Source organism: Peribacillus sp. B2I2 (genome assembly GCF_041261685.1).
Classification (GTDB): domain Bacteria; phylum Bacillota; class Bacilli; order Bacillales; family DSM-1321; genus Peribacillus.
In genome coordinates, this window is sequence record NZ_JBGCCB010000001.1 from 5,478,518 (window position 1) to 5,536,188 (window position 57,671).

Here is a 57,671-nt window from a genome sequence, read left to right on the forward strand (position 1 = left end):
TTACATTTCGCTACAATGTATTTCAGATCCTCATCGGATAAATCCAAGTGACATGGTAACGTGAAATGAGATTCACGAAATCTATCGGCATTCGGGAGAGAGGCAAGGGGATATTCCTCTAGCAATGTGGGCTGTAAATGTAACGGGACCCCATAACAATGCCCCGTGCTTATATGACCCTCTTTTAAATGCCTTTTAAATGTTTCGCATTGCTCTTTGCTTTTAGACATGACGATAATTTTATAAAATGAAGATTCATTGTGGTCAGATGAAGCTTGGAAGTAAAGACCGTGTTCTTGAAAAATATCTTTTAAATTCTCTTTATAGAAACGGAAGATTTCCTGCCTGACCTGGATCATCCCATAAGCTTCCTGAACTTGCAGATAACCAAGCAATGCATTAAATTCACTAAGAAGCATGTCACCGGATAATACTTGATTGACTGCACCATTTTCATTCCCATGGTGCCTTAACAACTCACAGTATTTGATTAAATCTATATCATCCGATGTAATGACACCGCCTGTGGCACTTGTAACAATTTTAGTGGGGTACATTGAGAAAACCCCAGCAAATCCAATTGTACCGGCTTTATATCCATTTATAGTGGCACCAAAAGCATGTGAAGCATCTTCGATTAGATAAAGATCATTCTCATCACAAAACTCTTTAATCTCAAAGATGTTATCAGGGATCTTTCCAGCAATATATGTAATTAGGACAACTTTCGTTTTAGGAGTCACGGCGTTCTTCAGGCTATTTAAATCCAAATTGAAATCCTCTAAATTAATGTCACAAAGAACGACTCTTCCTTTCGCATTTTTCACCGCATATACTGGAGAAATAAACGTATTGCTTGGCATGATCACTTCTTTGTCTTCAACATCCAGATACTTTAATATAATTTCAATGGCTGCCGTTGCACTAGAAAGTGCGACAGCATACTTAGAATCACTGTATTGTCTGACGCTTTCTTCAAATTTCCGGGTAAAATCACCTAGAATTAATCTGCCAGAATCCAAAATGTGCTCAATGTTTTTAAGGTATTCCCATTTTACCCAACCTGTTATCACTGGCTTTGTATTTACGATATTCTCCATAGAACTCCATCCTTTTTCCAAAATTAGATCTTCAAGTTAAGTGAGAAGCAGACAAATATAAAATTCTTACTAACCCAATGTTCAAGAAAAACACATTCTTGAATATTCAATGATTAATAACGACCATTTCCGATAATGTTCTTTCTATTTTAGAAATCAATTTGGTTTTCTCATAATTCAGGGCTAACAGCTTTACATTTTCTTGCATTTTCATATGCATTTGTTTGTCACTCTTCATTGCTTTTACATACTCTATCATTTTTGATATATCACTATATTCAAAACCATGGCCTGCGTGGTATTTTGTCATAACCTCATGTTGCCAGCCCTTATAGTTTATTAATGTTGGTTTTCCGGCGGCCCAAAAATCAAAAAGTTTATTTTGACTATTCCTATCCAATATTTCATTATTACGGACAAAACACAGACCCATATGACATACGGCCATTAATAAGTACGCCTCTTTTTTAGATACCTGATCAAGGAAAATAACGTTGTTTAATTTTTTGCTTTCTTTCACTTGAATTAATCGCTCTTTTTCCCTTCCATCCCCAACAATTAGATAGACAATATCAGGGTCATCCGTCTTTTCGGCAAGCTGTAAAATATAATCGATATTATTGATAAATCCTAATGTACCCGCATATAAACAGATAAACTTCGCTTTCAAGTCCAATTTTTCCAATGCTCCTTCCTTATCTTCGGAACAAATCCGAGAAAAATAGTCTATATCCGCAAAGTTAGTAACCGTTGAAATCTTTTCCTGTTTAACTCCTTTTTTCAATAAATCTTCTTTCATTCCAGGCGAAAGCACGATGATTTTATCAGCTGCGGAATAAATCATGCTTTCTAGCTTCAATAACACTCTCTTTAACCATTTATTTCTTATGATTCCCAGCTCAATAGGTATATCTGGCCATAAATCCCTTACTTCAAACACAAATTTGCTGCGCTTTACCTTAGCAAGAAGCATACCTATTAACCCAATCGTCAATGGAGTCGAGGAAGCATAAACAACGTCTACCCCTTTTTCCTTCACCCCAATAAAGAAACTCTTATACATATAATGAATGAACGATAGTAATCTTTTCAGGTAACCATATTCTTGTTTATATTTAGTTTTGGTTGATATTATCTTTATTCCCCCACACGAATCTGTGGCATTTCCGGTGATGATGGTGACTTTATTATTTTTAGAAACTAAAAATTTGGCTATTTCATAAGATCGAGTACTTCCTTTATCGGTATTAAAATATTGATGCAAATAAAGAATTTTCACTTTATCACTTCCTTATACCCAGTGTGAATCAGTTGATTTACTGATGATTGCGTTCACCTAGATATCAAATGTAACATCGAATATAGTTGAGCCCTGTCCCTTTTTTAGAATGGGTCGTTTTAATTTTGAAACCCACTAGATAAACCTTATCGCCAATAAGATAAAAAGGGCTTCCCCATCTGGCATCATTGTTTTTTCCTCTCTTTAGGTTGGTTCCAGTCAAGGAGGGCTGAGATCGCAATCCAGTTATCCAGGCGGTTGTGAACCGTTTTGTCTTGTACATGGATTTCACGTCCAACTTCGGTAAATATGTTATTCCTTTCAATCACGTTATTTTCCATGTTCAAAGTGGTAATGGCATAGTCATTTGTAGGGCTGCCATTATTATGGGACCCCCTGATACCAATGCCCGCTTGAATAAACTTTTCGTCGGATTTGTTAATGTGGTTAATGATGTTTCCTTGGAGTTTGGTGAACTTATTGGAACTAAGAATCGCAATCCCATTGTTGAAGCTATTTTCAATGGTATTGCCCTCAATAAGTGCATTTTTGGTCACATGGATACTGATGCCTCCCCATTCCTCGACATTAGCCTGGACATTATTCACATAATTGCCTTTAATCACGACCGTTTGCAGGAATCCCATTTCCGTTTCAGAAAGGTCGTTAAATTGGGTACCGTTGACAGTAATGCCTCGTTCGCTGACTGTGGCATTTTTATCTATACCGTAATCCTCATAATCATTAAATGATTCACCATTAATTCTATTCCCTACAATCTTGATGTTGCTGGGTGGATAAGCTGAGACACTTCCTCCCTTGTAATCCAATCCTCCGACAATGATTGGAAAACGCGTATTTAAGATGACATTATTCGTGAAGGAAACATTATGGCCTGAATGGGTGTCAATCCCTTCCCATGATGGGTTATTCGCCACCACATTCCCATCAATTACGATCGTGTCACTTCGCGGAAACTTTGATTGAGTCATGACATCTCCCGCTTTGTCTTTCCGGTGGCTAAAGGCCATGCCATAGCTTTGCTTGGTATTTCCCACTGTCTCCCCAGGTCCAAGATCTCTCACCGTCGTATGCCTTACAGTCACGTTACTAGCAGAATACCCTCCGATGCCTGCATATCCAATATCTTTTATGATCATTTTGTTTCTTTTTCTTGAATCAGACCCTTTGACAGTGACTCCATTTACGTGTTCTAAATAAATGCCATATCCCTCATACCCGGTGATTTGAACATCTTCGATCAGGATATTTTGAAGCCTCTCCAAATCGTTCGTAACCGAATAGACAGACACCAAATCAGCCGTGGATTTGGATTGATCGATTGCAGTTACCTCGATCCCCCTGTTCCGTGCCGAATAATGGTTCCTCGGTTCACCAGTTCGGGGATCTTCCGTCCGTCTTTTCCCATCGAGTATCAGGTTCTTGACACCAGTATGACTCACCATGATTTTTATGGTGACAGCATCGCTTGTGGGCTGGGTACACATTGTCGTGACGGGCCTATCATTCTCTACCGTCCCTTCTAAAGTTACCCCTTCCTTCATCACAATAAAGGCACTCGCCGTGAACTGGCCTTTTGACAAACGAACCGTTCCTCGTTTCCCATTCGATTCATCTTGCGGGTAGACTGAAACCCTCGTAATGGCCTTATTAAGGATTCTCCGGATCGTTGTGGTGGAAGAGTTTGCTTCTAGTGACAACGTTTGTTTTAACTTCCCGTTATTGTCCAATAACTGAATCGAAGTTCCCGTTGTGGGACTGCAGACCTCGTTTGCCCCGATGGCAGTTGACTGGAAGGAGAAGAACGCCATGATAAGCACGGTAAATATTCCTGTTATTTCATATAATTGTTTCATCTGAAAACTCCCATGTCTTTTATTCATTTTTCGACAGTTGTTTTACACATTCCATGAGCCGATATCAAGGAAACCATAGTCGGCCTAGAAAAAAGGGGGGCATATCTAATGTTACATGGGAAGGAAGATGTCCATTTCTCAAAATCGACATAACATGTGTTAATCTTGGAACAGTTGCTTAAACGTACGGCTAATTCGACAATCTCCCCATACAAAAAAACCTTCAATCGAATATGGAATAAAGGGTTAAACCGGATTGTGATTGGGGAAAACAAACCTTCTTGCGTGCCTATTGAAAAGTGAATGGCCGGTTAATGCGTGCTTTATAAGGAATGTTCAGCGATTACGAGGGGGGACATCTGTCATTCAAAAGAAAAAGCCTTTCCCCGTTTGTTTACCGGGAAAAGGCTGCAGCTTAATATACTCTTTTTTATGTCTAGTTTAACGGGGTATGTATCGTTCTTATAGCCCCCGCAAAAGAAAAAGGAGGATATCCAACTTATCGTCAAATATCCTCCTATAGTTCACTGGTTCATTTGATCAAGAAAATCACCCAGGAGATCGTCGAGATTTTCCTCTTCCTCTTTCGGTTCGGGTTCTTTCACTTGTTGTTCAGTTTCATCCAAACTATTCCAATCAAAGTCATCCAGGTCTTTCTTAGGCAGGTCTTCCTGGACCTCCCCAGCTTCCGTTTCTTCAGGCTCGGCCTGCATATACGATTCCTCATTCAATACATTGCCGTTCAAAGAGGCAAGCAAGGCCGTAGCGCGTAAAGGATCGGATAAAAGGTTGTACATAATCGTTCCGAGCATAGCTTCTGAGTGGGAATGCTTGAGCCAATCACGCTGAGATTTGCTTAGCTTGTTCGGCATGGGCAGGGCAATCATTTCCCGATCCTGATGGGTGGATTGCCCGACTCCATCGAGAACATACTCGGCAATTTTACTGGAAAAATTCCTTCTTTCCGTTTCCTTCAATTTCTGCAGCTGTCTTAACGTATAGTCTGATACATCCGAAGGGATACGAAAAGTGATGGCTTGCCCTCTTTTAATTTCAGAAGAAGCTGTTTTTTTCATTCTCTCACCTATTTAATGGAGCCCGATCTTTGTTCTTTCTTCTTTTGCTGGGACTGATTCTGTTCCTTTGCATTCCGGCGGTTAAAATCCGAAATCAATTTATAATAGGCGTTTGCCATCATCCAAACGCTTTCCCGCTCATCTTCGAAAAAGTCTATGTTATAGCCATCGAAATTTTGATTCAATGTTTTCAAGTAATCTTTCAGGACAATCGATCCCCCGCCTACAAAATAGCAGATTTCCGTTTGTGAATTTTTTTGCCATACGTTGCGCAGGTGGCGATATTGCTTTTTGGCCAGTTCTCCCAAAATACGGTCAACGATATCATGGACGCTTGTCCGGCTTCCGCGAACCATAATATGATTGCGATCATTTTTCTTCGTGATGATTTCAACGACATCGCGCCTGCTGTCCAACTCGACACCATGTTTCTTCCTGATTTCTTCGCGAATTGCTTCAAGAGCTTCAGCTACTCCTAAATTGAATCCTTGTGCCTTGTCATCGTCAACTTTACGATTTTTAATGACCGCGATATCTGTCGATAGACCACCGATATCCTGAATGAGGATTCTTCTATCTATTAATTCACGGTTAATGATATTCAAATCTTTATCCATGACCAAATTTATGTATGCTGCAAAGCCCTCTGGATAGACCTTCACTTCATCGAATTTAATATTAACTTTCAACCCTTGGTATTTAGGGGTAATTAAAAATTCCACCTGATGGACAGATCCGAGTAATTTCGACCGATACCCGACGTCTTTTCCTTCTTTAACCTCACGAAGAGGCAAGCCTGTTCCAAGTGTATAATTGGCTTCCACAACATTATTAACTTTTTTGAATGTATCATTGTTCCCCTGTTTGGCAGCGTCTAATGCCAGAGCCGCAAAAAGCATGACCAATGTTTGATCTTCTTCTGATTTGCTGCTTCCCAAATCCAATTCGGTAGGATTATCGCTTTTTGTCGCTAAGTTCCCAACGCGATAAATAGCATTATTATCTTGAAGGGCTGGTGAATGAACTCTGATATGAATCCCTTCCAATGGGTTTTTTTCATCAAGTTCCTCAATCCCGATAACTGGACGATCCTCTATGTCTTTTGCAATGACGTTCGGTATATAAAGTTCAGACTCTAGCTTTCCAAAAATAGCCTTGATAGCATCATTTCCTACGTCTATTGCTGCGATTCTAGAACTCATCTAAAAACATCCCCTTTTTAATAGAAAAAAATTTAAGTGAAGCCTTCCCTTTAAGAATAGGAAAAGTTTCCACGATAGTCAATCCTTCATTAGTTGTAGCTATATTTGTCGAATTGTTTTCAAATTGTTTACAATAGGAACAAATATGTATACACCTTATATATAGCCATGTGTACGTATTTGTAATCATGTATACATATTTGTGTACAATACATCTATTTTTGTTTACATGTACGCATTTTTGTAAACAAGACAAATGATATATTTTTATACTCTTTCTTCTTACAAAAATAAGCGGATAAAAAGCGAATTTGCGCATGGTAATAAATGGCCAATTCAACTAGTGAACTATATGGAGGTATTCAACTGACTGAAAAAAATACAGCCCTCCCTGATTTCCGGAACCGAATTGGCTAAGTTAACTTCTTTTTCCAAACTAGATACAGACATAACCACTGATGTCTTAATAGTGGGCGGCGGAATTACCGGAATCACATCTACTTATCTACTAGCCAAGCAAGGTGTGAAAGCCACATTCATTGAGGCAGATGAGACCCTTAATGGAACAACAGGCCACACAACCGCAAAAATCACGGTGCAGCACGGCTTGATTTACGACCAATTTATTACTGATCACAGTGAGGAATGGGCCAGACTATACTATATGAGGCCAACACTGAAGGAACGGAGCTATCAAAGGATTGATAGAAGAACATTCTATTGAATGTACAAGATGCTTATGTATACGCAAATACTAATGTTTGGTCCTCCTCTGATTTACTGCTCCCCAAATCTAGTTCTGTTGGGTTATCACTTTTTGTCGCTAAATTTCCGACACGATAAATGGCATTATTGTCTTGCAAGGCTGGTGAATGGACTCTAATATGTATCTCTTCCAAGGTTTTTTTACATCGAGTTCTTCGATTCCTATGACTGGCCGATTTTCATGTCTTTTGCAATGACATTTGGCATATATAGTTTTAGGCTCTAGCTTTCCAAATATAGTTTTAATCGCATCATTTCCTACGTCTACTGCTGCGATTCTAGAACTCATCTAAAAACACCCCCTTTTTCATAGAAAAAATTAGGTGGAGCACTCTCGATAGAAGAGATTTCTATATTAGTCGATGCTTCATTAGCTGTAGCTTTATTTTCATTTGTCGAATTGTATTCATTTTTGTATACATTAGGAACAAGCATGTATACACCTTATATATAGCCATGTGTACGTATTTGTAAACATGTATACATATTTGTGTACAATGCATCTATTTTCGTTTACATGTATACATAATTGTAAACAAACCAAATAATGTATTTTTTCAATCTTTCTTCTTACAAAAATAAGCGTATAAATAGCGGATTTGGGTATGGTAATAAATGGACAATTCAACTAATGAACTGTATGGAGGTATTCAAATGACTGAAAAAAATACAGACCTTCCCCGATTTCCGGAACCGTATTGGCGCAGTGAGTTAACTTTCCCTTCTTTTTCTAAACTAGATACAGACTTAACAACTGATGTCTTAATAGTGGGCGGCGGAATTACCGGAATCACATCTGCTTATCTACTAGCTAAACAAGGGGTTAAAGTCACACTGATTGAAGCAGGCGAAATCCTTACTGGAACGACAGGACACACTACGGCAAAAATCACGGCTCAGCATGGCTTGATTTATGACCAGTTGATCACTGACCATGGTGTCGAGAAGGCCAAACTTTATTATGAAGCCAACGCAGATGGAATGAAGCTGATCAAAGACTTGGTAGAAGAACATTCGATTGATTGTAATTTGACTGAACAGGATGCCTATGTGTACGCAAATACTGAGGAATATAAAAGCAAAATTCAAAATGAATTGAAAGCCTATCAAAAACTCGGCATTCGCGGGGATTATGCGGAGAATATCCCTTTCTCCATTCCTTGTAAAGCTGCTGTGATAATGAAAGATCAAGCACAGTTTCATCCGTTAAAATACTTAACTGCCCTCATTTCAACCATTCTCGAGAGCGGTGGCACCATTTATGAACGGACAACGGCCATGAAGATCGAAGACGGCGATCCACCGACCGTTCAGACCGATACTGGACATACAATCAAAAGCAATCAGGTCATCGTTGCCTCCACACTTCCCCTTTAATGATGAAAAGGGCTTATACTTTGCCCGTGTTCATGTAAGTAGGTCCTATGTGCTTGGCATCAAGACTGAACAGGAGTATCCAGGCGGGATGTATTACAGTGCCGACAGCCCTAGCCGCTCCCTTCGCTATACCGAATTGGACAATGGGGAAAAACTTATACTTGTTGGCGGAGATGGCCATAAAACAGGCCAGGGAATCTCGACGATCGAGCATTATGAAGCACTGAAGGACTTCAGTGCCCAGTATTTCGATGTGAAAGACATTCCCTACCGCTGGTCGGCACAGGATATTGTGACACCAGATAATATCCCCTTCGTCGGTCCAGTGACATCCAATCAGCAAAACGTCCTGATAGCTACCGGCTATGCGAAATGGGGAATGACGAACGGATCGATTGCCGCCAAGATCTTAACTGACCGGATTTTACAAAGAGCTAACCGGTATGCAGAATTGTATGATCCTGCCCGTTTAAAAGGCGTGAAGAATATTCTTCAAGATAATGCTGATGTGGCGAAGCATCTGATCAAAGGCAAATTGGCTGTCAATCATAAAACGCCGGAAGACATAGGAATTGATGAAGGAGCAATCGTGAAGGTGAATGGAGACAAAGCTGGGTGTTACCGTGATCATGATGGCCAGCTTCATATCGTTGATTCCACATGTACACACATGGGGTGTGAAGTTGCCTGGAATAGCGGCGACCGTACTTGGGATTGCCCATGCCATGGCTCCCGCTACTCCATCGCTGGTGAAGTGTTGAATGGCCCTGCTGTCGAACCATTGAAGAAAATTCGCTGACTGCCAATTTGTGATTTATCTAATAGTCGACTGGGCCCACCGTTTTCCTTATACTGAAGTTACTGCATAGTTGAATGGCTGCAAATAACTCTGAAAAGGATTGAATTGAACATGAACGGTAAAAACCGGAAAGATATTACCCCAGGTGCCTCTGTGGACATTGTACTTAAAGCAGATCAACGCACCGGAAAACTGACAAGCGGCACTGTAAAGGATATTTTAACCAACTCCAGCACCCACCCTCATGGTATTAAAGTAAGATTGACTGATGGCCAGGTGGGCAGGGTTCAAGTCATTCATAAGTAATGTGCACTCGGTCCAGGCCGAGTGTTTTTTTTGTGATTGTTCGATGAATTAATGACAATGGGGATATTTCAATCATGTTTCCCATTCATAATTCGTACAATAGGGGTGAGATTATCTATTTCAAAAGGCTGGTGTCAAAATGAATCAAGAATACAATGCCCCCAATAGGGATTATTACCGAAACGATGAACATAAATTGAAAGTTTCCGGCTCAGAGACGCTATCTGCCGCTCCGGATCAAGCCACAATCACCTTAGGAGTCATAACAGAGGATAAGGACCCGCAAAAGGCCCAGCAAGCCAATTCCCAAGCAATCGCAAATGTCATCGCATCACTTAAATCCGCAGGCATTCCCGAAGAGCAATTGAAAACGAGTGATTACAGAATCGATCCACAATATGATTATATTGACGGAAAAGAAATATTCAAGAACTACAAAGTCCAGCACATCATACAAGCCCAAACGACAGACATCGAAAAAATAGGCAGCATAATCGACACGGCCGTCAGAAGCGGCGCCAATTCAATCACCAGCATCCGCTTCTCTTTATCCAATCCAGAAGCATACTATAACCAGGCACTTTCTCTCGCTTTAAAAAATGCATATGAAAAAGCACTCTCCATGGCTCGAACACTGGGAATCTCGTTGAACCCAGTCCCTAATAAGGTTGAAGAGCTATCCGAAACGGCAACCCCAATGCTTTATCAAACAAGTACCTTTTCAAAAATGGCGTCTACCCCGATTCAGCCTGGTGAATTGAACATCACTGCCTCAGTAAGGGTGGAATACACATACTAGCACTCACTACATTCCATCCTAAAAACTCCCCTTGGCAAACCCAAAGGGGGATTCAGACTGTAGACGACAAATTAGAGAAAAACCAGTTTACTTTCAAAAAAGTTCCAGCTGATTTCAGAAATCCGCTCCCTTTCCGCCGACTGTCTGCCAAGCCTCCTCGCCGACAAGCGTCTCCGGGGTCTCGGCTAGCCAGTTATTCGGCAGGAGTGTCGCAAATTTCTTCAATCTATGAAGGTTTCATTCGTATAATCAAGTAAGAAGCATGACGGATAATTCAGTATTCTAATATAATCATGGTACAAGGATGGAGCATTCCGGCCCTCCTTTTGTCGCAAACGGAACCCCCCTTGGTAGCCCATAGGGGGGTTTTCACTTTAAAAGACTACCGTTTTATTTTCATGAACGAGGACGCGGTCCTCCAAATGCCATTTAACGGCACGTGCCAACACTCTCCGTTCAGCTGAACGACCGATTTTCTTCATATCCCCTGCAGAATCACGATGATCCACACGTTCAATATCCTGCTCGATGATTGGACCTTCATCCAAATCATTCGTCACATAATGGGAAGTCGCCCCAATCAGCTTAACACCTCTGTCATAAGCTCTTTCATAAGGCTTGGCACCAATGAATGCAGGTAAAAATGAATGATGTATATTGATGATTTTGTTTGGATGGGCGGCAACAAAATCCGGCGTCAAAATCTGCATATACCTAGCCAGTACAATTAAGTCCACATTGAATTCTTCCAGAAGTCCAAGCTGTTTCGTCTCCACTTCCTTACGTATATCCTTATTTGCAGGAATATAATAAAACGGGATGCCCATCGATTCGACAATTTGCCTGGTATCTTCATGATTGCTGATGACTAGCGCAATATCAGCTAATAAATCCCCACTTTGCCACTCCCATAGCAATTCCAAAAGGCAATGCGGTTCCTTGGAAACGAAGATTGCCGTCCTCTTCAGATCACTCACATGGTTAAATGTCCATTGCATTGAAAATGCTGTCGAAACTTCCTGGAATGCCAGTTGCATATCGGCTGCCTTGTCCTTTAATCCTGGACAATCGAATTCAATCCTGGTGAAAAAGGTACCGCCCTCAGGATTCATCGAATATTGACTCAATTCAACAATATTTGCATCATATTCTTTTAGAAAGGCTGTAACTGTTGAAACAATTCCCGGCTGGTCCGGACATTTTATTATTAAACGGCCTCTATCTTGATTTTTCTCGCGAAACTCCTGTAACTGCTCTTGCACAAAGTTGCTCACCATTTTCCCAACTGCCCTTCTTCTATTTTGCTATATTATACTTCAATTCATGGCCAAAATTAAAGTAAGTCAATCAATTCGGGATTTTGTTGGTAGCCACGACGATCTGAAGCATTCCACTATTATTACAACATACACAGATTACACAGTAGAAATAATTCAACGTATCTTATACAACACATTTAAAAATTTTTGCTTACAAGGATTTGTACCTTAATATCCTATCTATAACATCTTTCTCCTGTAAAAAAATTGGTGTTTATATTTAATAGAAATTAATAAAGGTTCCAATAATGAAATAAATTATTTATATATTGAAACTCTAAAAATCATTTCTTATGTTACGTTTGGGATGATTTTAGACAATATTAAAAAACTATCCAACCACTTGCTGGCAGCATTATTACAACATCTCTTATTCTGAGCTATACCTATTCCGGAAGCACAGTCGATATTATTCTTTCCAATTTAAACTGATTCGTGTTTGACGTTAAAACAAAACAAGGATGGAGTGTGAAAAAATAAATTGGTTACCTTAAAATTAAAAACTAAAGAGAAAGAACATATGGAGAAAGCTATACTTTTGTTAATCTTGGGAATAACAACTGGGTTAAAGAAACAAATAATTACTATAGATGAAGGTGAAAAACTAATTTTCAGTCCTTATGTTATAGATTTATTAAGTGATTATAATTTAGATCCCAATATTGTTGATTTAATACATCTGGGAACGGAATTAGAAGATATACTTTCTATAATACCTGAAACACTTAATAATAAGTTTGAAGAAATACATGTCAATACTTTATCTGTACTCGAGCAGAAAAAGCGATTTCAATTAACAGAACATTTGTTGGATGTTTAAATATTATTTAATACCAAACTCGAGATTGTTATGTAAGTTAAAACAACTAGTGGTCCTTAAACTTATATGCATTCTAAGGAGAAATAATATGAAAACCTTTAGTCCAATAGGAGCTTTAATAGCAATAGTTATAATATTTATAGTTGGCTTTCTTCTTTTTAAAATTGTAAGAAAATTCAAAAAATAAGAGAAAGTTTTAAATGCGACAAATTGGGATAAGCCGCTAGAGATTAAAAACTTTAATAGGGTAGGGTGAAATTAAAATGGATGTATCGTCTTCTTACTTTATATTTGGTTTAATAAACATGATTTTAATGGTTGTATCTATACCAGCCATCATATACGCTTTGTATTTATTACGTAAAATATCAAAAAAATAAAGAGAAAAAAGGAAGAGGCGTTTTTGCCGTTACTTTTCCTTTTTTGTTCACTTGTTTCCACAACCTGGACTTTTCTGGATTACTTATTTAGAAGTCAAATAGGGTAAACGTTTATGTAAATCAAACTCATCCCTTGGTTTTTATGCGTCGAACTCATCTAAGATCTATCCCTTAATTCATAGTTTAACCCCTAAAGAATATAGTACTGGAATAACTGTAAATAGACTATAAATCTAGAAAACGCTTAAATCGCCTACTCATTTGTTTCTTGGCTACGGCAAATGCAGTGGAGATCCAAATGATAAGGCAAGTTATTATGATATCGAAACAGTTAGGTTATTGAAAAGGATTGAGAGGGCAATACATGAATGAAACAATTGTGAATTGGTTTGATGTAGGATATCAAATTACCATATTCATATTATTGGTTGCTTTAATTTCTTTCATTGTCTATTTGGTAAAAAGAAAAAAGCGTAATAAAAAATCCAACTTTTAATATCCAAGTTTAGAGATGTAGTGGCGGAAATTTCGTAAATCAAAGTGAATGAAGGTCTAAAAGCCCCCCTTCTCTAACAGGGGGAGTAATCGTAAAAAGAACTAATATGATATTGAAACGAGGTATCTCAGTTTAGAGATGCTTTTTTATTTATTATTTATTTTTTTTCACCTAGACTTGCCGCTAGAGATAAAAAGATATAAGGGAACGCCAATAAAATTAAATCCGGAAATCCATAGCCAATAAACACTAAGTTATAATCTGGATGTTCATCCATATAATAACCGGTTCCCGCCATATAAAATCCAACAATCAAATAAGTAATGAAAGATATAGTTAAAGTACTTATAGTTAGAGCGTTTAATTTTATAGTAACTACAATTAACGTAAAGTAAACTAAATAGACAATCCCTAAAATAATTAACAGTAAAAAAATATAACCTGGATCAAATATCGCTTGATTCGAACTGCTAAACATATGAAATCACCTCTTATTTCAAATAAAAATTAATGTAGCCCTACTACTTTGGGTTACATTTGTTTTTATAGGTTAATACTAGCGATAAATCTGGACGCCAAGGTTCTAAGTTCCAAGGTGACTTGTAAATTGTTAATGGATTTACAGCATGACAAATGAATTGATCTTTAATTCTTCCTTCTTTTGAACTTGATACATGGGATTTAAATGAAGCATCAGCTTTTAATTCAGCCCACATATCTTTTATTAATGAAGATTGAATTGTAATAATTTAATCGTATATAAAAGTAAATTGTTTAAAGTTCCAACATTGGAACAATGGGTTTCATTTTTGAGTAAATAAAGAGAAAGTGATGATATGAAATGAGGGTCTTTTATTTCAAGAGTCACTAGTTCTACTTTAGTAACTCTTGCAAAATCAAATGGAGTTTCCATTTTATAAAGCTATCCTCTATTCATATTTCATAGGTTTTACTCGCGGAAAAGTCTGCCTGATCACGGTCGACTTTTTTATATGGAAATGGAAGTGACCTAGTTATGAGGATGAAAAGATACCAGTAGTTCTCATCCTCTATTAATAGGCACTATCATTCTTCCAATAAATAACTGGGGAATTTAAAGGAAATGAAGGCAAAGGCCGAGAACCTTTATGAAACGCATAGTGAAGGGGGATTCTTGAATGAAATGTCGGTATGCTCTGGACTACCTTTTTTATTTCAGTTTTATTTTCCCTAGTTAATAAGGTTATTCACTGCCTCATAAGGGTATAGACCATTCTATTAGTTTTTTTTCAAAGGGGGAAATGAAATTATCATGAAATCATCAGTTACATTCATTGTATCCATTCTGGCTGTTCTTGGTCTTCTGTCCGGCTGTGCTGAAAAGGACCAGCTGGAGGACGGGAGTAAGCTGATCAATGAGGACCAGTTTGTTTTCGCTGCCTCAGGTGAATTCAAGCCATTCAGTTATGTCAATGATGACATGACTGTAACCGGGTTCGATATTGAAGTTGGCGATGCCATTGCAAAGGAACTCGACCTAGAGCCAGTGCCTAAACGGATAAAGTTCAAAGGTATCGTGGAAGGTGTTAAAACCGGTCGGGCAGATGCCGCGGTTGCCAGTCATACAATCAATGAACAACGAAGTAAACATGTTGCCTTCTCGACCCCATATTACTACTCAGGTCCTCAAATTTTCGTCCGTTCGGATAGTGATATTAAAACGGTTGAAGATTTAAAAGGTAAGGAAGTTGCGGCTTCTAAAGGCTCTACGTACGCAACCACAGCAGAAAAATATACAACCAATGTAAAAACCTACGATAGTGATATCACCGCCCTGAAAGCATTGAGCGGAGGACGTCATGATGCCGTCATCACCGACTTCGTAACCGGTAAGGAAGCGACCAAGGAAGGTTTCGACATCGAAGGAAGGCAATTGATCGAACGAAGCGAGCAGGCCATCGTACTGCCTAACGACAACCCTCAGCTGCTTGCACGCATCAACGAAGCACTTGAAAACCTCCGGGAAGATGGAACGCTTGCGGAAATCAGCAAAAAATACTTTGGCGAGGACATCACAACTAAGCCTGAATAAAGATTGATAGAAAGGGAGTCATTACATTGCCAAGTTTTTCACATTTTTTTGATACATTATTTAGCTCCTCGGACGTATTCATCCGAGCCATGCTCCTCACATTGGAACTGACGGTAGTCTCCATATTGGTAGGTATCGTCATCGGGTTGCTATTTGCACTTTTAAAAATATCCAATATAAAAATTCTTGCATGGATTTCAGATACATATGTATTCCTGGTACGTGGAACACCACTTATCGTACAGATATTCATACTCTATTTCGGTATCAGCAACCTCTTCTTACTGCCTGACTTCTGGGCGGCGTCACTTGCCCTAGCCTTCCATAATGGGGCTTATATCTCAGAAATCCTACGTGGTACGATTCAATCCATCGACAAAGGCCAAATGGAGGCCGGACGCTCCCTTGGCATGAGCAATTCGCTCACATTAAGAAGAATCATCTTACCTCAAGCTTTCCGTCGTGCATTGCCGCCGCTAGGCAACCAATTCATCATCGGACTGAAAGATTCATCACTGGCAGCCTTCATATCCATGAATGAGCTGTTTAATGTTGCCACCACGTTAGGCTCTAATAATTTCGATGAGATGACTTATTTATTGATTGTAGCGGTCTACTACTTGATTCTTGTGGCATTCCTGACCATTATCGTCAATTTATTCGAAAAGAAACTGTCCATTAGTGATCGATAGGGGGAATTGAAATGGAACAAAAAGAAATGATTCGCATTAGGAACTTAAATAAATCGTATGGAGACCTACATGTACTCAAAGATATTGATATGAAGGTATTGGATAGCGATGTTGTCTGTCTGATTGGACCAAGCGGTTCCGGAAAAAGCACACTTCTCCGCTGTTTGAATTATTTGGAGAAGAAAGACAGCGGGCAAATCCTTATTGAAGGAACGGAAGTCAATCCGGGTACCCATGATATTAATAAAATCCGTGAGAAAGTCGGAATGGTTTTTCAGCATTTCTATCTCTTCCCTCATATGACCGTACTTGAAAATGTCATTGAAGCACCTACTCACGTCAAAAAGATCCCAAAGGCCCAGACGATTGAAGAAGCAAAAGCATTGCTTGCCAAAGTCGGCTTATCAGATAAAGCGGATGTTTATCCAAGCAAGCTCTCAGGTGGGCAGAAACAGCGTGTTGCCATAGCCCGCGCCCTTGCCATGAAACCTGATATCCTACTCTTTGATGAGCCAACCTCGGCTCTTGATCCCGAACTTGTCGGGGAGGTTCTTGCTACGATGAAGGAACTTGCCTTGGAAGGGATGACAATGGTAGTCGTTACACATGAAATGAGCTTTGCACGTGAGGTTGGGGATTGGATTGTCTTCATGCACAATGGGAGGGTTGTCGAAAGCGGCCCGCCAAAAGAATTCTTCACCAATCCAAAAGAAGAGCGTACAAAAGAATTCTTGCAAACGACAGTCTTTTGATTTGAATTCTAAAATCTATCTAATAGCGAGAGCAATTCGTCGTCTTCACGGATAATCTGTCCTAGAGCGTGGACAATCATTATAAGCAATACAGGCATGATTCCTGTATTGCTTATTTTGCATATAAAAACCGTTCTTGTTTTCTATAATTGCCAGTTAGGTAGTTTGCCCATTTATATGTTCAAGGTTTCTGGGATATTTTCGATCTGACTGTACAAACTATATACTTGATGAATTGTTTCAGAACGTATCCCAAAAACCCTGATTCCGGCTCGAACATGGAAAAATATCTGTATTTATGGTATATATACAGGTAAAATTAAAAGAAGTATATAAATGAAAGAGGTCGAATTCAGTTGGAAAATAACTCTTCGAATTTTATTAAAAATATTATAAAAGATGATCTAGAGTCCGGAAAACATGATCATGTCATCACCCGCTTCCCTCCTGAACCAAATGGGTATTTACATATCGGGCACGCCAAATCAATCATTTTGAATTTTGGGGTGGCTGATGATTTCAATGGGAAAACAAACCTTCGTTTTGATGATACGAATCCATTGAAAGAGGATATTGAGTTTGTCAATTCCATTAAGGAAGATGTAAAATGGCTCGGTTATGACTGGGATAACCTGTTCTTCGCTTCCGACTATTTCGATGAAATGTATAAAAGAGCAGTGCTGCTCATCAATAAAGGACTGGCATATGTGGACGACCTTAATGCCGACCAAATTCGTGAATATCGCGGAACGCTTACCGAGCCGGGGAAGGATAGCCCCTACCGCAATAGAACCGTCGAGGAAAACCTTGAACTATTTGAAAAGATGCGCAGCGGTGAATTCGGGAACGGCACAAAAGTATTGCGTGCAAAAATCGATATGAGCTCGCCTAACATTAATTTGCGCGATCCCGTCATATACCGTATCTCCCATACGGAACATCATAATACCGGCAACAAATGGTGCATCTATCCGATGTATGCCTTTGCCCACCCAATTGAAGATGCCATCGAGGGAGTCACCCACTCCATTTGTACGCTTGAGTTCGAAGATCAACGCCCTCTTTATGACTGGATCGTTGAAAACTGTGAAATGGACAGCAAACCAAAACAATATGAATTTGGCCGTCTTAACCTGACCAATACAGTAATGAGCAAGCGAAAACTGAAGCAGCTTGTGGATGAGGGCTTCGTGGACGGCTGGGACGACCCACGGATGCCTACCGTTTCAGGCCTACGTAGACGCGGGTATACACCCGAAGCGATTCGTGCGTTCTGCCAAGAGATAGGTGTCGCAAAAACAAGCGGTGTCGTAGACTCTCAAATGCTCGACCATTTCGTACGGGAGGACTTAAAACTGAAGGCTCCGCGGACCATGGCTATCCTAAACCCGCTTAAAGTGGTCATCACCAACTATCCGGAAGGTGAGATTGAATGGCTGGATGCTGAGGTCAATCCGGAAGTTCCGGAAATGGGTACACGACAAATTCCGTTTTCACGTGAAATATATATCGAACAGGACGATTTCATGGAAAACCCGCCGAAAAAGTATTTCCGTCTTTTCCCGGGCAATGAAGTCCGTTTGAAACATGCTTATTTCATTAAATGTGAAGAAGTGATAAAAGACGAAGCCGGTAACGTCATTGAACTTCGCTGCACATATGACATTGAAACGAAGAGCGGATCGGGTTTCACTGGCCGTAAAGTAAAAGGGACATTGCACTGGGTCGAAGCTTCACAAGCCGTTTCAGCAGAATTCCGCAACTTCCAGCCTTTAATTTTGGATAAGGAAACTGATGAAGAAGAAGAAAAATCATTCTTGGAGCGGGTAAACCCTGATTCCATGGAAATTTTACAAGGATTTGTCGAGCCCAACATGAAAGATGTTAAGCCTCAGGAAAAATTCCAATTCTTCAGGCATGGCTATTACAATGTTGATTCAAAACTCACTACTGCCGATCACTTGGTTTTCAACCAAATTGTTGGTTTGAAAAGTTCCTTCAAGTTATAGAATCACTGAAAAGAACCAGATTCCTAGCGGGATCTGGTTCTTTTTCACTCTCTGCACCTTTATATCATTTTCTCTCGTAAAGTTTGATCCCTTGCTTGGAAAGAGCTTGTTTAAGAGTACTATGTGTCGAAACCTGACTAAAATCAAGACCTAACTGAATCGATGTCTGGGCCACTTCAGGACGAATGCCGGAAATGGTCGATTGAATGCCTAATAGGTTCAGGGTGCTTATCAATTGATAGATCTGTTGGGCAACCATCGTATCTAAAATGGAGACTCCCGATAAATCGATGAATAAGTGAGAAATATTTTTGATAATGCATTTGCTTGGAGTCGTATCCAATATTCCCTTTGCCCGGTAGGTATCGATATCACCGATTAACGGCAATACCGCAATGGCATCAATAATGGGAATGACAGGTGCGCCCAGTTCATTAATCAGATCCTGTTGAGCTAATAATCGTTCTTTTGTCAAAAGATAATACTGCTCAGTGAACTCACGGTTCAATTGATCGAATGCACGATTAATAAGCCGGCTCCAACGGATGATCGTCGCCTTCGTGATTCCCGTATCATCCTTTAGCATATAATCAGTGATAAAGCCCCAATATGCTTCCCGCACCTTATTAAGTGCTTCCAACACTTCGTAAATGGGTGTGTCCGATTCAACCCTGCTTTTCGCAACAAGTGTGGCCCACTGTTCCATTGTTTCGATGAAAACAGTTTTATCTTCATGTAAAGCACTGGTCACTGTTTTGATGGTCAATGTATTCTGTTCCCTAAGAAGCTTTTCGATTTCCTCATTAGAGTCCATTGAATAGATGGAACCAAACTGCTTTTCCCTTAAAGCTAGCCAGTTTTCTGTAATATTGGAAGAATTATCAAGGATGTATCGATATAACTTTTCATCTATTTTATCCATTTGCGTTCCCCTCAACTAGTTATTTCATTTTAAAGAGTAATAATAAGTCTCCATATCCCTCTCTCTCCATATCATTTCTAGAAATGAAGCGGAGGGCGGAAGAGTTTATGCAATATCTCGTGCCTTTAGAACCGGGGCCATCAGGAAAAACATGTCCAAGGTGTGAATCTGCGTCCCTGCTGCGCACCTCGGTCCGGGTCATTCGGTGGCTGAGATCCATTTTTTCATTGACACTTGCCGACATGATTGGCTTCGTGAAGCTCGGCCATCCACAACCGCTATCATACTTATCCCGCGAACTGAATAGGGGCTCCCCAGAAACGACATCCACATAAATCCCTTCTTCAAAGTGATCCCAATAGGCATTATCGAAAGGCGGCTCCGTGCCATTTTCCTGGGTGACATGAAATTGAATTTCGGTTAAGGTCTTTCTAAGGTGTGCATTATCCTTAGGCCAATTTTCTTTTATGAAAGTATCCCGTCCCGAGCCTTTACGATACAATGCATAGCGAAATTGATTTTTCCGATAGAATTCTTGATGGTATTCCTCAGCCGCGTAAAATTTCCCCGAGGGTAGAATACCCGTTACAATAGGTTCCTTAAACCGCCCACTCATCATTAAATCTTCCTTCGATTGCTCTGCTTCCTGTTTCTGACGTTCATTAAGATAGAAAATGGCTGCCTTGTATTGCTTTCCCCTATCCGAGAACTGTCCTCCGTCATCCGTTGGATCGATTTGCTGCCAAAATAGCTCCAATAACGCTTTATAGGGAATGATCGATGGATCGAATTCCACTTGAACCGCTTCAACATGATCAGTCGAACCGGTAATCACTTGTTTATAACTAGGCGCGGCAAAATTACCGCCCGTATAACCCGATGTCACTTTAATTATCCCATCCATTTCATCAAAGGGAGCGACCATGCACCAAAAACAACCTCCTGCAAAGATAGCTGTTTCTATTCCACCCATCGTCATCCTAAAACTCCCCTTCACGTTTGTCATTTTATGTATTATATACCAGTAAGCCAAACACCTTCAAATTCAAAAACCATTGTTTTCAATCTTTGCTACACAAATATAAAAGAGGCACTTAGGAGTAAACCCAAGTGCCTCTTTTATATTAGATCCGTTAATTAAAGTATCACACTTACGATGATCGCTGATAGGATGCTGACAAGCGTCGCACCGTATAGCAGCTTCAAGCCGAAACGGGCCACAACATTTCCTTGTTTTTCATGAAGTCCTTTGACTGCACCTGCAATGATTCCAATAGATGAAAAATTAGCGAATGAAACCAAGAAAACTGAAACGATCCCTATTGTCCTATCGCTCAAGGCTGCTGATGCGTCCCCTAAGCTCAGCATGGCAACGAATTCATTTGTTACTAACTTCGTCGCCATGATTCCGCCTGCAGTAACTGTTTCTGAAATTGGTATCCCCATGATAAAGGCAAACGGGGCAAAAATATACCCCAAGATGTCTTGGAAGCTGATGCCGAAGATCATGTCGAATACACTGTTGATTCCTGCAATTAATGCAACGAAACCAATTAACATCGCGGCTACAGTGATAGCAACCTTAAATCCATCCATGATATATTCCCCAAGCATTTCGAAAAACGACTGCTTCTCTGCCCCTTCTTCAACAGGGAGAATATCATCTTCATCCGTTACCGTATAAGGATTGATAATGGATGCAATGATAAATCCACCAAACATGTTAATAACAATAGCCGTCACAACATACTTTGGTTCAATCATCGTCATATAAGCACCGACTATCGACATCGATACGGTTGACATGGCTGACGCACAAAGCGTATACATGCGAGATGGCGGAATGGCACCAAGTTGTTTTTTCAAGGTTATGAAAACCTCGGATTGGCCCACTATTGCTGACGCTACCGCATTGTAAGATTCCAATTTACCCATCCCATTCACTTTACTTAGCAAAAATCCAATCCACTTCATGATGAACGGAAGGATCTTGAAGTGCTGTAAAATCCCAATTAATGCCGAGATGAATACGATAGGAAGAAGGACATTTAAAAAGAAGGGCGATGCTCCTTCGTTTACAATCCCGCCAAATACAAAGGTGATCCCTTCATTTGCCCATTCTAAAAGTTTTCCGAACCCATCGGCAATCGAATTGATGATCACTAAACCAAACTTCGTATTTAATAATAGATAAGTTAAAATAAGCTGCATGATCACCATGAGGATGATCGGTTTAATTTTAACTTTCTTCCTGTCACTGCTGGCTAAGATAGCTAGTCCAAAAACAATAAGCAGTCCTAAAATTGCAATCAGAAATTTCATATATTCTGCCTCCACTAAGGGTGAATTTAATGTTCGTGCATTAATAGTAGGATACCCTCAAAAAAATTTATGCAAACGTTTTCTCTTTTATCCAAAATACATGTACGTACCTCTCCAGAAGTCTATATTAAACTAATATTTTTTTTAGTGCAATTATTATTTCCCTTTTTAAAATAACAATTAGTGACAATAATGGGTTTCGTGAATTAAAAAAGAAGGCTCCCCTTCGAAAGGAACCTTCTCTTTCCTAAAATAATATCGATTTTTTTAGGCTGCTGTTTTTCTGGACATCATCGATGTAACCAATCCTGTGCTTCCAATTACAAAGATGATGATTGATGCAGCAAGCCCGCCTACCCCTTGATAAAAATTGATGAATTTACCTGCAAAAGAATCTCTGCCTTGGAAACCGCCACCACTTGGCATCTCCCCCGGAGTTCCAGAACCATTAGGCCCGTCCGCCATACTGCTCTGTGTATCATTTGGTGTTGTTTCCGCAGTTGAATCATCGGTTGCAGCAGTACTGCTCTTCGATGATTCTCCCGTTGCATCAGATTCAGTTGTGTTGCGGTCAACAGGCCGATCCATCATCGCTTGACCATTAATGGGTTCATTGCCGCTGCCATTCACATACATCATGATCCCGATGACTGCTTGAGCCATCAAAAGGACCGAAGCCAATATTCCAACCAAAAAGTGTAACTTACCAAGTCTATTCATCATGAATTCTCCTCCGAAAATAAATCTAATTCTCATAAGGATTATCTAAAAAGACCCTTAATTTTTCCTTAAGCAACAAGAAAAAATTAAGAGTCTATTAGCTTATTAATTTTTCTTTTGATTTTTTGGAAAAGTGATTTCAAAACGGGTGCGTTCATTCTGTTCACTTGTAACCTTGATGGTCCCTTGATGTGTGTTTACAATCCATTTGGCTATGGATAGACCTAAACCGGAGCCTTCATTTGCTGAACGGGATTGCTCCACTTGATAAAAACGGTTAAAAATCAAGGGGAGGTCTTCCTGCGGAATGCCTTTTCCATTATCCTCTACAGTAAGAATGATGGATGAAGCATTCTTTATGCAGGATAGGGAAATCTCCCCGCCTTCCTCGGTGAATTTCATGGCATTATCTACCAAGATTACCAATAGCTGATGAATTCTCTCTTTATCCCCATGAAACACCACCTGTTCGGGAGCATGGCTAATGATTGATTTCTCTTGAAAAGAAGCTATATCCGTATACTGTTCCACGATATCGATAAGTAAGTCATCAAGGAAAAAGTTCGATTTCTTAACCTCCATTTGATTCGAATCCGTTCTGGTTAAGGTCAATAGTCCGTTAACAAGCTTATTCAATCGGCGGACTTCTTTCGAAATGATGGATATATCAACGGCTTTTTCCTCGATTGTCGCGTTCGGTGATTGAAATAGCAAATCAGCCCGCGATTGAATGACAGCAAGCGGCGTTCGAATTTCATGCGAAGCATCCGAGACAAACTGCTGCTGCTGATCCCAGGATTTCTTGACTGGTATAAGGGCCCGTCCTGCTAGAAGATAGCCTGCCCCTACCGCCACTAGACTTCCAATTCCTCCACCAACAAACAATATGAGCAGCAAGCGATCGAGCATTTCTTTTTCTGTATCCACATTCCTGATGAATTGTACGGCCATCTCACCATACTTCGTATCGACCTTGGTGGAAAGGGCCCGATACGTGTATCCATTCACCGATATTTCTTCAATCCCATCAAAAGTTTCAGGGAAAAATTGTTGTTCATTGACCTTAAAAAAATGGTCTACACTCAGTCTTGGCTCAATGATCGTATCATCTGGTCCCCAAACGATGACACTCGGTCCCGGTCCTAAGAGAAATTCACCTTGCGGACGTCCGCCTGGCATGCCTCCATTATTGAAGTCCCTGTAATCCTTTTTAAGTGAATCATTGACATCCTTATAGATCTGATTTTCCGTATAGAAATAAATTGTTCTGCTTAAGATGGCTATTAAGACAATAAAGACGATAGAATTCAATAATGTTAGTTGAAGCCGTGTTTTTTGGAACATAATGATCCCCTTATGGTTGTTTTAGCATATAACCAATACCCCGAACGGTTTGAATATCTTTATGATAATTGAAAGGTTCCAATTTTTTTCTAAGGTGATGGATGAACACTTCCACAATGGCAATCGTCGTATCTGAATCAAACCCCCAAATGCGGTCGAAAATCTGCTCACGCGTCAATATTTTTCCATTATTTTGAATTAAATACTCCAGTAACTCAAACTGTTTCAAGGTCATTTTAATGACCTTTCCATCAACCAAAATATCCTTTTCTTTTTCCAACAGTTCAATATCACGGTATTTCACATGCTGCTCAAGCGATATAATACCACTCCTTCGAAGCAGGGCACGAATCCTGGCCTTAAGTTCCGGTGCCTGGAACGGCTTGACTAAATAATCATCGCCACCCATTTCCAATCCTCTGACACGATCCTCAAGTGCATCTTTTGCCGTCAAAAACAAGACACTTGTATCTATTCTTGCTTCCCTGATTTTCCGGACGATTTCAAATCCATCGATTCCCGGAAGCATTACATCCAAAATGATGATATCGTATATACTTTGCTGAGCCATGAATAGCCCATCTTCCCCATTATCCGCTGTATCCACTTCGTATTCATCCGTCAAAATTTGTCGGATCGATTCTAATAATGAAACATTATCTTCTACCACCAAAACCTTCATGTAGGGTACCTCCCAACCGCCTCAATTGTGATATATGTTGATTTTATCCTTTTTCATATGCAAAAGAAAGCGGGCTTTTAATCGCCTGCTTTCTTTCAAATTGAATGTTCATTCGTGACGCAGTGCTTGGATTGGATTTAACCTGGATGCCTTATTGGCAGGAAATACGCCAAAGATTATCCCGATTAAAATGGAGAATAAGAAGGCAAACAATGTCACCGACCATGAATAACTAATCGTTAAACTTGAAAAAACTGAAATCAATTTTGCGATTCCCAATCCAATTCCAACTCCCAGCAATCCCCCTAAGCAGCTCAAGACCATCGCTTCAATTAAAAACTGGAGAAGAATCGATTTCCGATTTGCCCCAATTGCTTTTCTGATCCCGATTTCCTTCGTCCTCTCTGAGACGGAAACCAACATGATATTCATGATTCCAATTCCGCCTACTAGTAACGAAATACTGGCAATACCGCCAAGCATGAGTGTGAACGTATCCGACACAGAGCTCATTGTATCCATCAGATCTTCTTGATTGGACACAGAATAGTTATCACTCTGATCTGGGAATGATGTGGTCATCGTACCTTGTACCTGGTACATCGCCCTATCAATGATATTCTCGTTATCCGCTTTTAAATATACCGTTCCGATTGTCGTGCTGCCTGTAGCCCTTTCGGCAGTGGTGATCGGTGCAATGATTACATCATCCCCGCTCGATCCCATTGAGGTGCCTACCGATTTCAGCACTCCGATCACTCGATAGGAAACGCCGCCGATAAGAACGTTCTGGTCCACAGCTTTTTGATTTTCAAAAAGCGTGTTGGCTGTATCCGATCCCAGGACAACGACCTTGGAGCGTAATTCCGTTTCCATATCCGTCAAAAACCGGCCTTGACTGAGCTCTAGATCCCTAACTGATAAGTAGGATGAAGTTGCACCGGTCATTGAAACCTGTGCCGATGCTTCTCCGTTTTTAGCATAAACGCGGCCAGTGACCACGGGTGCAACTTCCGATATCCCGCCCAGATCTTTAAACTGTTCAATTGTGTCATCCGTCAACTCCACGGAGTCGGTATCCGTGACACTTACCGTTATCAGGTTCGTTCCCAGGCTATTGATCTCATCCTGAACGGACTGTGAGGAACCCTGCCCAATCGAAACCAGAACGATTACAGAGGCAACTCCAATTATGATCCCAAGCATGGTTAAAAATGCTCGGACTTTATTGGTTTTGATACTGCGTATAGCCATCTTCATTGATTCGCTCAGGTTCAATCCAATCACCTCCGTTTTCAAATAGCTGACCATCCTGTATCCGAACGACACGAGTTGCTTCTTTTGCCACTTCCAAGTCATGGGTTATAAGAATGATTGTTTGTCCCTTTTCATTCAACTCTTTCAGCATTTGCAGCACTTCTTTACTCGTTTTGCTATCAAGAGCACCCGTCGGCTCATCCGCCAATAAGACGGGAGGATTACCGGCAAGTGCCCTTGCAACCGCAACCCTTTGCTGCTGTCCACCCGAAAGTTGGGTCGGCAAATGATTCTTCCGGTCACTCAGTCCTACCATATCAAGGCACGCATTGGCCACTTCTCTTCTTTCCTTCAAACTTGCCCCTCTATAAACCAGGGGAAGTTCGACATTCTCCAACGCTGTCAGTTTTGCCAATAGGTTGAAATTTTGAAAGATGAATCCTATTTTGATGTTTCGAATGGCAGCTAACTCATTATCCTTCATCTTTTCCACTTCTTTTCCATCAAGAAGATATTCACCCATGTCAGGCTTGTCAAGGCAGCCAATCATATTCATGAAGGTCGATTTCCCTGATCCGGAAGGTCCGATGATGGAAATGAAATCACCTTTATCGATTGTAAGACAGACATCTTGAAGAGCCTTAACCGTTTCGCCGCCTAATTCATACGATTTGGACATGTTGTTTATTTTTATGATGGGGTTCGCCATATTACTGACCTCCCTTGCCACTTGGCATTCCGCCACCGTTTAGCATCCCGCCGCTCGGCATTCCGCTGCCACTCTGCATTCGTATTTCGCCACCTTGGCCTCCCCTCATTCCATCGCCGCCACTGCCAGTGGAACTTTCATTGATGGTAATGGGCAAGGAAACATACTGACCCTCTTCAAGGCCTGAAGTTATTTCAATATACCTATCGTTACTAATCCCAGTCTCAACCGTTGCCTTTGTACTGGTAGCCCCTTCAGTTGCACCGGATTGTTGTATATTCACATATTTCTCTTCACCGTCCATTTGGACTGCTTCAATCGGAACATATAAAACATCTTTTACACTATTCGTCACAATGCTTACTTCAGTAGACATCCCAATTTTTATATCGCCAGGTTTGTCAATCTTGATAGTGACATCGAATGAAGAAACACCATTCTCATATGTACCTTCCTTTGCTACACTCGTCACTTCACCCGTGAACGTTTCATCTTCAAAAGCACTGGCTTTAATTTCAACTTTTTGTCCTTTTTTAACACTTGGAACATCCAATTCATCAACACTGATCGTGGTTTTCAATTTTTTATAATCCGTAACATGTGCCACCACTTCACTGCTTGATACACGATCCCCTTCTTCTACATCCAATGTTGTCACGGTACCATCGAATGGGGCCGTTATCGGATCACTTCCATCCGTGAAGGTAATGAGTTCATCACCTTTCTCAACCAACTCATTCTTCGCTACAAGGACTTCATCCACTTCATCCGTTACCGAGGAAGTGATGTCCTCACTATTGATTGCGGCGACCGATCCGGAACCGCTTATTTGAACTTCAAGATCTCCCTTTTCTACCGTAGCCGTCACCGACTTTGCAATTACAGGCTCAGCATTATCCTTCATGAAAAACCAAACGCATCCCCCGATCGCCAGCACTAAAACCGTACCTATCAATATCAACTTTTTCATCATTTTTCTCCTTTCAGATTTCCTTCGTTGAAACCAGTATCGTGAAAGAAGCTTAACTTTTCCTTAATGGCAGCCGGTTTGATTTCCTTGACGTTCGTTCAAGCCAGCCTTTATTTTTGCTTGTACCCATTTCTCTCAAATAATGATTAAAACTATGTCGAACGAAAAAAGAGTTAATTTTAGCATTTAAATTTACAATATATTCTGAAAAATATATACTGATACTGTTATCAGAAAAATTGGTAATGAAAACCAAATTAATTGAGATGAAGGGGGAACCAACTTGGCATCAAACGATTCAATCGCAAAGGAAACCGAGGTAAGCGCTTCCACTGACTACACCAAGATTGTCCAATCACAATCATTTCAAGAACTCCTAAGGAAAAAACGCAATTTCATCGTCCCACTATCCATCTTTTTCATGGTCTTTTATTTCACCTTACCCATACTAACTTCCTATTCTAAAGTCCTTAACTCCTATGCTTTCGGGGCAATCAGCTGGGCCTGGGTTTTTGCCTTCGCTCAATTTATCATGACCTGGACATTATGCATCCTCTATTCCAAAAAAGCTGCGAAATTTGACCAATTAGTAGAAAAAATCGTTAAAGAAGCGAAAGGATAAAGGTGAATTTACATGAATATACTTGCTTTCATATTATTTCTAATCATTGTCGGGCTAACATTGGTCATTACCTATTTTGCTTCACGGCGCACTAAAACGACCGCGGACTTTTATACGGCGGATAGCAGCCTGACTGGCTGGCAGAATGGCTGGGCCATTGCGGGTGATTATATGTCCGCAGCCTCATTTTTGGGGATAGCCGGCATGGTCGCACTCTCTGGATTTGATGGTTTTTTCTATAGCATAGGTTTTCTGGTTGCATATCTGGTCGTTCTCTATATCGTGGCCGAACCGCTCCGTAACCTTGGTAAATATACACTGGCGGACATGATCGCTGCCCGCTTCAATGAAAAGAAGGTACGCGGGGTCGCCGCCCTTAACACCATTTCCATTTCAACCTTTTATATGATTGCCCAACTGGTCGGTGCAGGTGCCCTTATAAAACTCTTACTTGGAATTGATTATCTATACTCCGTCATCATTGTTGGTATTTTAATGACCGTCTATGTCGTATTTGGCGGTATGACGGCCACCAGTTGGGTCCAAATCGTAAAAGCCGTTTTATTGATGGCAGGTACATTCATCATCTCCATTATCGTGTTGGCGAAATTCGACTTTAGCGTGATCGAGATGTTCAAGCAGATGAAAACAGCCACCCCTTTAGGCGGGGATTTCCTCAACCCAGGTAACAAATTCAAGGATCCTTTGGATACTTTATCCCTTAATTTGGCGCTGGTACTCGGTACAGCTGGACTTCCTCACATTCTCATACGTTTCTTTACGGTAAAAGACGCCATCACAGCCCGCAAGTCCGTAGTATATGCCACTTGGATCATTGGCATCTTTTATATAATGACCATTTTCCTGGGCTTTGGAGCGGCAGCTTTTGTTGGATATGACAAAATCATAGCCGCGAATGCTGCCGGCAATATGGCCGCTCCGCTGCTTGCCGAAGCCATTGGAGGTGACTTCCTGTTCGCCTTTGTTTCTGCAGTTGCTTTCGCAACCATTTTAGCGGTTGTAGCAGGTCTCGTTCTATCGGCAGCTTCTGCTTTTGCCCATGACTTTTATGGCCACATCATCCGTAAAGGTCAGGCCACTGACAAAGAACAAGTCGTTGCAGCCCGTTGGGCATCCATCGGAGTATCCATTCTCTCCATCATCCTTGCTTTATTTGCCCAAAACATGAATGTCGCCTTCCTTGTTTCACTTGCCTTTGCCGTCGCTGCCAGTGCCAATCTGCCCATCATCATCTTCACGGTATTCTGGAAACGTTTTAACACAGCCGGGGCTGTTACGGGCATGATAGTTGGACTGGTCAGTTCTTTATTGCTTGTGTTCCTAAGTCCCAATGTCTGGTCACCGATAGAGGGAGCGGCAATATTCGTTGGGGAACCATTATTCCCGCTTGCCAATCCAGGCATCGTCTCGATCCCGATTGGCTTTATCGCAGCCATCGTCGGAACTCTGCTGTCAAGCAAGAAAGCTGATGCCAAAAAATTCGATGAAATATTGGTTACAGCTAACACTGGAATGAAAGATCCTATATAAGCTAGATTACTTATTATGTTAAAATATAAAAAAGAGAAAGGAGATCCAGGTATTCCGCCTGCTCTCCTTTCTCTTTATTTAGAAACATATTATCAGGAAGATTAATTGGATTCCTTTACCCTAACTTCTCAACCTTAACTTCCTTCTATTGTATTTAGTTACCAACTGGTTCATGACTTCTGCAAAGATCAGCCCCATCGCAATGGCACCAGCCAGCATGAAGACCTTGGCGGCCAATTGAACGGCGACATAAAAATCATTTCCGACAAAATGCTTCATCGCATCATACGACAAACCTCCAGGCACGAGGGGGATGATTCCCGATACATTGAAAATCGTGATTGGCGTTTTATACCTTTTAGCAAAATACTGGCTGATGACCGCAACGATGAATGCAGACGCTAATGTTGCAATGATGCTGTTTATCTCATTTTCAACCAAAGAATAATATAGAAGCCACCCTAACATCCCCACGAAACCACATTGAAACAATGAATTTTTCGGTACATTGAAGATGACTCCAAAGGCGGCTGAGGCAATGAAACTTGTAATAAGCTGTGCAAACATCATTCTTCCTCCCCTAAAATCATAAGAAAACAAACGCTGCAGATATTCCTGCCCCAATGGCTAAAGCAGTCAAACCTGCATCCGCACCCTTGGATAGACCCGAAACTAAATGGCCTGCAATTAAATCCCTGGCTGCATTCGTAATTAACAGACCTGGCACAAGGGGCATCACCGCTCCAATGATTATCGTATCCAAATGACCTCCAACACCAATCTGGACAAAGAACATAGCTACTAAACCCACAACCAAAGAGGCAATAAATTCAGCAAAAAAACGAACTTCCAGTAACCTGTGCAAATAAAGCAGGCAGGAGAATCCCATTCCCCCAGCTATACAGGACCAGATGAAATCATTCCACTGTCCTTGAAACATGATTAAAAAACAGCCGCTCGCTATAAAAGCTGCAAAAACCTGACCCCACATGGGATACCCCATCCCAGCCTTTTCGATTTGTTTTAATCGTAAATAAGCTTCCTCCGGTGTCATTTCCTTGCTGGAAATGCTTCGGGATATACTGTTAACAAGCGTTACCTTATGTAAATCTGTAGATCGTTGGGAAACTCGAATCAATTTTGAAGCTGGGTGCATACCATCCAGAGAAAAAATGATTCCTGTAGGTGTTGAAAAACTGTGTGAGTCACCGCATCCAAAAGCTGCAGCAATTCTCACCATCGTATCTTCCACCCGCGAAGTTTCCGCTCCGTTCTGAAGCATGATTTTTCCCGCAAGCAAACATACATCTATAATTTCATTGTATGGTAACTGATCATCCATTTTATCCTCTCCATCACTTTCTGCATGAGTTTCTCTCAATAACAGATAACGATCTTACCAGTTTAAATCCACCTCATAATAGCCCAATTCCTGTGAAAAGGATATAAAAATATTACCTATTTAAATTATTAACACCATCTAATTGCAGTGCTGACGTCCTTAGTACCAGTATTCCCTTTATTTCTTGCTGAAACCTCTTAGAAAGCAGAAAAAAACCAGTGGGAAACTATTAATGAGTGTTGTTACTACAATAAAAAAAGAATGCGAGGCACTACCCACCCGCATCCTTTCTTCATCATCTCGTTAGTGTTTTGCTTACTTTATCATCCTTTATCCATTTCACCAGATTTTTACGAACTGAAATATATACTAAAGGGTAACACCTGTTTTAAAAATAGCGAGTTCCCTAAAGTCATTTTTCTCATTGTTTACAAATTCGCCATTAGCTATTTGAATGATATAATTAATAAATTTCCGTAAAATGTATTCAGAGGAAATGTCATCATCCAACAAGATACCTGCATTAAAATCAATCCAATGTGGTTTAGATTTATATAATGATGTATTGGTAGACACCTTCATCGTAGGAACGAATGTCCCAAACGGTGTTCCTCGTCCAGTGGTGAATAATACCATCTGACAGCCAGTGGCAGCGAGTGCTGAAGAAGCAATCAAGTCATTTCCTGGGGCACTCAGTAGGTTTAAGCCCTTCGCTTTCAGCACTTCCCCATACTTCAATACATCGACAATTGGAGATAATCCCGCCTTTTGTGTGCACCCCAAAGATTTATCTTCAAGCGTTGTAATACCCCCTTTTTTATTTCCAGGGGAAGGATTTTCATAGACTGGCTGGTCGAACTTTAAAAAGTACTCTTTAAAATCATTGATTACGGCAACAATTTTATGGAAGATATCCTCGTTCTTCGCTCGTTCCATTAAGATGGTTTCCGCCCCGAACATTTCAGGTACTTCTGTTAAGACGGTCGTTCCACCTTGTGCTATCAGAAAATCTGAAAACCTACCTAAAAGGGGGTTAGCCGTTATTCCTGAGAATCCATCCGAACCCCCACATTTTAAGCCTATTTTCAATTCCGATAATGGAACGTCTTCCCTTTTATCACCCTGAACATAGGCATGGATTTCTTTAATTAACTTTACTCCAGCCTCTATTTCGTCCGTCACGTCTTGTGATACAAGAAATTTAATTCGGTTTTCATCCACATTTCCCAGATCTTCTTTGAATTTGACCATTTCATTATTTTCACATCCCAGCCCCAGTACGAGAACGCCTGACGCATTTGGATGGTTCACTGCATTCAACAGGATTTGCTTTGTATTTTCATGGTCATCCCCTAATTGCGAGCAGCCATAATTGTGTTTAAAGACAAGCATATTCTCAAAAGGTGTAATATTCCCTACCTCTTTTTCAAATCTTTTGATGATTTTCTCGGCAATGCCATTAACACATCCTACTGTGGGAACAATCCAGAGCTCATTTCTGATTCCCACAGATCCATTTTCCCTTTTATATCCTTTAAATGTTAAATTTTCATCATGGAAAGGATTATCTATAAGCTTCCGTTCATAGCTATATTCCTGAGTACCTGATAAATTGGTTATTGTATTATGCGTATGGACCCACTCGCCAATTTCCACCTCTTGCAAAACATGACCAATTGGAAAACCGTACTTAATTACATGATCATCTTTTTGAAGATTTTTTAATGCCACTTTATGTCCTCTTTCAACCTCTTCCTTTATCACTAATTCTGTTCCATTTATAATGAAGCGTTCATCTTTTGATAATTTTCTTAAGGCTAATGCTATATTGTCATTTTCATGTATTTGAAAAATATCCTTCATGATAAAGGACCTCCCTATTTTACGGATTGTTCCTTCATCATTGCTTCCAACGAAGGTTTAATACCTGACTCTTCAATTTGATGTACATATTCTGCCACCAATTTCGTAAGTCCGCTTATTCCATTCAAATCCATCCCCCAAATATCTTGGTTCCCAAGAATCGTCTCGACAAGCTCCTCGACTTTCATGGTATCCTCAGCCACCGATTTCCACGACGCCTTAAATAATTCAAGAACACTTGAATCATCCTCAAGCGGAATCATTTCTCCTCCCCTTTTACCTTTATAAAAAATGAGTAAAGCACTCAAGGAAAAAACCATTCGACGGGGCAACTCTTGTTTCTTTTCCACATAATCGAGTAATGCCGGGAGATTCCTTGTTTTAAATTTTGATAAGGAATTCAAGCTAATGCTCAATAAATAATGCTTAATATAAGGGTTTTTAAAACGGTTAAGAACATCATTTGCAAAGGCTCTCAATTCTTCAGTCGGCATGTTAAGCGTCGGTATGATTTCTTCAAAAGTCAATTCTTTTATAAATTGTCCAGTAGTATCATCTTCCATCGCCTCTGCCACTGTTTCCACTCCTGATAGATAGGCAACAGGGGTCATTGCTGTATGGACACCATTCAGAATTCGCACTTTCTGTACGCGATATGGTGTTAAGTCATCGACAAAAAAGGTATTTAGACCCACTTGATCGATTGGAAATTCCGTTTTGATCCACTGAGGACCCTCGATGACCCACTGATGGTATTGTTCACCTACTACTAATAAATCATCTTGATACCCTAACTCTGCTGTGATTTCATCTATCGTATCTTTTGGAAAACCAGGTACGATTCGATCAACTAAACTGTTGCAGAATGTATTGGCGTGGAGAATCCACTCGACAAACGCTTCCCCAAGATTCCAAATACTAGCAAACTGAAGAACAATGTCTCTAAGCTTAGCTCCATTCTCTTCTATTAATTCACACGGGATGATAACACAGCCTTTTTGGTAATCCCCCTTAAATACTTGGAAGCGGTGAAATAAAAAAGCGGTTAATTTACCTGGAAAACTTTTTTGAGGACGGTCTTCCAATCTGTCAGTCGTTTCTAAGTAAACTCCTGCTTCCGTGGCATTTGAAATAATAAACCTTAGCTCTTCACTACCTGCTAAATCCACATATTTATCATAGTCCTTAACTAGATCAATGCCTCTGCTTATCGAATTGACAATCATATGCTCATTAACAGCTTTTCCCTCTTTAATCCCTTGCAAATATAAAGTGAATAATCCATCTTGTTCGTTCAAACGCTCAATTTTTTCAGAACCTCTTGGCTGGACAACCACTACACTGCCTTTGAAATCCGTTTTTTTATTCAGTACATCAATTTGCCAATCAACAAATGCCCTTAAGAAATTCCCCTCTCCAAATTGAAGGATTTTTTCCTGGTATAAGGGATGCTCCCCACTGATTTTCTTACTTATTTTTTCCATTAAACATTCCTCCTCCTCAAATGCACACGTGAACATTTATTTTAAAAAAAATAAGACTTATTTTACTGCCCATTTATTAGTTACATTCAAAATAAATGGGCATATTTTTTATGACTTCAATTTTTTCACAGAATCTCGCACCTTTAATTCTGTATTCACAAAAATTCGCTTCCCGTGTTTCCCAGGGTTTCCAATTAGAGATAATAAGTTCTCTGCCCCCTTTATACTTATCTGCTCGATCGGTCTTTTTACAGTTGTTAACCGCGGAGTTGTATATTGGGCAAATCCAATATCGTCAAATCCAATAATGGATATATCCTCTGGAACCTTCAAACCATATGCAAAAACAGCATTCATCGCCCCTATGGCCATATCGTCATTGGAACAGAAGACAGCAGTCGGTGGCGTCTTGACGGTAAGCAATTTTTCCATAGCCTGGTACCCACTATGCATATCATAATTCCCTTTGACAGCATATTCACTTTTGATTGGGATTTCGTAATCAATCAATGCCTTTATAAAGCCATCTTTCCGCTTTTTAGTCGATTTAAATCCTTCTTTACCTTCAATAATCGCGATATTCTGATGACCATTTTGAATCAAATGTTCAATCGCTTGATAGGATCCCTCTGAATCATTTGATAAAATATTAATCAGTTTCTTTTCATCAACTTGTCTATTTAACACGACAAGAGGTATCTTTTTTTCCAATACATAATAGATAAAAACATTATCCACATCACTTTGGCTCATCAAAATAATCCCATCGAACCTACCACTATTAATAGCTGAAAAATCCTCATAATCATCTATACCGCGTACAAATAAATTGAAATTCTCATTAATGACACTGTTGACTCCCTTGATTGTATCTGTAAAGAAGCTGGGTGATGTACCATTTGAGATGCTTGTAAAAAACAATCCGATTGTGTGTGATTTCTTCATTACCAAGCTTTTAGCATTATAATTTGGGGTATAATTTAGCTGAGAGGCTAGATCCAGTATTTTCTTCCTTGTATCCTCTTTAATCAAAGGACTATTATTCAAGGCCCTTGATACTGTCGTATGAGATACATTCGCTATCTTAGCAATATCTTTTATCGTCACCATTCCACTCATCCTTTAAAATCACAAAGTATACTTTCTACTAGCATACCATGTTTATCTGGCAATTCCAGATTGCAATCCCCCTAATAGAAAATCCATGAGACGGTAAGGACCTGCAATCTGCAAAATGGTTCTTTGCCAAAACTACACCTTTCATTTTATATCCCTATTACCTGGTTTCAAGTTTTTGAATGATTTCTGCATGTTTCTCGTCTGTTAATTTATACAAAATTCCAATTATCAGCATGGCTATTGTCAGCGCAATTGCAGGGTAAAGGGTTAGTAGGCCCTTGATCCCAAGCAGGGTCCCTGCTGTTTGAGCCACATTGGGTACATAACCAATTAAACTTAACCCAAGTCCTGAAAGAAAGCCGGCTAAAGACTGAGCTAATTTCCTTGAAAAATTGAACAGTGAATATGTCGTTGCCTCTTTACGCTCTCCTGAAACCCACTCACCATAATCAATGATATCGGATACAAGTGCCCATGTTATGCCATTTGGAATACTGATCCCGATGAAAGCAATTGCAGATAAAATTGTAAATGAATAGATATTGGTTGGAATAAAGAAATTAATTAAATCAGCAACAATGCAAATAGCGAATCCTAGCATCGCCGTATGCTTTTTTCCGAATTTCTTGACAAGTTTAGGCATTAGGATAACCCCTATGAAAGAGGAACCGATAATGACAAAACTCATATTAGCCACTAGGGTTACGTTACCTAAATTATATTGTGCAAAATAGATTAATAATGCTGACTTGATATTATAAGCTGAGATTGAAAAAATCGTCATCAGTACCAGTGTTAATAAGGGCTTATTTGTTACAAATGTTTTAATAATAGATTTAAAAGATAATTTTTCTCTTGGCGCCTCTTTAACCAAAACTCTTTCTTTTGTATTTCGATAACAAATATAGAAACCAATGATTCCGACAATACACATTATTCCCATTACAACCGGGTAACCTACTTTAGGATTTTCAAATTTCACAATCAATGGCATAACAATGACACTAGTGATCAACAAAGCTCCCAATGAACCTATTTGCCTGAAAGTGGCAAGGGAAGTCCGATCTTCAGCATTTTGTGTCATTGCGGCTCCAAGTGAACCATAAGGAATATTGGTAAAGGAATAAGCAATGCCCCAAATCATATATAAAGCATAGGCATATATAAGTTTTCCTGTAATTGATATCTCAGGTGATATAAACAGTAGCACAGTAAATATAGCTAATACTAAACTTCCAATAATTAAATATGGTTTGAACTTACCGCGCTTACCAATGTTCTTACGATAATCTATTGAGGAGCCAACAATCGGATCCATAATGGCTGCAAAAAGTTTACTGACCAAGAAAATTGTACCTGCCGCTGCTGCAGGTATACCAGCAATATCAGTAAGAAACTTAAGCAGGTAAAGTTGACCGAGATCGAACATGAAACCGTTTCCAAAATCACCAAAACCATAAGATATCTTCTCTTTCAAACTCAATTTCTCTTTTTTCACTTCTATCGGATCTTTTTCTTGAGCAAGGACTGTACTCATATTATCCTCCTGATAATCTACATTTTGTTCCGAAGTTAAACTAAGTTATACTTATACTGATATACCTTTCAACAGAACCTCTCCATTCTACCTAGGGAGAAGGAAGAATAGAGAGCTGAATTTATTCTTTTATATCAAATTCAAAGTAATTTTTCGCATTATAATATGAGATTCCTTGCACAACATTTCCTAATAAATCCATATCATTTGGAACCTCTCCATTTTCAACCCATTCTCCTACTAGTTGGCATACAAGCCTTCTGAAGTACTCATGCCTTGTATATGAGAGAAAACTTCTTGAATCCGTCAGCATACCAAGAAATCGACTAAAGAGTCCTACATTCGCTAATGCTTTCATTTGTTCTAGCATGCCATCCTTATTATCATTGAACCACCATGCAGTTCCAAACTGAATTTTCCCTGGTTTCTTTCCATCTTGAAAACTATTAATAATGCTGGCAATGACATGATTATCATTTGGATTTAATGAATATAGAATCGTCTTTGGTAGAGCATCTTCTTTGTCCAGTGCATCCAATATTTTCACAAGCGGCTTAGCTATTCCATCATCATTCATTGAATCATAACCGGTGTCCGGACCTAGCCGATTATACATTTTTGAATTATTATTGCGCAGGGCATTTATATGGAATTGCATCGTCCAACCTAACTTGGCATATATGCCGCCAAAAAAATTAAGTGTATATGTTTTGTATTTCTTCTCATCTTCTTGAGAGACTTCGACGCCTTGCATTCTTTTCGAGAATATTTCGGCAATCTCTTCTTTAGTCGCTTCTTTGTAAACCATTACATCCAAAGCATGATCGGATACCCTGCCTCCAATTGAATGGAAAAAGTGGATTCTTGACTCCAAGGCATTAAGGAAGTCATCGTAGTCTACAATTTTTTGACCTGCTGCCTGCTCCAATTTACTTACCCACTCGAGATAACCATTACGATTAATTTCTAAAGCTTTATCTGGCCGGAAGCTCGGTAAAACGCTTACATTAAAATCATGATCTTCCATCAGCAGCTTGTGGTACTTAAGCGAATCGACTGGATCATCCGTCGTACAGATCACTTTTACATTCGACTTCAAGATTAAATCCCTTGCACCAAAACCCCTGCCATTTAACAAATTATTAACTTTTTCCCAAATGGTAGAGGCCGTTTCTTCATTTAAAATATCATATACATCGAAAAAACGTTGTAATTCTAAGTGAGTCCAATTATACAAGGGATTTCCAATTGTCATTGGTACCGTTTTCGCCCATGCTACAAACTTGTCATAATCATCAGCCTGCCCTGTAATATAATCCTCTGAGATACCATTTGCCCGCATTACCCGCCATTTATAATGGTCCCCATATAACCATGCTTCAGTAATATTTTTGAATGTCTTATTTTCATAAATTTCTTGAGGACTTAAATGGCAATGATAGTCAATAATCGGCATATCCTTTGCGTAATTTTGGTAAATATGCACCGCAGTTTCATTTGTTAATAAAAAGTCTTCTCCCATAAATTTTTTCATCATTTCACCACTTTCTTTTCGTTTGTATTTGCTATAAAACGTCATAAACTCAATAATGTTATCGTTAACATTTTTACACATGAATAGTTTATAGAAGTTTAATTTGTTTTATGTTAACGTTAACAATAATAGATTCATTTTACTGACTATTCACTAAAATTGCAATATTTTTTTATTTCAGAACAAAGTTGTTGTAAAACAAGAAAAGACATGCATTACTGCCATGTCCTTTCTTACTTTTTCTATTTACCCTTTTAATTTTCGAATAAAGCAATCAACGGTTTCATTAAACAAATCGCTTTCTTCCATAAATGGACAATGGCAACTATCTTCAAAGATTACAAGTTGGGAATGCGGAATGTTTTTATGCAAATGCTCCCCTGCAGCTACAGGAATCACTTTTTCATGCCTTCCAAAACAGAGAAGTGTGGGAATATTAATTTTTGGCAAGAATTCACGATAGTCAACAATCGATTGGTCAAATAGAATGGCACTAGCAATGGATTCCGGCATTTTGGTCACTTCCTTAAGCATCCAGCTCGCATCCGCTACAGATAATTCATTGTTTAAACATGGAGGCAAGGAAACTTTGTAAAAATGGGGAACGATTCGTTTGAATTTCAGTCATGAAGGCAATCAATGTGTCCATATCAAATGCACCAATGTTAAAATCGGGCCACTTAAAATCAGAGGCCAATTCATCCACAATCACAGTTGAATGAATATTTCCTTCACCGAATTGCTTCAGATAATCCCAAACGACAAAAGCCCCCATGGACCAGCCTACGAGTATGACATCCTTTAATCCCAGTTTAGCAATGAACGCATGAAGATCTTTTGCATAAACGGAGACCGTATTTCCGTAATGAACATGATTTGACTGGCCATGGCTTCTTAAATCAAGTAAGATCGTTCTATATTTTTCTGAGAAGGACGGAAGCTGCCTTCTAAAGAACCGGCTGCTCATCCATACACCATGGATAAAAATAATTGGTCTTCCCTGGCCCTTTTCTTCATAAAACAACCGAACGCCTTCTTCCACCTCAATATATGCCATTCCATCCCTCCTTCATGGTATTTTCACAATCCATTCCCTATTATTATTTATTGCGTTTCATCTTTTAACATTCCTTCCTATATAAAAAAATATTGTCAAACCTCATTTTAGAGTTGATAATGAAGTATATTTTTATTGATATATTCATCCTGAAAGGACGGAATTTTCATGAAGAGCTTTATCAAAAACTATCGTTCCTCTTTAATACTACTCACTGCCATTATTATCGGTGGGATAGCGGGCGTCGTTTTCGGGGAGAAAACCTCGGTCATACAGCCGCTAGGGGACTTATTCCTAAATCTGATGTTCACGATCATCGTACCATTGGTATTTTTCAGCATTGCTTCAGCGATTGCCAATATGAGCGGAATGAAGCGTCTCGGGAAAATCATGGGCAGTATCGTCGTCGTTTTCCTGACTACAGCCGCTTTAGCTGCCGTCATTGGATTTATTGGGACAACCATCATCAATCCATTGGAAGGCACAGATACAACAGCCATTAAAGAACTGATGGAAAACAGTTCCTCTGAAGAGACCATTGAGGAAGTTCCTTTCTTCAGTCAATTGGTCAACACAGTAACGGTGTCCGATTTTCCAGAACTGTTCTCCAGAAGCAATATGCTTCAACTTATCGTTTTCTCTGTTCTAATCGGACTTTCCACTGCACTGGTCGGTGAGAAAGCAAAACCGATTACCGAGTTTTTGACAGCGGGTACAGCTGTCATGATGAAAGTCGTCAAAATCGTCATGTACTATGCTCCAATTGGACTTGGTGCTTATTTTGCGGCGATTATCGGCCAGCTTGGGCCGCAGATTTTAGAAGGGTATGCTCGCACTTTCATTCTTTATCTAGTCTTAGCCTTAATTTATTATTTCGGCTTCTTCACTTTGTATGCCTTTATCGCAGGTGGGAAAGATGGAGTTAAACTATTTTGGAAAAATGCGCTGACACCATCCATTACAGCCATTGCCACTTGTTCCAGTGCCGCGTCAATTCCAGTCAATCTGGAATCGGTCAAGAAAATGGGCGTGCCAAAGGATATAGCGGAGACTGTCATCCCACTCGGAGCCAACACTCATAAAGATGGTTCTGTATTCGGCGGGGTATTGAAAATCGTTTTCCTATTCAGCTTATTTGGAAAGGATATGACAAGCATTTCAAGCATTTTAAGTATACTTGCCGTTGCCTTTTTGGTTGGAGCTGTTATGGGTGCCATTCCTGGAGGCGGTATGATTGGGGAAATGCTCATCCTTAGTGTATTCGGCTTTCCTGTTGAAGTCCTGCCGATCATTGCCGTTATATCCACCATCATCGATGCTCCCGCTACACTGCTTAACTCAACAGGAAACACGGTTTGTGCCATGCTTGTCACAAGGCTTGTTGAGGGTAAAAACTGGCTAAAACAAGCATTCGTTAAAGAAGCCGTATGATTCTATAACATCAAACTGACTCCTGGTTAACCAGGAGTCAGTTTTTTAATTTTCACATCTTTCTTTCAAACAGTTCTTTAATTGACAAGGGGTTCCTTCCCCTTACATAGAATTAAAGATTGAAGGAGGGAATTAAATGCTAATGAAATGCTTACCGACTGCCATCCTTTTCACGGGACTATTATATATTTTTTTTATACCGGAGGAGCCTTTAACCATAAAAATCATGTTTAAGGTCATTCCCATGTTATTGATTTTGCTTTATGCATTCACAACAGGGGGAACGCGTGATCGTTACCAATCCTTAATACTTCTTGGTTTATTTTTTTGCATGCTTGGTGATGGTTTGTTAATCTGGTTCGTCATCGGGCTTTCCGCCTTCTTGATCGGCCACCTTTTCTATATTTCGGCATTCTTTAAGCTATGGACCTTTTCTTGGCTTCGATTTGCGACGATTCTTCCAATTATTATTTACTCCACTTGGATTGGTCGTGAAATTGTACTTGCTTTAATTGAAAAAGGTGAAAATAGCCTCATCATCCCTGTAATCTGTTATGTAACGGTCATCTCCCTCATGGGTTGGGCGGCTTTTATGACCGGAAATGCAGCCGCAATCATCGGCGGGGTTCTGTTCGTGATTTCCGACTCCATTTTATCTTGGAACAAATTTATCGAAGATGTTGCCTTTTCAGATCCACTGATCATGCTTACCTACTATACAGCTCAGTTTTTCATGGCTAGAAGCATTCGCATGAGTCCTTCTTTCCATTTATCGAAAGGTTCGAAAAGAGAACTGCCTATCCAGTGAATCCGAATAATCGTACGTTCCACATGAAACAATTTCATGAAAAAAGGCATTCACAGCTCTGCTTGAACTGTGGACGCCTTTTTTTATCCTTTAATTTTCTTAATGAAGACTACTTTTAAATAGTTCCCTTCCTTATATTCCGTACTTGTTTTAAAATCAGCCGGCAATGAGAATTCTTCCATGAGCTCGTATTTTCCGTTCATTTCCTTGAAGGCAATATCAATGAAGCTCTTGAACTTTTTCATGTCGAACGTACTGCAATTAGTTGATGCGATAATGACCCCATTGTCTTCCGTAATGGATATGGTATCCTTCAATAGATTCGTATAGTCTTTTCCGGCGCTGAAAGTAAACTTCTTCGATTTGGCAAAGCTGGGTGGATCGAGGATGACCATTTCAAATTTCAAAGCCTTCTTCACTGCATATTTAAAATACTTAAATACATCCATCACCACGATATTTTGAGCTTCAGGATCTATTCCATTTACACTGAACTGTTCGATCGTCTTTGGTAAGCTGCGATTCGCCAGGTCGACACTAGTTGTTTTAACAGCACCGCCTAAAGCGGCAAACACGGAAAATGCCCCAGTGTAGGAGAACATATTCAAGACGGTTTTCCCTTTTACGTATTCATCCCGGATTTTCCTTCTGACATCGCGTTGATCAAGGAAGACACCGACCATTGCCCCATCATTCAGGTAAACAGCGAAATTTACTCCATTCTCCTTTACGAGAAGCGGAAATTCCGGTTGTTCACCCATGACAAAATCGTCTTCATCCACGTATTGCCCCTTTGTATCAAAGCGTTTCTTCTGATAAATCGATTTGACTTCAACCGTATCCTGCAATGCCTTAATGATGTAGTCTTTAAAGGAATATATCCCTTTGCTATACCAGCTAATCACATAGTGACCATCATAATGATCAATGATTAAACCGCCAATTCCATCACCTTCCCCATTAAACAAGCGGAAAGCCGTAGTCTCTGTATCTTCAAAAAAAGACTTTCGGAATTCATATGCTGCCTGGATTTTGCCGTTAAAGAAGGTTTGATCGATCTTTTCATTTTCTCTTCGGGTCAATACCCAACCATAGCCCTTATTCTGTTTACCATAATATCCTTTTGCTAGAAAACGGTTGTTTTCATCCACCAACCGCACTAAAGATCCCTCTTCCTGAAGGTCATTAAGGTTGGCTATCGACTCTTTAACAATCAAGGGAAAACCCTTGCCGATTTTACTCACGAACTTAGCTTTCACTTTTATATCTATTTCATTTCCCATATATATCATCCTATCTATGCAAATGCTTACCTTCCCATTTTACCCTAATCCCTTTATAAATAAAAACCAGCCTGGTTCCTTAACCAGGCTGGTTTCCCGAAAACTTGATCATGATACTTCTAAATGGAGATCGCCTGGCTTAACTTTGCCCATCATCTTCAATACCCGATGTAAGGCAAGTGTGATTACAGCTGGCAATACCATACCCACTGCCACATAAACCAAGAACGTGTACAGCCCTTGACCAGTTATGATGGCAATCGGGGCAATCATTGAACTTAACCCCATGCCTCCAAGTTCATACGGTACTTGAAAATCGAATGCCAAGGTAGCGATTGGGGCACAAATGATTGCCGCTACAAAAGGCGGGACGACATATAATGGTTTTTTGATTAAGTTAGGAAATTGAACTTTTGGCGTAACGACCATCTGGGCAAGGAACCCACCCATATCATTATCTTTATAAGACATGACAGTGAACCCAACAAACTGAACGGTACATCCGATCAAAGCTGCCGCACTGGAAACGGGATCTAATTGCAAGGCGATTGCCAGTGCAGCGGAAGACGCTGGTGTCATCAATAAAATGCTCCATACCAAGGCGATGACCATGGACCCGATTAATGGAGAACCCTCGACCGCAGCGGTGGTTTGACTGCTTATCCATGTTAGGAGCGGAGTGGTGACAAGAGCCAGGCCATATCCTGAAACTCCACCGACAAGAACTGCTCCCATTGGGATGGCCATGATGTCCAACTTTGTTTTGCCAATTATACGCTTACCTACATATGTTGCAATTACAGCTGCCAATACAGCACTTAGTGGCTGTCCTGTAACAATCGTGAAGGCACCCTCAGCAGTTCTGTTAATGGCGGCACCGCCAACTGCACTTGAAGCCATGGCGCTAAAGATAATTAATGAATTTCCTCCTAGCTGATAAGCGATTCCTGCTCCTAAAGCTGGGGCTAGCAAGACCTTTGCGGCCCCGCCTATTGCCAGGAAGACCTCCCAACCTAAATATCCTCCTATGGATTCAAACAATAACCCGATCCCTAATGTAACCAAAACTGCGTTGGCTATCCCTGTTGATGCCTTGTACATTCTATTACTGATGTATTCTTTCCTGCTCACTTTATCTCCACTCCTTATTAATTATCAGAATATTCAATTTAAAAAAATCGAAAAAAAAATATATATCTTTAATTTAAGCCTATTAAGTATATCACCGCTACGTATAATGTCTGCTCGTATAATAACATGAATTTTCTGATAATGTAAGTAGTATTTTTATACTAATAAAATAAAAGCGTTTTCATAAATATGAGTTTAACGCATTTTCATCCAATAAAAACTAGGATTGTATTATTTCAAAATAAAAAAAATCCCTTTTAAGGAGGTGCTACATGGAGATATTTCGATACATTTGCGACAAAAAAAGAACCCGATTAAGGATTCTCTCACTAGCTGGATTTATGACTATTCTAATAGATACCCATCCTATTTTTGAAACCCTTCCAATTTTACAAAAGTATCCTTTAAATATTGGTAAAACAATTTCTCCGTTGGCATCAGTTCCCTATCAGTCGGAACGATGACCCCTACAGCCCTGGTTACAGCTGGATCCTCCAGCGGCAATTTAACCGTAAAGCGAGGCAAGCTATCAATCAAGGAAATCTCAGGAATCAAGGTTATACCCAGACCTGCTGCCACTAGGCCTTTTATAGCATCAGTATCTTTTCCTTCAAATGCCACTTCCGGTTCGAAACCATGCAGTCTGCATGCTTTCATAACGAGATCCCTTAAAACATAGCCCTTTGGATATACGATGAACGGGTTTCCTTGAAGCTCATTTAATGATAATGACTTCTTCAAGGCCAAAGGATGGCTTTCTGGTAAAAGGGCAACTAAATTCTCAATAAATAGCGTTTCTCCTTTGATTTTCTTTTCATTCACCGGCAGGGGGCCAATCAAGGCCATGTTTATGTTACCTTTTATCACCGAATCTATCAGGTAGCGATATGAACCTTGTTTCAATGTGAATTTCGCCAGCGGATAACTTTCCCTAAAATCGGAAATGACCCTTGGCAATATATAAGAAGCTAAACTGCTGGGAAAGCCAATGCGGATTGTCCCTTTTTCTGGATCCAGACTTTCAGCCATCTCACGCTTAGCACGATTGATTATATCCATAGCTTGTTCCATATGGGCTAAAAATGTATGTCCAATAGGCGTCAATCTAATCTTTCGGCCTTCCCGGATAAATAGGGGCACGCCCAATTCTTCTTCTAAATTATAAATTTGGCGACTGACAGCAGACTGGGCAACATGCAAGTCCACTGCTGCTTCCGTCATATGTTCACGCTTTGCCACTTCAATGAAATATTCGATTTGCCTTAATTCCAAGCTAAGCTCCCTCTTTCATATCAAAACAGCATGTTATTTATCTAATATTCAGATTGTTTATTTCACTTTTAAATTATATCATGAAAGTATTATATAAAACCGATAAGCTTACCCTAATTAATATTTTTTGACTTTACTAAAGGAGAGAGAACAATGACCACTTCACAAGAAGTCGAGCATGAGGATTTACAAGTTGCTAGGGAGTTCGTAAGTCAAGTATACGCACAGGTAAAGGAGCGTAATCCTCACGAAAGTGAGTTTCATCAAGCCGTAAAGGAGATATTCCTTTCATTGGTCCCCGTTTTTGCAAAACATCCAAATTATATGAAAAGCGGGATATTGGAAAGGCTGGTTGAGCCCGAAAGAATGATCACCTTCCGAGTCTCTTGGGTTGATGACCTGGGAAATGTTCAAGTCAACCGTGGTTTTCGTGTACAATTCAATAGTGCAATCGGGCCATTCAAAGGCGGTCTTCGATTCCATCCCACTGTCAATTCCAGCATCATAAAGTTTCTTGGTTTCGAGCAAATCTTTAAAAATTCTCTTACAGGCCAGCCGATTGGTGGGGGAAAAGGCGGTTCAGACTTCGATCCAAAAGGAAAATCGGACGCGGAAATCATGCGTTTTTGCCAAAGCTTCATGTCGGAACTATCTCGCTATATCGGCCCTGATACAGACGTACCAGCTGGTGATATCGGAGTCGGTGCAAGAGAAATCGGTTACCTGTTCGGTCAATATAAAAAGATTCAAGGCAGCTACCATGCCGGTGTTTTAACTGGTAAAGGAATAAGTTATGGCGGAAGCTTGGCCCGTACAGAAGCAACTGGATATGGAACGGTTTACTTCGTCGAGGAGATGCTTAATGACAAAGGGTTACAATTCCGTGGCAGCACTGTCGTTATTTCCGGATCTGGCAATGTATCGATTCATGCCATTGAGAAAGCTACACAATTGGGAGCTAAAGTTGTTGCTTGCAGTGACTCCAATGGCTACATATATGATGAAAACGGTCTAAACCTGGATACAGTCAGACGTTTAAAAGAAGTGGAACGAAAACGATTGAGCGAATATGTCGATGCACACCCGGAAGCTGTATACCATGAAGGAAGCTACGGCATTTGGTCTGTACCATGCGACATCGCACTTCCTTGTGCCACACAAAATGAAATCGATGAAGAAGCAGCAAAATTACTGATCAAAAATAATGTGAAGGCAGTCGGTGAGGGTGCTAATATGCCTTCAACCCTTGAGGCCATTGAAGTATTCATTAATAATGGCATCCTTTTTGGGCCAGCAAAAGCGGCCAATGCAGGCGGCGTAGCCGTGTCTGCACTCGAAATGGCCCAAAACAGCGCAAGAATGCCTTGGACTTTTGAAGATGTCGATGACAAGCTGCATCAAATCATGAAAAACATCTATAAAAACAGTGTAGAAGCTGCAGAAGCATATGGTGAGCCTGGTAACTTAGTTATTGGGGCCAATATTGCCGGATTCCTTAAAGTGGCGGATGCAATGCTGACTCAAGGTATACTCTAGCAATCGGTTGATTTAGGAGGCGGTTCCGACAGGGGCCGCCTTACTTTTGTAAAAGAATGATCTCACTTTTTTTTACCCTCTTATTCATCTCAATTCAAGCTGAATATCCACACTCAGATAACATCAATGAGATTAAAACATTTCTTTCTTACTATAAAAAAAAGAGTGCCGGAAAAGTTCTGGCACTCTCATGGTTTGCAGACATTATTCTTTGGTGACCAATTTCAATGGAACGGATATTGTGTCATCCACTTTATCGCCTTTTAAGATTTTCTCAGCCGCATTAACCGCTTCTTCACCGATAAGTGCCGGTTGTTGGGCGATTGTAGCTTTTAGTTCACCGTTTTCAACTGCTTTCAATGCATCATCATTTCCGTCAAAACCAACCACGATGATGTCTTTTCCTGCTGCCTTGATTGCTTCAATGGCCCCAAGTGCCATTTCATCATTATGGGCGAATACCGCTTGGATGTCATTATTGCCTTGGAGGATATTTTCCATGACGTTAAGCCCTTTTGTCCGGTCGAATTCCGCCGTTTGGCTTGTCAGGACATCTAACTGCTTGTCCGCAATATTGTGGAAACCTTTCCCGCGTTCACGAGTTGCAGATGCGCCGGATACCCCTTCAAGTTCCACTACTTTCGCTTTTTCGCCCAGCTCTTTAACTAGATATTCTGCAGCCATTTCACCGCCAGCCACATTATCGGAAGCGATGAACGTTTCAATGTCACCTTCGTCTGAAGAGCGGTCAATCGTGATAACGGGAATGCCCGCATCATTTGCATCTTGAACGGCTGAAGTTATTGCCGCAGAGTCAGTTGGATTCACAAGAAGGACATCAACCTCTTGAAGAATTAAATCTTCAATTCCGCTAATCTGTTTTGCTGTATCATCCTGGGCGTCAACAACTGTAACTTTCATGCCTTTTTCTTTTGCTTCTTTTTCAATACCATCTTTTAAGGAAACGAAGAATGGATTGTTTAAAGTTGAGATGCTGACTCCGACTTTCACGTCTTTCATGGAGTCTTTCTTTTCTTTTTTATCATCTTTTTAGACCAGAATCCATTGAACAGGCAGCTAAGACCATTAAAGAAAGAACCATGATGATCGATACTATTTTTTTCATTGATTACACCTCTTCTTATGATTTTTTACGGTCAAGTAAGACCGCGATTAATATAACTGCACCTTTTACCACTTGCTGGTAAAAAGAGGATACACCAAGCAAATTCATGCCGTTATTCAAGGTACCGATGATCAGGACACCCACCAGCGTACCGAACAACCGCCCTTTACCGCCTGAAAGGCTCGTTCCACCCAGCACCACGGCTGCGATGGCATCCATTTCATAGGATTGGCCTGCCGTCGGCTGTGCCGAATTCAAACGGGATGTTAAAATGGCACCGGCAATTGCTGCCATCGTACCGGCCAGACCATATATGGCCACCTTGACTCGGTCAACTTTAATCCCCGAAATGCGGGAAGCCCTTTCATTTCCGCCAATTGCATATGTTTTACGGCCAAAGGATGTTTTATGGAGCAGGAACCATAGGATTAAGAAAGCGATGACCATCACAACAGCCGGTACTGGCAGTCCCAGGAAGTATCCTCTCCCAAGCATCTGGAACATTTCAGAATCGCCAATTCCAGTAATCGGCTTTCCATCCGTATACACAAGCGTTAATCCCCGGAATATCGTCATGGTGGCCAATGTAACGATGAAAGGGGCCATTTTTCCTTTTGAAACGAGAATCCCATTGATTATACCCATTATTGCACCTAGCAGAATGCCTACTAATATTGCTAAAATAGGATCCATTCCCGAGACCATCATGCCCGCCATAAGTGCGCTGGATAGAGCTAAAATGGAACCGACGGACAAGTCGATGCCACCTGTCAATATGATAAAGGTCATTCCAAATGCAATAAGTGCATTGATGGAGGTTTGACGCAATAAATTCAAAATATTATTCGGTTCCATGAATGATGGATTTAAAACGGTTATTACGATAAATAAAAGTACCAGGGCAAGTAACGGACCAAATTTCTGCCAAATCCCGCTTTTCCCTGTAGCCTCAAGTTTCATCCTAGTTCCCTCCTGTCGCCAATGCCATAATTTTTTCTTGCGTCGCTTCCTGCTTTAACAATTCCCCAGAAATCTCACCTTCGTGAACCACAAGGATTCTATCACTCATTCCAATGATTTCCGGAAGTTCTGACGAAACCATGATGATGGCGATGCCTCGCTCCGTCAATTCATTCATCAATTCGTAAATTTCACGTTTTGCACCAACATCTATGCCTCGGGTTGGCTCATCCATAATTAAAACTTTAGGGGAAGTGCCGATCCATTTGGCTATTACCACCTTTTGTTGATTCCCTCCGGAAAGATTGCCGATGATCGTTTCAGCTGAAGATGTCTTTACGTGAAGTCGCTTAATCATCATTTCGGCAAAGTTTTTCTCATCCTCCGTTTTTACGAGTCCATTAGGAGCAAAGCTTTTCAGATTCGGCAAGCCGATATTTTCCCTTACTGAAAAGTCCAGTATCAGCCCCTCTTCTTTACGATTTTCCGTAATGAAGGCCAGGCCGTGTCGAACTGCATCCGTTGGTTTTCGTATGGTAACTTTCTTACCTTCAATGGTAATTTCACCGCTGTCTATTTGGTCGACACCAAAAAGGGCGCGCATTATTTCTGTTCTGCCAGCTCCCATCAATCCGGCTACACCCACAATCTCTCCTTGCCGTACTGCGAAATGGATATCTTCAAAAAGCCCTTTTTTAGTTAATCCTTTTACATCGAGGACTACGTCGCCAGGGTTTGCTTCACGATGAGGAAAACGATCCTCCAACTCCCGCCCGACCATTTTTTGAACGACTTCATCGAAATTTGTATCTGCAATTTTTTTCGTATCGACTGTTTTTCCGTCACGCATTACGGTGATCCTGTCACAAATGGCAAAAATTTCTTCCATTCGGTGAGAGATATAAACTAGTGATACACCCTTTTTAGTAAGTCCTTTCATCACTTCAAAGAGCTTCTCTATTTCTCTATCGGTCAGAGCTGCTGTGGGCTCGTCCATGATGATGACTTCGGCATCCGTCATAAGCGCCTTGGCAATTTCAATCATTTGCTGTTCCCCGACAGAACAAAGGCCGGCTTCCTTATCAAAAGGAAGGGAAATATTAAGTGTTTTAAAAATCTCGTTTGCACACGCTTTCATTTGTTTCGTCTTTAGGACACCGAAGGTATTTACCATTTCCCTGCCGATAAATAGATTCTCCAGCACGGTCATCTCTGGCCAAATATTCAATTCCTGACGGATAAAGGCCATTCCCGCCTCTTCCGCTTCCTTTGAATCCTTGAATGAGGTTTCTTTACCGTTAATCTCGATCGTTCCTTGGTCTTGTTTATGCAGCCCGGTCAAAATGTTCATCAAGGTTGATTTCCCCGCTCCATTCTCCCCCATTAGTGCATGTACTTCTCCTGCCTCTAAAGAAAAATGAACACCTTCCAATACCTTGTTTTGACCAAATGCTTTATAAATATTGTGCATTTCGATTTGCATGCTCATCATCTCTTTTCTTTAAAAGAATACTCCAGACTGCAATATGCAATTTGAATACGGCGTCGTCTCCCCAGTCCGGATTATTGCTTTCGCGTTACTTGTCAGCCTTTTAAAATCCTCATGGGAAACATATTCAATCCCTTCCCCGAATTGCTGCTCCAAATATTGATGCTGTTCTGGGTTTTTATCCTTCACTTCAGTGGCAGCGATAACTTTTTCAACAACCATATCTTCGTGAACGGCTCGAACGACATCTTGAAAAGATGGTGTTCCAGGCGTCAAAGCTAAATCTATCTTGCAAACTCCCGATGGTACCGGCAGCCCCGCATCACCCACGACAATATAATCCGTATGACCAAGGTCAACCAGGACCTTGGCTATTGAACTATTGATGATTCCTTGACGTTTCATGCTTCAAGGCCCCTTTCGACTTCTTTCCTTTGCGGCATGCCGCCTTGAGCGCCTAACTTCGTCACGGAAATCGAGGCTGCCCGGTTCGCGAATAACAAGCATTCGTCAAAACTTTTTCCTTCTGCAACAGCCACCGCAAAGGCAGCATTGAATGTATCGCCTGCCCCTGTTGTATCCACTGCTTCCACTACAAAGCTTGGAACGACCTTTTCTTCATGCCCGTCAAAATAACGGACGCCATTTTTCCCTTCGGTAATGAATAATTTATTTGGATACTCAGTCAAGACTTTCGTTCGATCCCGGCCATTAAAAAGTATTTCGAACTCATGTTCATTCGGCGTAAGGAATGATGCCTGTTGAATGACAGCCTCGCTTAGCTTGCGGGCTGGAGCTGGGTTCAAAAGTAATTTCTTTTGAAGCGTGTTGCACAATTCAGCCAGAAATTCCACCGTTTCCTCAGGAATTTCCTGCTGAACCATCACGATATCCGACTCCTCAATGACCTTTTTCGCCTTTTGTACATATTCAGGAGTAATGAAATCATTTGCACCTTTTACGACAATAATACTGTTATCACCTTCTGAAAGGGTAATGTGTGCTGTACCGGAGGCAGTACCTGTAACCGGTTCCACATACTCCGTGTTTATATGATTTTTTTTCAGGTTTTCTAAAATAATCTCACCATAGACATCATCACCTACACATCCAACCATGGATACTTCAGCACCAAGTCGGGCAGCAGCCACAGCCTGATTGGCTCCTTTTCCTCCAGGAACCGTGATGAACGACTCTCCTAAAACCGTTTCCCCTGCTATTGGCCGCTTAGCTGATGTCACCACTAAGTCCATTGAGGAACTTCCCACTACTGTAATTCTAATCATGCCTTCTCCGCCTTTCTTCTCGTTGTTTGTCTCTCCACAAAAGAAACAGGGAGCTTTTTGTGCGTCACTTCCAATTTTTCCTGATTGATCTTTTTAATTAGCATTTCCGCGGCTTGTGCCCCCATCTCGTAGGCTGGCTGCCGAATTGTCGATAACGGTGGGTGCAATAACGCAGTGAAGGCGATATCATCATAGCCTATTAATTGTATGTCTTCCGGAATCCGTATTCCCCGTTTTAAAATCTCTTGAAGTGCGGCAGCTGCAACAATATCATTGCAAGCAATGATTCCATCCGTTTCCGGATATTGCTCGAACAGCTGTCTCACGCAAATTTGGCCGCCCTGAAGAGTGAGGGATGAATCCATGACTTGCACATTCACTTCGGCTTGTTTCAATTCTTCCAATGCTGCCATGTACCGTTCATATACAGGTTTTATTTCGACTGGTCCCCTGATGAGGACGATATTTGTACTGCCTCTATCAAGCAATACGCGTGCTGCGAGCTTACCGCCTGTCTTTTGATCGGAATAAACAGCTGGTAATTTTTCTGCTGTACGGTCAAGAAGGACAACTGGAATTTCCAGGTTATCAAAATTTTCATTGGCTTCTTCACTGGTTGAAGCAATCATGCCCACTACATTATTCTGAAGAAAAGTGTCAATATATTCTATTTCTTTATCTCTCTTTTCATCGCTATTCCCAAAGATTAATCGATACCCGAATTGCTGCAGATAATCCTCGACACCTCTTGCCATTTCAGGGAAGAAGGGATTCGTAATGTCTGGCAAAATCAAACCAACCAATTTGGATTTACGATTATAAAGGGATCTTGCCACTTCATTCGGTTTATAATTTAATTTTTCAACAGCTGCCATGACCACCTTTTTTGTGTCCTCATGTGCATAACCACTGCCATTCATAACTCTGGAAACCGTTGCCACAGAAACCCCAGCTTCCTTTGCAACATCCCGAATAGTTGCCAATATATCCACCTCAATAATTTTGTGTAACCGTTTACACAATAGCTTATCACCAATTTATATGAACGGCAAGCCCTATTCCAAAGAAAAATTTTAGGTAGTTTGAATCAAGCCGGATAACCCAATCCTTTTTAATGCGTACATTTTTAATAATTATCGGACTCTATCGTCTCTTTCCGTTTTGCATATATAGGTTTTACATCCTCATTACCTCTAGATTTATTTAATACTTCTATTTGGTAGGCAATAGGAGTTCTACCTAACTGTTGGAACGGAAGGTACGAGGCCCCTGCGGGAATACGCGTCCAAGGGAGACCCCCGCGGGCGGACCTCCCGCGGAAAGCGAGTGCCTGAAGCGGAAATCAACGGTCAAAATTTAAAAATCCAAAAAAACTGTAGACATACTCAATTCTTATCGAGTTCGTCTACAGTCTGAAAATAGCTCAAAAGTCTGAGCCAGTTTAACTTTATTGCGTTTTTGCAGGTAACTTTTCATAAAGGGCATTATTCACATGCCCAAACTCAGATGCATGCGGACGGTCTTCACCATCGCTATATCCATATTGAAGCATCCGATTTCTATTCAGGCAAAGTTTTGTTAATTTTGGCGCAAAGAAATTGAATATATCGAAACGATCCTGTAACCTAGGGAATTTTTTCTGATGTGTAAGGATTGTTTGAGCGACGCCTTCCCAAAAGACATTCTCATCCAAAAGGGACCTCTTCATCAGGAGTGTTGACAAGTAACGGAAATGACAGATGAATAGTCCCGTGAAAATGAATTGAACCAGTCCTTCAGGGGTTTCACTTCTTAATACTTTTCTTAAATCATCAGGAAGTTTACTCAATTCAGGAAGCGGCTGATCACTGACGTTTACATCATCCACAAAATCCTTGATGGCCAAACGATGAGGCTTGTAATCCTTCAAAACTAAAATGGTATTTTGACCATGCGGCGAGAAGACCAATCCATATTGATAGATAATATGTAATAGTGGTGATAGAATGACATCGAATAATTGAGCTGTCCAGGCTTCCGCAGTCAATCCGGATTTTTCAATAAGGCTCTCCACATATGGCTTCCCTTTGTAGTCCACATGTAAAAGGGAAGCAAGTGTAATGGGCTTTTCGCCTTCTTCCATATAACTGTATATGCTTTCTCTCCAAATACCGCCTAGCATCTCCAAATATTGATAGGGTACATTCTCCAGCTTGGAAAAATACGGGTGGTCAACGTTTAAACTGGCCACTTCACCTGGAAGCACTACTTTGCATTCTTCCTTCAAGAATGAATCATTTTCATAAATGTTCTTAATATACGCTGTGATTTTTGGAGCAATGACTGTGCGCTCCGCTGGTAATCCACGGTAGACTAGCGTATTTAAAATGCTCATCGGCAGCTTGACGTGGTGTTTATTCTTATTCGACACATTAACAAATGTCCGAATTGATTGTTGCGGAAGATACTCATCAGGACCATTTCCCATAGCTACAATCAACCCTTTAGCCAAGTCATCGGTAAAATTCTGGATGATTACATTTTTCCACTGCCATTCATGGACTGGGAGGTAGAAATAGTTTTCTGACTTCAGGCCTTTCTCTGTCAATCTTTTTGCAAATGATTTTTGGGTTTCCTCATCCAGTTCATTCTCCATCAATTGCTTATAAGACAACTTTTCAATGGAATTGAACTCACCCCTCGTTTTATGGACCGCAATCCATGATAACTGAACTTCCTTCTGGTTTTCTGGAGCAAACTTCAAATAATCATCAAAACCGAAACCGATTCTTCCCTTGTTATAAGCAATCCAAGGGTGACCGCTCATTTCCCCTTCAAGTAAAGCATAGTCCAGTTCGACCAAATCATCCGCGTCTTGTTCAGGTTTGGATAGCAATTGGAGGTCCGCAAGCAGCGTATGATGGAATTCCTTGATTAAATGTCCTGTTGTTTCTGCAGTCATCCCAATTACCGGCTGGATGTCCAAAATGAATTGAATAGCATCATTGGCCTGTGTAAAACCTTCCGTTTCATATACCTGGATCGACTCAGCCTGTACTTCATAGCTGTCAAAAAGACGGGGTGAAGCCAAAAATTGATAAGATCTCCCCTCATTTATCTTTAACTCATATAGGTTTCCTGCTGCATTTTCGTTCAAGACAGCTGGTTTGATCATATCTTCATACATATACTCAGAAATCATCTTGGCCAGCAGGTTTTGGTTTACTATCGACCAATTTTTTTCTGAAACCGCCTGTTCCACTTCATTTATGAACTGCATACAATGCTTCCCTTCCCTTCTCTTAGTAAGCCATGACAGGTGATTTTACACGGAATGACTGAAAAGCACCCTTTGGCTCTGATGGATAAATCTCTTTACCTGCCAATTGATTGATAATGATGGAGTTTCGGAAGGCCCCTAAGCCTAGATCCGGAGCACCCACACCATGTGTATGTATCTCGCCATTTTGAATAAAAAGGTGATTCTGCGTAGTGATGGCCGTTCCTACTCTATAATCTTTCGTTATTGTAAGCCGCCCCAAATCATCGCGGACTAAAAGGTCTTCCATGGTGTCAAGGAATGCCGGAAGGGTTGATTTATAGCCCGTTCCAAAAACAATCGCCTCTGTGTCCACATCAAATTCTCTATCTTCTACCCACTGTCGGCATTTCAATCCCCAGCCATTTTCGGTGGGAGTTACCGCCGAAACTTCCGTCATGGCCCTAAGTTCAATGGAAAGTTTGGCATTTCCAATCGATTTTTCATACATCTTGTCAAAAATTGCTGCAATTGTCGTGGCGCTGATCCCTTTATACAATAGATCCTGTTTCGGCAGAATTTCATCCTTCTTTTCCTGTGGCAGCCGATAAAAGAAATCAAGGTAATCCGGAGTGAAGTATTCCAACCCAAGTTTTGAATATTCCATAGGGAAAAACCCCTTGGATCTTGTATACCAGTTAAGCTGATAGCCATATTGCTCCTGCTCATTCAGTAGATCCAGAAAGACCTCGGCTGCACTCTGTCCAGATCCGACAACCGTTACGGATTTTTTCTTTAAGACATTTTCTTTGTTCCGTAAATAATCGGCCGAATGCAGGATGCTCTCCCCCATATATGGGTGAAATGCCGACGGGACAGTCGGGGCGGTGCCAATTCCCATGACAACATGACGGCTATAATAGACTTCGATCTTTTGTGTTTGTGCATCCCTTACACTGATTTGATAGAAGGGTTCACCTTGATCACCTATATACTCCACCGCCTCCACCGCCTTTCCAAAACAGCAGCTTTCAAGTTGATGGGCAGTCCAGCGGCAATAGTCGTTATATTCTTTTCGTGGAATCAAGAATTTTTCAAGAAAGTAGAAATGATAGAGACGATCATGCTGCTGTAAATAACTCAAGTAACTATATGGGCTAGTCACATCAGCCATGCTAACTAGATCGGCAAAGAACGGTACCTGCAGTGTTGTCCCTTCCAGCAGCATTCCTTCATGCCAATTAAATTCCTGCTTTTTCTCAAAAAAGACGGCATTCAACTCCGGGGTTTTCTCCAAAAGGGCCGCAAGTCCAAGGTTAAAGGGGCCTATCCCTATCCCTACCAGGTCATAGATAGATTGTTGCTTCTCCATACTTCCACTTCCTCTCAAAATTCTCCCGTGTACATGACATTAGCAATGCCGTTTTGTCAGGGAGCTCAATTTCTTTAATTGGGGTGAAACCGCACTTTTCAAATAAGTAAATCATCTTTGCATTTCGAATGTCCGGTTCCGCCATCACCTTTTTTGTTCTAGAAGAAAGCAGTTGGTATTTCACCATTGCACGTAAAAACGGCAAAGCCAGTCCTTTTCCAAGGTAATCTGAATCACCAATGAGTAAATGAATGCCTTGATCTCCCTCTTCGGACTCATAATAATCTTCGATGATATCGCCTTTTACCCAATACGATTCCCAATAGCTCATGGGGATTGCATCAAGGCAGCCAAGATAGAGTGTTTGGTGTGTGTCAGCCAACGCCTTTTGCAAATGAACAGCAAACTTTTCTTTTGTGAAATTTAAATTCCAGTAGGGTATCACATGTTCTTCATGCATCCATTTATGCAGTGTATCTACATCCCTCTCAAATTCAACTTTGACAAATGAAAGCTGTTGATTACAGTCCTTCAGATTTTCTTCATAACTATTTTTCATAGGCGGTTAAAACCCCCTGCGCGAAT

At 40.5% G+C, this 57,671-nt stretch carries 49 protein-coding genes and 4 pseudogenes (2 of these 53 running past the window's edge); 14 read left to right on the forward strand and 39 right to left on the reverse strand.

The features are described from left to right. The 5 genes from ABIE66_RS27365 to ABIE66_RS27385 all read right to left on the reverse strand — a co-directional run. Window positions 1–1,100, reverse strand: partial view of a DegT/DnrJ/EryC1/StrS family aminotransferase gene (locus tag ABIE66_RS27365; RefSeq protein ID WP_289327135.1) — the 5' portion only. The gene continues 25 nt to the left of window position 1, outside the view; the window shows 1,100 of its 1,125 coding nt (coding positions 1–1,100); it begins with the start codon at window positions 1,098–1,100; its stop codon lies off the left edge, out of view. Between the two features lie 106 nt (window positions 1,101–1,206). After that, complete coding sequence (locus tag ABIE66_RS27370) at window positions 1,207–2,379, reverse strand: glycosyltransferase family 4 protein (protein WP_370016908.1); 1,173 nt, start codon at window positions 2,377–2,379, stop codon at window positions 1,207–1,209. A 185-nt stretch (window positions 2,380–2,564) separates the two neighbouring features. Beyond that, complete coding sequence (locus ABIE66_RS27375) at window positions 2,565–4,256, reverse strand: right-handed parallel beta-helix repeat-containing protein (protein WP_370016909.1); 1,692 nt, start codon at window positions 4,254–4,256, stop codon at window positions 2,565–2,567. A 524-nt stretch (window positions 4,257–4,780) separates the two neighbouring features. Beyond that, window positions 4,781–5,332, reverse strand: a complete 552-nt coding sequence (locus tag ABIE66_RS27380; protein ID WP_289327139.1) for a hypothetical protein — start codon at window positions 5,330–5,332, stop codon at window positions 4,781–4,783. A gap of 8 nt (window positions 5,333–5,340) precedes the next feature. Then, on the reverse strand, window positions 5,341–6,534 hold the full coding sequence (locus tag ABIE66_RS27385; protein ID WP_289314210.1) for a ParM/StbA family protein: 1,194 nt from the start codon (window positions 6,532–6,534) through the stop codon (window positions 5,341–5,343). A 409-nt stretch (window positions 6,535–6,943) separates the two neighbouring features. Here ABIE66_RS27385 and ABIE66_RS27390 point away from each other — a divergent pair, with 409 nt between their 5' ends. Further along, on the forward strand, window positions 6,944–7,258 hold the full coding sequence (locus ABIE66_RS27390) for an FAD-dependent oxidoreductase (RefSeq protein ID WP_370016910.1): 315 nt from the start codon (window positions 6,944–6,946) through the stop codon (window positions 7,256–7,258). Between the two features lie 16 nt (window positions 7,259–7,274). Here the strand turns inward: ABIE66_RS27390 and ABIE66_RS27395 are convergent. Then, a pseudogene (locus tag ABIE66_RS27395) lies at window positions 7,275–7,588 on the reverse strand (ParM/StbA family protein); the annotation flags it as partial. Window positions 7,589–7,953: 365 nt separating this feature from the next. On the opposite strand from ABIE66_RS27395, the pseudogene ABIE66_RS27400 reads away from it, so the two are divergent. The 3 genes and pseudogenes from ABIE66_RS27400 to ABIE66_RS27410 all read left to right on the forward strand — a co-directional run bounded on the left by ABIE66_RS27400 (window position 7,954) and on the right by ABIE66_RS27410 (window position 10,580). Beyond that, window positions 7,954–9,475, forward strand: a pseudogene (locus ABIE66_RS27400) (FAD-dependent oxidoreductase). Between the two features lie 111 nt (window positions 9,476–9,586). After that, the gene (locus tag ABIE66_RS27405) at window positions 9,587–9,781 is read left to right on the forward strand and encodes a YwbE family protein (protein WP_034316239.1); all 195 of its coding nucleotides are present in this window, start codon (window positions 9,587–9,589) and stop codon (window positions 9,779–9,781) included. 139 nt (window positions 9,782–9,920) lie between these two features. Continuing rightward, a complete protein-coding gene (locus ABIE66_RS27410) occupies window positions 9,921–10,580 on the forward strand; it encodes an SIMPL domain-containing protein (RefSeq protein ID WP_370016911.1) in 660 nt (219 codons plus the stop codon). A 374-nt stretch (window positions 10,581–10,954) separates the two neighbouring features. Here the strand turns inward: ABIE66_RS27410 and purU are convergent, their stop codons facing one another. Beyond that, window positions 10,955–11,854 carry a formyltetrahydrofolate deformylase gene (purU, locus tag ABIE66_RS27415; protein WP_370016912.1) on the reverse strand — a complete coding sequence of 300 codons (900 nt, stop codon included), beginning with the start codon at window positions 11,852–11,854 and terminating at the stop codon, window positions 10,955–10,957. A gap of 565 nt (window positions 11,855–12,419) precedes the next feature. Between purU and ABIE66_RS27420 the strand changes: the two genes are divergently transcribed. Continuing rightward, window positions 12,420–12,719, forward strand: a complete 300-nt coding sequence (locus ABIE66_RS27420; protein WP_323596424.1) for a DUF3969 family protein — start codon at window positions 12,420–12,422, stop codon at window positions 12,717–12,719. A 1,033-nt stretch (window positions 12,720–13,752) separates the two neighbouring features. On the opposite strand, the gene ABIE66_RS27425 is transcribed toward ABIE66_RS27420, so the two are convergent. Both ABIE66_RS27425 and ABIE66_RS27430 read right to left on the reverse strand, forming a co-directional pair. Continuing rightward, on the reverse strand, window positions 13,753–14,073 hold the full coding sequence (locus ABIE66_RS27425; protein ID WP_289314203.1) for a hypothetical protein: 321 nt from the start codon (window positions 14,071–14,073) through the stop codon (window positions 13,753–13,755). A 43-nt stretch (window positions 14,074–14,116) separates the two neighbouring features. After that, window positions 14,117–14,311 (reverse strand): DUF2599 domain-containing protein, encoded by a 195-nt coding sequence (locus ABIE66_RS27430; protein WP_353957648.1) that lies wholly within the window; start codon window positions 14,309–14,311, stop codon window positions 14,117–14,119. A gap of 575 nt (window positions 14,312–14,886) precedes the next feature. On the opposite strand from ABIE66_RS27430, the gene ABIE66_RS27435 reads away from it, so the two are divergent. From ABIE66_RS27435 to ABIE66_RS27450, 4 genes are all read left to right on the forward strand, one after another. Then, on the forward strand, window positions 14,887–15,666 hold the full coding sequence (locus ABIE66_RS27435) for a transporter substrate-binding domain-containing protein (RefSeq protein WP_127777595.1): 780 nt from the start codon (window positions 14,887–14,889) through the stop codon (window positions 15,664–15,666). Between the two features lie 26 nt (window positions 15,667–15,692). Further along, window positions 15,693–16,358: an amino acid ABC transporter permease gene (locus ABIE66_RS27440; RefSeq protein ID WP_048685680.1), complete on the forward strand. Its 666-nt coding sequence runs from the start codon at window positions 15,693–15,695 to the stop codon at window positions 16,356–16,358. A gap of 11 nt (window positions 16,359–16,369) precedes the next feature. Continuing rightward, window positions 16,370–17,110: an amino acid ABC transporter ATP-binding protein gene (locus ABIE66_RS27445; protein ID WP_370016913.1), complete on the forward strand. Its 741-nt coding sequence runs from the start codon at window positions 16,370–16,372 to the stop codon at window positions 17,108–17,110. A gap of 356 nt (window positions 17,111–17,466) precedes the next feature. After that, the gene (locus ABIE66_RS27450) at window positions 17,467–19,119 is read left to right on the forward strand and encodes a glutamine--tRNA ligase/YqeY domain fusion protein (RefSeq protein WP_370016914.1); all 1,653 of its coding nucleotides are present in this window, start codon (window positions 17,467–17,469) and stop codon (window positions 19,117–19,119) included. A gap of 64 nt (window positions 19,120–19,183) precedes the next feature. Here ABIE66_RS27450 and ABIE66_RS27455 read toward each other — a convergent pair whose 3' ends face one another. The 9 genes from ABIE66_RS27455 to ABIE66_RS27495 form a co-directional block, all read right to left on the reverse strand. Next, a complete protein-coding gene (locus ABIE66_RS27455; protein WP_289327146.1) occupies window positions 19,184–20,041 on the reverse strand; it encodes an STAS domain-containing protein in 858 nt (285 codons plus the stop codon). A gap of 19 nt (window positions 20,042–20,060) precedes the next feature. Beyond that, window positions 20,061–21,020: a peptide-methionine (R)-S-oxide reductase MsrB gene (msrB, locus tag ABIE66_RS27460; RefSeq protein WP_370016915.1), complete on the reverse strand. Its 960-nt coding sequence runs from the start codon at window positions 21,018–21,020 to the stop codon at window positions 20,061–20,063. Between the two features lie 158 nt (window positions 21,021–21,178). After that, window positions 21,179–22,363, reverse strand: a complete 1,185-nt coding sequence (locus tag ABIE66_RS27465; RefSeq protein ID WP_370016916.1) for a NupC/NupG family nucleoside CNT transporter — start codon at window positions 22,361–22,363, stop codon at window positions 21,179–21,181. A 267-nt stretch (window positions 22,364–22,630) separates the two neighbouring features. Further along, entirely contained in the window at window positions 22,631–23,083 is a 453-nt protein-coding gene (locus tag ABIE66_RS27470) for a hypothetical protein (RefSeq protein WP_370016917.1), read from the reverse strand. Between the two features lie 105 nt (window positions 23,084–23,188). After that, window positions 23,189–24,427, reverse strand: a complete 1,239-nt coding sequence (locus ABIE66_RS27475) for a sensor histidine kinase (protein WP_289327149.1) — start codon at window positions 24,425–24,427, stop codon at window positions 23,189–23,191. A gap of 10 nt (window positions 24,428–24,437) precedes the next feature. Then, entirely contained in the window at window positions 24,438–25,109 is a 672-nt protein-coding gene (locus ABIE66_RS27480; RefSeq protein WP_289327150.1) for a response regulator transcription factor, read from the reverse strand. A gap of 108 nt (window positions 25,110–25,217) precedes the next feature. Beyond that, a complete protein-coding gene (locus tag ABIE66_RS27485; RefSeq protein ID WP_370017127.1) occupies window positions 25,218–26,420 on the reverse strand; it encodes an ABC transporter permease in 1,203 nt (400 codons plus the stop codon). After that, window positions 26,335–27,075, reverse strand: coding sequence for an ABC transporter ATP-binding protein (locus tag ABIE66_RS27490; RefSeq protein ID WP_289327151.1), 741 nt, complete (start codon window positions 27,073–27,075; stop codon window positions 26,335–26,337). Before ABIE66_RS27490 ends, ABIE66_RS27485 begins: the two co-directional genes overlap by 86 nt. 1 nt (window position 27,076) lies before the next feature. Continuing rightward, window positions 27,077–28,045 carry an efflux RND transporter periplasmic adaptor subunit gene (locus ABIE66_RS27495; protein ID WP_289327152.1) on the reverse strand — a complete coding sequence of 323 codons (969 nt, stop codon included), beginning with the start codon at window positions 28,043–28,045 and terminating at the stop codon, window positions 27,077–27,079. Window positions 28,046–28,346: 301 nt separating this feature from the next. Between ABIE66_RS27495 and ABIE66_RS27500 the strand changes: the two genes are divergently transcribed. Both ABIE66_RS27500 and ABIE66_RS27505 read left to right on the forward strand, forming a co-directional pair. After that, window positions 28,347–28,667: a DUF485 domain-containing protein gene (locus ABIE66_RS27500; RefSeq protein ID WP_370017128.1), complete on the forward strand. Its 321-nt coding sequence runs from the start codon at window positions 28,347–28,349 to the stop codon at window positions 28,665–28,667. Window positions 28,668–28,679: 12 nt separating this feature from the next. After that, on the forward strand, window positions 28,680–30,218 hold the full coding sequence (locus ABIE66_RS27505) for a solute symporter family protein (protein WP_289327153.1): 1,539 nt from the start codon (window positions 28,680–28,682) through the stop codon (window positions 30,216–30,218). Window positions 30,219–30,338: 120 nt separating this feature from the next. Here ABIE66_RS27505 and ABIE66_RS27510 read toward each other — a convergent pair whose 3' ends face one another. The 8 genes and pseudogenes from ABIE66_RS27510 to ABIE66_RS27545 form a co-directional block, all read right to left on the reverse strand. After that, complete coding sequence (locus ABIE66_RS27510; RefSeq protein ID WP_370016918.1) at window positions 30,339–30,788, reverse strand: threonine/serine exporter family protein; 450 nt, start codon at window positions 30,786–30,788, stop codon at window positions 30,339–30,341. A gap of 16 nt (window positions 30,789–30,804) precedes the next feature. Further along, window positions 30,805–31,560: a threonine/serine exporter family protein gene (locus ABIE66_RS27515; RefSeq protein WP_289327155.1), complete on the reverse strand. Its 756-nt coding sequence runs from the start codon at window positions 31,558–31,560 to the stop codon at window positions 30,805–30,807. Window positions 31,561–31,929: 369 nt separating this feature from the next. Continuing rightward, window positions 31,930–33,423 (reverse strand): UxaA family hydrolase, encoded by a 1,494-nt coding sequence (locus ABIE66_RS27520; RefSeq protein WP_370016919.1) that lies wholly within the window; start codon window positions 33,421–33,423, stop codon window positions 31,930–31,932. Between the two features lie 14 nt (window positions 33,424–33,437). Beyond that, window positions 33,438–34,907 carry a tagaturonate reductase gene (locus tag ABIE66_RS27525; protein WP_370016920.1) on the reverse strand — a complete coding sequence of 490 codons (1,470 nt, stop codon included), beginning with the start codon at window positions 34,905–34,907 and terminating at the stop codon, window positions 33,438–33,440. 108 nt (window positions 34,908–35,015) lie between these two features. After that, on the reverse strand, window positions 35,016–36,017 hold the full coding sequence (locus ABIE66_RS27530; RefSeq protein WP_289327158.1) for a LacI family DNA-binding transcriptional regulator: 1,002 nt from the start codon (window positions 36,015–36,017) through the stop codon (window positions 35,016–35,018). A 166-nt stretch (window positions 36,018–36,183) separates the two neighbouring features. Beyond that, window positions 36,184–37,563: a glycoside-pentoside-hexuronide (GPH):cation symporter gene (locus tag ABIE66_RS27535; protein ID WP_289327159.1), complete on the reverse strand. Its 1,380-nt coding sequence runs from the start codon at window positions 37,561–37,563 to the stop codon at window positions 36,184–36,186. A 121-nt stretch (window positions 37,564–37,684) separates the two neighbouring features. Next, window positions 37,685–39,097: a glucuronate isomerase gene (uxaC, locus tag ABIE66_RS27540; protein WP_370016921.1), complete on the reverse strand. Its 1,413-nt coding sequence runs from the start codon at window positions 39,095–39,097 to the stop codon at window positions 37,685–37,687. Between the two features lie 246 nt (window positions 39,098–39,343). Beyond that, a pseudogene (locus ABIE66_RS27545) lies at window positions 39,344–40,154 on the reverse strand (alpha/beta fold hydrolase). A gap of 168 nt (window positions 40,155–40,322) precedes the next feature. Here ABIE66_RS27545 and ABIE66_RS27550 point away from each other — a divergent pair. Beyond that, window positions 40,323–41,585, forward strand: coding sequence for a dicarboxylate/amino acid:cation symporter (locus tag ABIE66_RS27550; protein WP_289314186.1), 1,263 nt, complete (start codon window positions 40,323–40,325; stop codon window positions 41,583–41,585). A gap of 136 nt (window positions 41,586–41,721) precedes the next feature. After that, complete coding sequence (locus ABIE66_RS27555) at window positions 41,722–42,393, forward strand: lysoplasmalogenase (protein WP_370016922.1); 672 nt, start codon at window positions 41,722–41,724, stop codon at window positions 42,391–42,393. 83 nt (window positions 42,394–42,476) lie between these two features. Here the strand turns inward: ABIE66_RS27555 and ABIE66_RS27560 are convergent, their stop codons facing one another. The 3 genes from ABIE66_RS27560 to gltC form a co-directional block, all read right to left on the reverse strand. Continuing rightward, a complete protein-coding gene (locus tag ABIE66_RS27560) occupies window positions 42,477–43,676 on the reverse strand; it encodes a class I SAM-dependent rRNA methyltransferase (RefSeq protein ID WP_370016923.1) in 1,200 nt (399 codons plus the stop codon). A 108-nt stretch (window positions 43,677–43,784) separates the two neighbouring features. Then, entirely contained in the window at window positions 43,785–44,777 is a 993-nt protein-coding gene (locus tag ABIE66_RS27565) for a PTS sugar transporter subunit IIC (RefSeq protein WP_289327418.1), read from the reverse strand. A gap of 396 nt (window positions 44,778–45,173) precedes the next feature. Beyond that, window positions 45,174–46,079, reverse strand: coding sequence for a glutamate biosynthesis transcriptional regulator GltC (gene gltC / locus ABIE66_RS27570; RefSeq protein ID WP_370016924.1), 906 nt, complete (start codon window positions 46,077–46,079; stop codon window positions 45,174–45,176). A 153-nt stretch (window positions 46,080–46,232) separates the two neighbouring features. On the opposite strand from gltC, the gene gdhA reads away from it, so the two are divergent. After that, on the forward strand, window positions 46,233–47,615 hold the full coding sequence (gdhA, locus tag ABIE66_RS27575) for an NADP-specific glutamate dehydrogenase (protein WP_370016925.1): 1,383 nt from the start codon (window positions 46,233–46,235) through the stop codon (window positions 47,613–47,615). Between the two features lie 204 nt (window positions 47,616–47,819). On the opposite strand, the pseudogene rbsB reads toward gdhA, so the two are convergent. From rbsB to ABIE66_RS27625, 10 genes and pseudogenes are all read right to left on the reverse strand, one after another. After that, a pseudogene (gene rbsB / locus ABIE66_RS27580) lies at window positions 47,820–48,741 on the reverse strand (ribose ABC transporter substrate-binding protein RbsB). 15 nt (window positions 48,742–48,756) lie between these two features. After that, window positions 48,757–49,701 carry an ABC transporter permease gene (locus ABIE66_RS27585; RefSeq protein ID WP_289327167.1) on the reverse strand — a complete coding sequence of 315 codons (945 nt, stop codon included), beginning with the start codon at window positions 49,699–49,701 and terminating at the stop codon, window positions 48,757–48,759. 1 nt (window position 49,702) lies between these two features. After that, the gene (locus tag ABIE66_RS27590) at window positions 49,703–51,184 is read right to left on the reverse strand and encodes a sugar ABC transporter ATP-binding protein (protein ID WP_370016926.1); all 1,482 of its coding nucleotides are present in this window, start codon (window positions 51,182–51,184) and stop codon (window positions 49,703–49,705) included. Between the two features lie 18 nt (window positions 51,185–51,202). Next, window positions 51,203–51,595 carry a D-ribose pyranase gene (gene rbsD / locus ABIE66_RS27595; protein ID WP_289314177.1) on the reverse strand — a complete coding sequence of 131 codons (393 nt, stop codon included), beginning with the start codon at window positions 51,593–51,595 and terminating at the stop codon, window positions 51,203–51,205. After that, complete coding sequence (gene rbsK / locus ABIE66_RS27600; RefSeq protein ID WP_289327169.1) at window positions 51,592–52,476, reverse strand: ribokinase; 885 nt, start codon at window positions 52,474–52,476, stop codon at window positions 51,592–51,594. The genes rbsD and rbsK overlap by 4 nt, the downstream gene beginning before the upstream one ends. After that, the gene (locus ABIE66_RS27605) at window positions 52,473–53,459 is read right to left on the reverse strand and encodes a LacI family DNA-binding transcriptional regulator (protein ID WP_370016927.1); all 987 of its coding nucleotides are present in this window, start codon (window positions 53,457–53,459) and stop codon (window positions 52,473–52,475) included. Before ABIE66_RS27605 ends, rbsK begins: the two co-directional genes overlap by 4 nt. Before the next feature lie 464 nt (window positions 53,460–53,923). Continuing rightward, entirely contained in the window at window positions 53,924–55,735 is a 1,812-nt protein-coding gene (locus ABIE66_RS27610) for an IucA/IucC family protein (RefSeq protein WP_370016928.1), read from the reverse strand. Window positions 55,736–55,757: 22 nt separating this feature from the next. Next, window positions 55,758–57,086: a lysine N(6)-hydroxylase/L-ornithine N(5)-oxygenase family protein gene (locus tag ABIE66_RS27615; protein ID WP_370016929.1), complete on the reverse strand. Its 1,329-nt coding sequence runs from the start codon at window positions 57,084–57,086 to the stop codon at window positions 55,758–55,760. Then, complete coding sequence (locus ABIE66_RS27620; RefSeq protein WP_289327173.1) at window positions 57,061–57,645, reverse strand: GNAT family N-acetyltransferase; 585 nt, start codon at window positions 57,643–57,645, stop codon at window positions 57,061–57,063. Before ABIE66_RS27620 ends, ABIE66_RS27615 begins: the two co-directional genes overlap by 26 nt. After that, a protein-coding gene (locus ABIE66_RS27625) for an IucA/IucC family protein (protein ID WP_289327174.1) crosses the window boundary here: on the reverse strand, window positions 57,635–57,671 show its end. 1,766 nt of this gene lie beyond the right edge of the window; the window shows 37 of its 1,803 coding nt (coding positions 1,767–1,803); the start codon falls outside the window, past its right edge; its stop codon occupies window positions 57,635–57,637. Before ABIE66_RS27625 ends, ABIE66_RS27620 begins: the two co-directional genes overlap by 11 nt.

Excerpts from the sequence above, each read along its gene's own strand:
- ABIE66_RS27375 (WP_370016909.1), bottom strand. The coding sequence starts at position 4,256 with ATGAAACAATTATATGAAATAACAGGAATATTTACCGTGCTTATCATG.
- ABIE66_RS27380 (WP_289327139.1), bottom strand. The coding sequence starts at position 5,332 with ATGAAAAAAACAGCTTCTTCTGAAATTAAAAGAGGGCAAGCCATCACT.
- ABIE66_RS27385 (WP_289314210.1), bottom strand. The coding sequence starts at position 6,534 with ATGAGTTCTAGAATCGCAGCAATAGACGTAGGAAATGATGCTATCAAG.
- ABIE66_RS27405 (WP_034316239.1), top strand. The coding sequence starts at position 9,587 with ATGAACGGTAAAAACCGGAAAGATATTACCCCAGGTGCCTCTGTGGAC.
- ABIE66_RS27410 (WP_370016911.1), top strand. The coding sequence starts at position 9,921 with ATGAATCAAGAATACAATGCCCCCAATAGGGATTATTACCGAAACGAT.
- ABIE66_RS27420 (WP_323596424.1), top strand. The coding sequence starts at position 12,420 with ATGGAGAAAGCTATACTTTTGTTAATCTTGGGAATAACAACTGGGTTA.
- ABIE66_RS27425 (WP_289314203.1), bottom strand. The coding sequence starts at position 14,073 with ATGTTTAGCAGTTCGAATCAAGCGATATTTGATCCAGGTTATATTTTT.
- ABIE66_RS27430 (WP_353957648.1), bottom strand. The coding sequence starts at position 14,311 with ATGTGGGCTGAATTAAAAGCTGATGCTTCATTTAAATCCCATGTATCA.
- ABIE66_RS27435 (WP_127777595.1), top strand. The coding sequence starts at position 14,887 with ATGAAATCATCAGTTACATTCATTGTATCCATTCTGGCTGTTCTTGGT.
- ABIE66_RS27445 (WP_370016913.1), top strand. The coding sequence starts at position 16,370 with ATGGAACAAAAAGAAATGATTCGCATTAGGAACTTAAATAAATCGTAT.
- ABIE66_RS27455 (WP_289327146.1), bottom strand. The coding sequence starts at position 20,041 with ATGGATAAAATAGATGAAAAGTTATATCGATACATCCTTGATAATTCT.
- msrB (WP_370016915.1), bottom strand. The coding sequence starts at position 21,020 with ATGACGATGGGTGGAATAGAAACAGCTATCTTTGCAGGAGGTTGTTTT.
- ABIE66_RS27465 (WP_370016916.1), bottom strand. The coding sequence starts at position 22,363 with ATGAAATTTCTGATTGCAATTTTAGGACTGCTTATTGTTTTTGGACTA.
- ABIE66_RS27470 (WP_370016917.1), bottom strand. The coding sequence starts at position 23,083 with ATGAATAGACTTGGTAAGTTACACTTTTTGGTTGGAATATTGGCTTCG.
- ABIE66_RS27475 (WP_289327149.1), bottom strand. The coding sequence starts at position 24,427 with ATGTTCCAAAAAACACGGCTTCAACTAACATTATTGAATTCTATCGTC.
- ABIE66_RS27480 (WP_289327150.1), bottom strand. The coding sequence starts at position 25,109 with ATGAAGGTTTTGGTGGTAGAAGATAATGTTTCATTATTAGAATCGATC.
- ABIE66_RS27485 (WP_370017127.1), bottom strand. The coding sequence starts at position 26,420 with ATGGTCAGCTATTTGAAAACGGAGGTGATTGGATTGAACCTGAGCGAA.
- ABIE66_RS27490 (WP_289327151.1), bottom strand. The coding sequence starts at position 27,075 with ATGGCGAACCCCATCATAAAAATAAACAACATGTCCAAATCGTATGAA.
- ABIE66_RS27495 (WP_289327152.1), bottom strand. The coding sequence starts at position 28,045 with ATGAAAAAGTTGATATTGATAGGTACGGTTTTAGTGCTGGCGATCGGG.
- ABIE66_RS27505 (WP_289327153.1), top strand. The coding sequence starts at position 28,680 with ATGAATATACTTGCTTTCATATTATTTCTAATCATTGTCGGGCTAACA.
- ABIE66_RS27510 (WP_370016918.1), bottom strand. The coding sequence starts at position 30,788 with ATGATGTTTGCACAGCTTATTACAAGTTTCATTGCCTCAGCCGCCTTT.
- ABIE66_RS27515 (WP_289327155.1), bottom strand. The coding sequence starts at position 31,560 with ATGGATGATCAGTTACCATACAATGAAATTATAGATGTATGTTTGCTT.
- ABIE66_RS27520 (WP_370016919.1), bottom strand. The coding sequence starts at position 33,423 with ATGAAGGATATTTTTCAAATACATGAAAATGACAATATAGCATTAGCC.
- ABIE66_RS27525 (WP_370016920.1), bottom strand. The coding sequence starts at position 34,907 with ATGGAAAAAATAAGTAAGAAAATCAGTGGGGAGCATCCCTTATACCAG.
- ABIE66_RS27530 (WP_289327158.1), bottom strand. The coding sequence starts at position 36,017 with ATGGTGACGATAAAAGATATTGCTAAGATAGCGAATGTATCTCATACG.
- ABIE66_RS27535 (WP_289327159.1), bottom strand. The coding sequence starts at position 37,563 with ATGAGTACAGTCCTTGCTCAAGAAAAAGATCCGATAGAAGTGAAAAAA.
- uxaC (WP_370016921.1), bottom strand. The coding sequence starts at position 39,097 with ATGAAAAAATTTATGGGAGAAGACTTTTTATTAACAAATGAAACTGCG.
- ABIE66_RS27550 (WP_289314186.1), top strand. The coding sequence starts at position 40,323 with ATGAAGAGCTTTATCAAAAACTATCGTTCCTCTTTAATACTACTCACT.
- ABIE66_RS27555 (WP_370016922.1), top strand. The coding sequence starts at position 41,722 with ATGCTAATGAAATGCTTACCGACTGCCATCCTTTTCACGGGACTATTA.
- ABIE66_RS27560 (WP_370016923.1), bottom strand. The coding sequence starts at position 43,676 with ATGGGAAATGAAATAGATATAAAAGTGAAAGCTAAGTTCGTGAGTAAA.
- ABIE66_RS27565 (WP_289327418.1), bottom strand. The coding sequence starts at position 44,777 with ATGTACAAGGCATCAACAGGGATAGCCAACGCAGTTTTGGTTACATTA.
- gdhA (WP_370016925.1), top strand. The coding sequence starts at position 46,233 with ATGACCACTTCACAAGAAGTCGAGCATGAGGATTTACAAGTTGCTAGG.
- ABIE66_RS27585 (WP_289327167.1), bottom strand. The coding sequence starts at position 49,701 with ATGAAACTTGAGGCTACAGGGAAAAGCGGGATTTGGCAGAAATTTGGT.
- ABIE66_RS27590 (WP_370016926.1), bottom strand. The coding sequence starts at position 51,184 with ATGCAAATCGAAATGCACAATATTTATAAAGCATTTGGTCAAAACAAG.
- rbsD (WP_289314177.1), bottom strand. The coding sequence starts at position 51,595 with ATGAAACGTCAAGGAATCATCAATAGTTCAATAGCCAAGGTCCTGGTT.
- rbsK (WP_289327169.1), bottom strand. The coding sequence starts at position 52,476 with ATGATTAGAATTACAGTAGTGGGAAGTTCCTCAATGGACTTAGTGGTG.
- ABIE66_RS27610 (WP_370016928.1), bottom strand. The coding sequence starts at position 55,735 with ATGCAGTTCATAAATGAAGTGGAACAGGCGGTTTCAGAAAAAAATTGG.
- ABIE66_RS27615 (WP_370016929.1), bottom strand. The coding sequence starts at position 57,086 with ATGGAGAAGCAACAATCTATCTATGACCTGGTAGGGATAGGGATAGGC.
- ABIE66_RS27620 (WP_289327173.1), bottom strand. The coding sequence starts at position 57,645 with ATGAAAAATAGTTATGAAGAAAATCTGAAGGACTGTAATCAACAGCTT.